The following is a 56,794-nucleotide window of genomic DNA, read 5'->3' on the forward strand; positions in this document are numbered from 1 at the left end:
CCCAGGACATCTGCGCCAGCACCGAACCCGCCCTGGAACCCCGCGCCGGCGGCCGGCAGGCCACCGCCTGCCACTTCCCCGAAACCGGACCGCTCACCAACGGTGGGCCGGAGTCAGCCGTCGAGGAGATGCCACGATGAGCCTGTCGCCGGTGGACGGTGTGGCGCTGGCCGAGGTCGAATCCGGCGGGGACACCGAGGCGCCCCGGGAGAAGCGGTTCGTCGGCCGCTCGCCCGGGCAGCTCGCCTGGCTGCGGCTGCGCCGCGACCGTACGGCCGTGGTCAGCGGCGCACTGCTGGTGGTCTTCGTGCTGGTGGCGCTCGCCGCGCCGCTGATCGAGGCGCTGTACGGCGTCGGGCCACGCGACCAGTTCCAGAACAAGCTCGACGGCTTCGGCATGCCCCTCGGTTACGCGGGCGGCGTCTCCGGCGACCACTTCTTCGGGCTGGAACCGGGCCTCGGCCGGGACATCTTCATCCGGCTGGTGTACGGGTTGCGGACGTCACTGTTCATCGCGTTCGCGGCCGCCGTGATCACCACGGTGCTCGGCATCGCACTGGGCGCGCTCGCCGGCTACCTGGGCGGGTGGCTGGACGCCGTGGTCAACTGGATCACCGACCTCACCCTCGCCATGCCGTTCCTGATCATCGCGCTGGCGTTGACCCCCACGCTGACGCTGCGCTTCTACGGACCGCGGGACGCGGTGCCGCCGGCCTTCGGCGTCGGGGTGCTGATCGCCATCTTCGCGGTCTTCGGCTGGACCAGCACCGCCCGGCTGGTCCGGGGGCAGGTGATCGCGCTGCGCGAGCGGGAGTTCGTGGAGGCGGCACGGGCCAGCGGCGCGGGGCTGGGGCACATGCTCTTCCGGCAGCTGCTGCCGAACATCTGGGCGCCGATCCTGGTGTCGTTCTCGCTGGCCGTGCCGCAGTTCATCACCAGCGAGGCGGCGCTGTCGTTCATCGGGGTCGGGCTCACCGAGGAGACGCCGAGCTTCGGCCGGATGATCTACCAGAGCCTGGACTACCTCCAGACCGACCCGGCGTTCGTCTTCTTCCCCGGCATCATGATCTTCGCGCTCGTGTTCGCGTTCAACCTCTTCGGTGACGCGCTGCGCGACGCGCTCGACCCGAAGTCGTCCCGGTAGGTGCTGACATGGCGCGCTTTCTGATCAAGCGGATCCTCTCCGCCGTGCTCACCCTCTGGGCGGTGAGTGTGCTGACGTTCCTGATGTTCTTCGCGCTGCCGCGCGACCCGGTCAGCGGCATGTGCCCGAAGAACTGCAACCCCGAGCGGCTGGAGCGGGTCCGCCAGGAGTTGGGCCTGCGTGATCCCCTGCTCACCCAGTACACCGGCTACATGAAGGGCATCTTCACCGGCCGGGACCTGGGCAGCGCGCAGGGCGGCCAGTGCGACGCGCCCTGCCTCGGCTGGTCGTACGTCAACAACGAGGCGGTGCTGGACACCATCACCCGGGTGCTGCCGGTGACGCTGAGCATCGTGCTTCCGGCCGCGATCCTCTGGCTGCTGCTGGGTGTCGGGCTGGGCATGATCTCCGCGCTTCGGCGGGGCACCTGGCTGGACCGGGCCGCGATCGGCTTCTCGCTGACCGGCGCCTCCCTCCAGCTCTACTTCGTCGGCGCGGTCCTGCTGCTGGTCTTCGTCTACAACCTGCGGTTGCTGCCGGTGCCGAGCTACACCTCGATCTTCGAGAGTCCGGTGAAGTGGGCGAGTGGACTGGTGCTCGCGTGGCTCGCGCTGGCGTTCCTCTTCTCGGCGATCTACGCCCGGCTGTCCCGGGCCCAGATGCTGGAGACGCTGTCGGAGGACTTCGTCCGGACCGCGCGGGCGAAGGGCCTGGCAAAACCGACGGTGTACGGGCGGCACGCGCTGCGGGCGGCGATCACGCCGGTGGTCACCATCGCCGGCCTCGACGTCGGCGCCGCCCTGGGCGGCACGGTCATCACCGAGACCACCTTCGGTCTGCAGGGCCTGGGGCGGGCTGCGGTGGAGGCGGTCCGGGCCGGCGACCTGCCGACCATCATGGCCACCGTCCTGATCGCGGCCGTCTTCGTGGTGGTGGCGAACGTGGTGGTGGACCTCCTGTACGCGGCCATCGACCCCCGCGTACGCCTGGGGTGACCCGCCGGGGTCGCGTGCCGCGGCGGGCAGCCCGCCCGGCCGCTCGCCCGGCAGCGGCGAAATTTATCGACAACTGTTACACAACTCGAAGGTTTTCTTCTTTACGATCCTCGGGACGCCGGTGGTCCGCCGGCGCGACCGGGGTGGAGGAGGTAGGAATGCGACCACGCGTGGCGGCCGCCGCAGGCGGCGCGATCGCACTGGTGGTGGCCCTGGGTGCGTGCTCGGAGAACACGGGCGAGGGCACCACGGTGGACACGAACCGGCAGCAGACCGGGGTCATCGCCACCGACCCGAAGGAGTCGATGGGCCCGGCGGCGGAGGTGCCCGGCGCCCAGAAGGGCGGCACCTTCACCATCATCCGGGAGACCCCCATCTCCCACCTGGACCCGCAGCGGACGTACTCGTTCGCGGGCCTGATGGCGTCGCCGCTCTTCGCCCGTTACCTGACCACCTGGAAGGACGACGGCAAGGGCGGCCTGGTCCTCGTCGGTGACCTGGCCGAGACGCCGGGCACCAACGTCAACAACGACTGCAAGGTCTGGGAATTCAAGATCAAGGACGGCGTCAAGTTCGAGGACGGCCGCCCGATCACGTCCAAGGAGGTCGCGTACGGCATCGCCCGCTCCTTCGACCCGGACCTCACCAGCGGCCCGACCTACATCCAGGAGTGGCTCGCCGACTCCCCGCAGTACGACACCGCGTGGGACTTCAAGGCGAACAAGGCCGCGCTGCCGCCGGGGTTGACCACGCCGGACGAGAAGACGCTGCGCTTCCAGTTCGCCAAGCCGCGCTGCGACCTGCCGTTCGCGGTCTCGCTGCCGACCACCGCGCCGCTGCCCGCCGACAAGGACACCGGCGTCAACCTGGACAACCAGCCGTTCTCGTCCGGGCCGTACAAGATCACGAAGTACACCCAGGGCACCGAGATCGTGCTGGAGCGCAACGAGCACTGGGACCCGAACACCGACCCGGTGCGGCACCAGTACCCGGACAAGTTCGTGTGGAGCTTCGGCCCGACCGCCGACGCCGCCAACAACCGGGTGATCGCCGACAACGGCGCCGACCAGAGCGCGGTGGCCTGGAACTTCGTGCCGGCGTCGCTTGTCGCCCGGGTCGCGAACGACCAGGCGCTCAAGTCCCGGACCATCCTGTCGCCGACGCCGAGCGCGAACCAGCTGGTCATCAACACCCAGCGGGTCACCGACCTGAAGGTGCGCCAGGCGTTGAACTACGCCATCGACCGGGAGGGCCTGGTCAAGGCGCTCGGTGGGCAGACCGTCGCCTCTCCGATGACCACCCTCATGCCGTCGTCGACGATCGGGCACAAGGCGTACGACGCGTACCCGGCGGGCCCCAACGGCAACCCGGAGAAGGCCAAGGAGCTGCTCGGCGGCCAGACGCCGGAGCTGGTCCTCGGTGTCGCCGACAACACCACCGAGCAGCAGATGGGTGCCCAGCTCAAGGGCAACCTGGAGCGCGCCGGCTTCAAGATCACCGTGCGGAACATCCCGGACGACTCGAAGCTCGACGAGATCAAGAAGAAGGACAACCCCTGGGACCTGTACATCGGTAACTGGGCGGCGGACTGGCCGAGCGGCGCCTCGATCCTGCCGGTGCTCTACGACGGCCGCAGCATCAAGGCCGAGGGCAACAGCAACCAGTCGTACTTCAACGACCCGGCGATCAACGCCGAGATGGACCGGATCCTGGCCCTGTCGCCGGCCGAGCAGGGCCCGGAGTGGGGCAAGCTCGACGAGCGGATCATGAAGGAGCACGCGCCGGTCGTGCCGCTCTACGTCGACGTGGCCTACGTGGTGCACGGCTCGAAGGCCGGCGGGGTGTTCATCTCCAGCGTCTTCGGGTACCCGTCGTTCGTCAACGCGTACGTGAAGCCGTAACCCGTACCGCGGAAGCGGGCCCCGGTCGACAACGACGTCGGCCGGGGCCTTTCGTGTTGTTAACAGGGGGCCCTTCCTCTACCGCAGGCGTTAAGAAGGGGCCCTTCCTTACATCAAGTGGGTGCGGAGGAAGGTCAGTTCCTGCTTCAGCAGGTTCTCGCGGACGCCGCCGGCGGCCATGTGCGTCGCGCCGGTCAGCGGCAGCACCGCGTGCGGCCGACCGCTGCCCAGCAGCGCCGCCGACAGCCGCAGCGTGTGCGCGGCCACCACGTTGTCGTCGGCCAGGCCGTGCACCAGCAGCAGCGGCCGGGCCTCCTCGGGGCGGGCCGGCCGCTCGGCGGCCAGCTCCACAAGCGAGTGGTGCGCGTACACGTCCGCCCCGTCCTCCGGCAGGCCGAGGTAGCGCTCCGTGTAGGCGGTGTCGTACAGGCTCCAGTCGGTCACCGGCGCGCCGGCGATCCCGCAGCGGAACAGCTCCGGGTGGCGCAGCACCGCCAGCCCCGCCAGCCAGCCGCCGAACGACCAGCCCCGCACGGCCACCCGACCCAGGTCCAGGTCCGGGTGCTTGTCGGCGAGCGCGGTGAGCGCCTCGACCTGGTCGGTGAGGATCACGTCCGCCATCCGCCGGTGGATCGCCTTCTCGAACGACGGCGCCACCCCCGGCGTACCCCGGTTGTCGACCACGACCACCGCGAACCCCGCGTCGGCCCACCACTGCCGTTCCAGCCACGCCGACCGGGCGGCGAGCACCTCCTGGTGGCCGGGGCCGCCGTAGATGTCCAGCAGCACCGGCAGCCGGCGGCCCGTGACGTGGTTGTCCGGGTAGAGCACCGCCGCCGGCAGCCGCCGGTCGGTCACCCGCTCCAGCAGCGGCAGCGGGGAGTACGGCGGAGTCGCCGCGAACGACCGCAGCTCGGCCACCTCCCGGTCGTTCCGCGACACCGTCCACCGCCAGCCGGCGTGGTCCAGCGTGGCGCTGCCCAGCACCAGCACGTCCCCGCCCACCGCGGCGACGTGCCAGCCCGAGCCGGTGGTGATCCGCCGGGCGTCCACACCCCCGCCGATCGTGGTGCGGACCCGGAACAGGTGCTGCTCGCTGGGCTCGCCCTCGCTCGCCTCCACAAGCAGGTCCGCCGGCCCGTTGCCGGAGGTGGCCGGCAGCCGGCCCACCACCCGGCGCACGTACAGCGACGGCGGGGTGAGCAGGGTCCCGTCGGCGAAGAGGCAGCGCGCGTCGTACCCGTCGTGGGCCAGTTCCCCGCCGACCAGCACCCGGCCGTCCGGCAGGTGGGCGGGCGTGCCGGGAATCGGGTCCACCCAGCGCGGGTCGGCCAGCTCCGCGTGCACCTGGGTCTCCCCGGTACGCGGGTCCACCGCCAGCACCAGCCCGTGCTGCTGCGACCGGCGCAGCACCGTGATCAGCGGGCCGCCGTCGGCCCAGTGCACGGTCGTCAGGTACGGGTAGGTCTCCCGGTCCCAGTGCACGTCGACCCAGCCGTCGTCGAGGTCGAGCAGGTGCAGGCTGACCTCGGCGTTGGGCCCGCCGGCCCGGGGGTACGCGACGGTGGTCGGCGGGCTCGCCGGGTCGGCCGGGTCGTGCAGGTGCCAGCGGTCCAGCCGCGACTCGTCCACCCGGGCGGCGAGCACCGACCGCCCGTCGGGTGCCCACCAGTAGCCCCGGAACCGGTCGAACTCCTCCGCCGCGACGTGCTCGGCCAGTCCCCAGGTCACCCCGGAGTCCTCGCCGGCCAGCATCATGTCCGTGCCGTCGTGCTCGACGACCCGCAGCTCGCCGCGGCGGACCCCCTCGGCCGCGTCGGTCACGTACGCCAGCCGCTGCCCGGTCGGGTCGGGCCGGGGGTCCAGCACCGGGCCGACGGCGGCCACCTCGACCACGTCGCCGTGCACCAGGTCGGCCCGGAACAGCCGCCCGGCGAGCGCGAAGACGGCGACCCGCCCGGCCGTGTCGAGGGCGTACGACCCGATGCCGGAGGTGCTCAACCGCAGGCGCTCCCGCAGCGCCCGCTCGCCCGGTCCGAGTTCGTCGGCGTCGCCGCCGAGCAGCGCCGCCGGGTCGGCGACCAGCCGCTCCTCCCCGCTGGCGACGTCCAGGAGCCAGAGCGCGTCGGCCGGATCCTCCGGGCCGGACGAGCGGAGGAAGACCACCCGCGAGCCGTCGTCGGCCACCGAGATCGCGCGCGGCGTCCCGTGGCGGAACCGACGGGTACGCGCGGCCAGCTCCGGAAAGTCCACACGTCGGATCGTAGGACGGTGCCGGAGGTGATGTGGCCGACCTGCCTGCACGCGTCCGGGCCGGCGGGAGAGAACCGCCGGTTAGAGTGACGGGCGTGACGACGCTGCCCGATCGCCGGCTCCTGCTGGTCCACGCGCACCCCGATGACGAGGCCATCGGCACCGGCTCGACGATGGCCCACTACGCCGCCGCCGGTGCCCACGTCACGCTTGTGACCTGCACCCTGGGCGAGGAGGGTGAGATCCACGTGCCGGAGCTGGCGCAGCTCGCCGCGGCCGAGGCCGACCAGCTCGGCGGCTACCGCATCGCGGAGCTGGCCGCCGCCTGCCGCGCGCTCGGGGTCAGCGACCACCGGTTCCTCGGCGGCGCCGGCCGCTACCGCGACTCGGGCATGATGGGCCTCGCCACCAACGAGCATCCGCGCGCCTTCTGGCAGGCCGACCTGGACGAGGCCGCCGGGCACCTGGTGGAGATCATGCGCGAGATCCGGCCGCAGGTCATGGTCACGTACGACGGGAACGGCTTCTACGGCCACCCGGACCACATCCAGGCGCACCGGGTGGCGATGCGCGCCGCCGAGCTGGCCGGCGCCGAGGGCTTCGGCCCGGCGAAGGTCTACTGGACGGCGATGCCGCAGAGTGTGCTGGAGGCCGGGATGGAACACTTCGCCGGCTCGTCGGACAACCCGTTCGTGGGCATCGAGGAGGCGACCGAGCTGCCGTTCTGCACGCCCGACGCGCAGATCGCGGCCCGGATCGACGCCACCGACCAGCACGCCGCCAAGGAGGCGGCGATGCGGGCGCACGCCACCCAGATCCCGGACACCTCCTGGCTGTACTCGATCGCCGGGAACTTCGGCAGCGAGTTCATGGGCGTGGAGTACTACACGCTCGCGGCCGGCGAGAAGGGGCCCGGCACCGGCCCGTACGGCTGGGAGGACGATCTGTTCGCGGGGCTTCCGGTCACCGGGGACCCGGATCGCTTCCCGGTCGGCGCGGCCGGTTCCCGGTGACGCTCCCCGCCGCGCCGGTGTCGGTCGTGCCCGACGAGAGCGTGCCGCCGCTGCCGGAGCGCTCCGGCCGCGCGGTCGACCTCGTCCTGCGGGTCGCCGGCGGCGTACTCTCCGTCGTCGGCGGAGTGGTGAGCGCGGTGCTCGAGCTGATCCTCGCCCCGGCCCGGGTCGGCGGGCAGCTCATCGGGGTGGCGGTGCTGGTCGCGGTCGCCGCGAACGTCCTGCTGAGCTGGTTCGCCCACCGCACGGTCGAACGCCGGTGGGCGGTGGCGCTGCCGGCGGTGCCGTGGTTCGCGATCGTGGCGGTGGCCGGCATCCGCACCGCCGAGGGGGACGTGCTGCTGACCGGGACGTGGGTGGATCTGCTCCTCGTGGTGGCCGGTGCGATGACGTTCGCGGTGATGGGCTTCCGCCAGATCCTGGCCCCGCCGCCGCCCGACCGTCCCGGGGCCTGACGCCGCACAGCTTCCAATGGTAGATATTCCTGCCAGGAAGGCCCGCCGGAGGGCGGCGGGGCGGTACGGCGGGAGGGGTGCGATGAGTCAACGGTGGCGCGCGGTCGGAGTGCTCGCGGGTGCGCTGTTCCTGGTCAACGTGGTCGCCCGGCTGATCATCCGGTTCGGGTTCGACGGCGACGACACCACCGCCGCCGACCGGGTGTCGCTCGGGATGTTCGTGGTGCTCGGGCTGATCCTGGCCGTGGTCGCCTTCGTCTGGAGCCGGCACCGGCCGGTTGCCGGGTGGGCCGCCGACGTGACCGCCGCGGTCGGCGTCGCACTGGCGCTCACGGTCTTCGTCGGCCCGCTGCTGGTCGGGCGGAACCCGTTCGGCGACGGCGCCGGCATGTTCTTCGCCCAGATCTGGCTCTACCTCGCGGCCACCGGCATCGGCGTGCTGCTGGGCTACCTGCTGGCGGTCGCGCTCGGCCTCGACCACCGGTCGCAGAGCCTCAAGCGGTACGCCGAGACGAAGGCCGCCAAGCCGCGCAAGCCGGTGCGCCGCTGACGGAGTCTTGCCGAAACCGGGCCGCGTCCCGCGTCAGGCCGGCGGTGCGACCCGGGTCAGGTACGTGTGGTGGGTGGTGAAGCCCAGCGCGCCGTAGAGCGCCACCGCGCCGGTGTTGCGCTGCTCGACCTGTAGGAAGGCGTCGGTGGCGCCGGCCGCCGCGCCCCAGTCGGCCAGCGCGTGGATCACCCGGCGGGCCAGCCCCTGCCGGCGGGCCTCGGGCAGCACCTCGATCAGGCTCAGGCCGAGCCAGCGGCCCGCCCCGGTGACCGTGCCGCGACCGACCGCGACCAGCCGGTCGCCCGCGTACACCTGTGCGAAGCGGACCTGGTCCACGGCGGTGAGCACGTGCCGGGCGGCGTCCGGCAGGCCGTTCTTGCGACCGGCGGCGATCGCCAGCCAGTCGGGTGACGGCGCGGTGGCGAGCTCGACGGGCGGTGCCCCGGCCGACCCCGCCGGTGCGGGCGGTATCGCGGACAGCGGAACCGTCTGCACGAGCACGGTCGGCCGACTCGTCCAGCCCCGCGCGTCGAGCTCCGCGCCGACCGGCGCGGCCAGCGGGAGCGGGGTGTTGACCAGGGCCGGCCGGCCGAGATCGGCGTACCAGCGCACCACCGCGTCGATCGCGGCCGGGAGCGGCCGGTCCGGGTCGCCGACCGGCAGCGCCGAGTTGGCCCGCCCGGTCCAGCCGTCGGCGCTGCGCAGCAGCCAGTCGCCCAGGCGGGCCCGGGTCGGCGCGGGCCAGGCCTCGTCGGCGGCGCGTTCCAGCGCCACCACCGCGGCGGCGGTCGGCCGGCGGGCCGGCGGCACCCGTTTGGCCCGGTGCACCTCGGCGACCGGCACCTCGATCCGGCCCTGCGCGGTGGCGATGGTGAGATGGGTCTCGCTCAGCTCGACCAACTCGCCGAGGGCGTCCGAGAAGAGCGGGCGGCCTTCGCGAATCCCCACAATCCGGCGGACCACGATCCGGTGTCCCACATCCTGCTGTCGGAGCACGATCGACCCCCTCCCCGGCGAGATACTAGGCTCTTACCGTCGCGGGTGATCGCGGCGTGTCTTGCGGAGGAGAAGACCGGTGACCTACATCATCGCCGAGCCGTGCGTGGATGTGCTCGACAAGGCATGCATCGAGGAGTGCCCGGTCGACTGCATCTACGAGGGCAATCGGATGCTCTACATCCACCCCGACGAGTGCGTCGACTGTGGTGCCTGTGAGCCCGTGTGCCCGGTCGAGGCGATCTTCTACGAGGACGACGTCCCGGAACAGTGGAAGGACTACACCGCGGCCAACTACGAGTTCTTCGAGGACCTCGGCTCGCCCGGTGGCGCCTCGAAGATCGGCAAGGTGGAGAAGGACGCGACGTTCGTCGCCGCCCAGCCGCCCCGCGGAGAGGGCCACTGAACCGGCCCGCGCCGGTCTCGGCTCGGCTGCCCGAGTTCACCTGGGACACCCTGGACGCCGCGGCCGGCCTGGCCGCGGCGCACCCGGACGGCCCGATCAACCTCTCCATGGGCACGCCGGTCGACCCGGTGCCCGCGCTGATCCGGCAGGCGCTTGCCGACGCTTCGGACGCCCCGGGCTACCCGCTGACCGCCGGCACGCCCGCTCTGCGGGACGCGATCGCGGCCTGGGTGGCGCGGGCCTGCGGCGCCGGGGTGGACGGCCTCGGCGTGCTGCCGACGGTCGGCTCGAAGGAACTGGTCGCCTGGCTGCCGACGCTGCTCGGGATCGGGCCCGGTGACGTGGTCGTGGTGCCGTCGATCGCCTACCCGACGTACGAGGACGGGGCCCGGCTCGCCGGGGCCACCGTGGTCCGGGCCGACTCGTTGACCGCCGTCGGCCCGACCCCTCGCGTCCGCCTGGTGTGGGTCAACTCGCCGGGCAACCCGACCGGCCGGGTGCTGCCCGCGCCCCACCTGCGGAAGGTGGTCGACTGGGCCCGGGAGCGCGGCGCGGTCGTCGCCAGCGACGAGTGCTACCTGCCGCTGGGCTGGGACGCCGAACCGGTCTCGGTGCTGTCGCCCGAGGTCTGCGGCGGGTCGTACGACGGGGTGCTGGCGGTGCACTCGCTCTCCAAGCGCTCCAACCTCGCCGGCTACCGGGCCGGGTTCGTCGCCGGCGACCCGGCGCTGGTCGCCGAGTTGCTCAAGGTGCGCAAGCACGCCGGGATGATCGTTCCCGCGCCGGTGCAGGCCGCCATGGTGGCCGCCCTGCGGGACGAGCGGCACGCCGAGGAGCAGCGGGAACGCTACCGGGCCCGGCGTGCCGTGCTGCGCGCCGCGTTCGCCGCCGCCGGGTTCACCGTCGAGCACTCGGAGGCCGGCCTCTACCTGTGGCTGACCCGGGACGAGGACTGCTGGGAGACGGTCGACCGGCTGGCCCGGCGGGGCATCCTGGTCGCGGCCGGCGCCTTCTACGGGCCGGCCGGCGCCCGGCACGTTCGCGCGGCGCTCACCGAGTCCGACGAGCGCGTGGCGGCGGTGGCCGACCGGCTGCGCGGCTGATCGTGGTGCGGGCCGGGGCGGCACCGCGGGCCGCGGTGGTCGGCACCGGCCTGATCGGCGGGTCGGTGCTGCTGCGGTTGCACGGGGCCGGGGTCGACGTCGCCGGCTGGGACCCGGATCCGGCCACCCGGTCGTACGCGCGCGGCCGGGGTCTCCGCGTCCCGGAGACGCTTGACGAGGCGGTGGCCGGGCGGGATCTGGTGTTCTGCTGTGGGCCGCTGCCCGCCCTGCCGGACACGCTGCTGCGGGTGGCCGCGGCGACCCCCGCGGACTGCGTCCTGACCGACGTGGGCAGCACCAAGGGTGCGCTGGCGGCCTTCGCGGAGCAGCGCGACCTGCTCGACCGTTTCGTGCCGGGCCACCCGATGGCCGGTGCCGAGTCCGCCGGGCTCGCCGCCGCCACGCCCACCCTGCTCGACTCCGCCGCGTGGGTGCTCTGCCCGGCGGCCGGCACCGGGACGCCCGCCTTCCGCCGGCTCACCGGGCTGCTCGTGGAGCTGTTCGGGGCGCGCGTCGTGCCGATGACCCCGGCCGACCACGACGCCGCCGTGGCGCTGGCCTCGCACGTGCCGCACCTGCTCGCCGGCGCGCTGGCCGGGGCGGCGGACCGGGCGCCGCTGCGCGACGCGGTGCTCGCCCTGGCGGCCGGCAGCTTCCGCGACGGCACCCGGGTCGCCGCCACCCCGGCGGCACGGACCGCCAACATGCTGCTCGGCAACCGGGACCGGGTGCTGGGCGAACTGGCCGGTGTCACGGCGTACCTGGACGAGTTGGCCGCCGCCCTGCGGGCCGGTGACGCCGACCGGCTCACCGCGCTGCAGGCGGCCGCGGGCGCCACTCGCGACCTGCTGTCCCGTCCCGCGTACCGCACCCGGGTCCGGGACTTCCCGGCCGGCGGCGACCACACCGAGGAGGTGGCCTGGCTGCGCGAGGTCGGCGCGGCCGGCGGCCACCTGGGCGGCTGCCACGTCCGGGCGGACCGGGTCTCCTACACCGCCCACCTCCCGGAGCCGTCCGGAGCGTGACGGGCCGCGACCGCGGTTAGGGTGAGGGCATGGTGGACGGACCGGTCGTGGCGGTGCGCGGCGAGGCGTACCGGGAGGTCCAGCCCGAGCTGGCCCAGTTCACGGTGACCGCGATGGCCCGGGACCGGGACCGGGAGACCACGCTGAGCCGGTTGGCCGAGCGGGCCGCCGCCGTCCGGGTGCTCCTCGACGGGTACGGCCCGGTGATCGAGCGGCGGGAGACCGGCGAGCTGCGCGTCCGGCCGGAGACCCGGCGCTCCGGGGAGCGGGTGGTCGCGTACCACGGCAGCGTGAGCACCACCGTCACGGTCAGCGACTTCACCACGTTGGGCGAGCTGATGCTCCGCCTCGCCGACCAGGACCAGGTCGAGGTGGCGGGTCCGTGGTGGTCGCTGCGCCCGGACAGCCCGGTGCACCGCGAGGCCCGGCACGCCGCCATCGCCGACGCGCTGCACCGCGCCCGGGAGTACGCCGAGGCGCTCGGCGCCCGGGTCACCGCTCTGGTCGAGCTGGCCGACGCCGACACCGACCGGCCGATGCTGGCCCGGATGGCGTACGCGGCCGAGGCCGGCGGGACACCCGAGCTGGAGCTGGACCCGCGGCAGCAGACCGTGCAGGCGGCGGTGCACGCGCGGTTCACGATCAGCGAGCCGGTCCTCGACTGATGGCGACGGCCCGGGTCGTACCCGTCGACGAGCTGGTGGCGCGTGCCCGCGCGCTCGCCGACGCCGGCCCGCGCCAGCTGCTGGGCATCGCCGGCGCTCCCGGCGCCGGCAAGTCCACGCTGGCCGAGCAGGTCGTCGCCGCGGTCGGCCCGGCCGCCCGGCTGGTCCCGATGGACGGCTTCCACCTGGCGCAGGCCGAGTTGGTCCGGCTGGGCCGGTCGGCGCGCAAGGGCGCCGTGGACACCTTCGACGCCAACGGCTACGTCTCGATGCTGCGCCGGCTGCGGCGCCTGGAACCCACCTCGGTGTACGCGCCGGAGTTCCGGCGGGATCTGGAGGAGCCGGTGGCCGGGGCGATCGAGGTGCCGCCCGAGGTCCGGCTGGTGGTGACCGAGGGCAACTACCTGCTGTTGTCCGACTGGCCGTGGGAGGAGCTCCGGGCGCTGTTGCACGAGGCGTGGTTCCTGGACCTCGACGCGGAGCTGCGGCTGCGCCGGCTCACCGCGCGGCACGAGGCGTACGGGCGTTCGCCCGAGGAGGCCCGGACCTGGGCGTACGGCTCCGACGAGGCGAACGCCGCCCTGGTGGCCGGTACCGCGCACCGGGCCGACCTGGTGGTACGCCTCACCGAGCCCTCGCCCGCCTAGCGGGTCACGCCAGCTCGCGGACCACCCGGGCGGGGTTGCCCAGGGCGACGACGTTCGGCGGTAGGTCCTTGGTGACCACCGCGCCGGCACCGACCACCGTGTTCGCCCCGATGGTCACGCCGGCCAGCACGATCGCCCCACCGCCGAGCCACACGTTGTCGCCGATGACGATCGGCTCGGCCGCCTCCCACTTGTCCCGCCGTGGTTCCGGCTCGACGGGGTGGGTGGGGGTGAGCAGTTGCACGTTCGGCCCGATCTGGACGTCGGCGCCGATCGTGATCGGGGCGACGTCGAGGAGCACCGCGTTGAAGTTGACGAAGCTGCGCGGGCCGATGGTGATCTGCGATCCGTAGTCGATGTAGAGCGGCGGCCGGACGTAGGTTCCCGTACCGACCTCGCCGAGCAGTTCCCGCAGGGCCTCCTCCCGCTCCGGCCCGGCGTTGGGGGTGGCGTTGAACCGTTCCATCAACGCGGCGGCGCGGTTGCGGTCGGCCTCGATCTCGGGGTCGTCGGCGAGGTAGGGCTCGCCGGCGCGCATGCGCTCCTTCATGGAAGTCACCGGCCGATCATGCCGGACTCCGACTCAGAAATGTCGGTGGAACGTCATCTTCCGGACCACACAGTGCATACCCGGTATGTAATTATGATGACCGTCAATGCGACTCCCGTAGATACAAACGCTCGACGAGGAGGATCCGTTGCACAGGAGAAGAAAAACGGCCGTCATCGGCCTCGTGCTCGCGCTGGCGGTGACCACGCCGGCCACCGCCTCCGCCGCGCCCCCGGCAGGCACCGCGTCGGACGCCGCGTCGGCCGCGCCGGCCAGGGCGGCCGGCAGGTCGCACACCGTCACCCTGATCACCGGGGACCGGGTCACCGTGACCGCCGCCGGCAAGGCCGCGGTGCGCCCCGGCCCGGATCGGGAGGACCTGCGTTTCCTGGTCCGCCGGGAGCGTGGCCACCTGTCCGTCGTGCCGCAGGACGCGGTTCCGCTGATCCAGGCCGGTCGGGTCGACCGCCGGCTCTTCGACGTCACCGGGCTGATCGCCGCCGGCTACGACGACGCCCGCCGCGACACCCTGCCGCTGCTCGTGTCGTACGCGAACGCCCGGGCCCGGCGTGGCGCCGCCGTACCGGCCGGCGCGCGGGTGACCCGCGACCTGCCGGCGATCAACGGCGCCGCGGTGACCGCCGGCAAGTCCGACGCCGGCGCGGTGTGGTCCGCCCTCGGCGCCGGTACGCCCGGCGCCCGGCTCGGCGCGGCGGGGGGCGTCGAGCGGCTCTGGCTCGACGGCCGCCGCACCGTCACCCTCGACCACAGTGTCGGCCAGATCGGCGCGCCCGCCGCCTGGTCGGCGGGCCTCACCGGCACGGGGGTGACCGTGGCGGTGCTGGACACCGGCGTCGACGTCACCCACCCCGACCTGGCCGGCCAGGTGGCCGAGGCGCGCAACTTCACCGAGACGCCCGACGCCCGGGACACCGTCGGGCACGGGACCCACGTCGCCTCGACAATCGCCGGCAGCGGCGCCGCGTCCGGCGGCCGGTACAAGGGCGTGGCGCCCGACGCCACGCTGCTCGACGGCAAGGTCTGCGAGGACTTCGGCTGCACCGAGTCGGCGATCCTGGCCGGCATGCAGTGGGCCGCGGTCGACAAGCGGGCCGATGTGATCAACATGAGCCTGGGCGGCTGGGACGGCCCCGAGGTCGACCCGCTGGAGGAGGCGGTCGGGGCGTTGACCGCGCAGACCGGCGCGCTCTTCGTGATCGCGGCCGGCAACGACGGAGTGGACGCCTCGGTGGGCTCACCGGCCAGCGCGGACGCCGCCCTGGCCGTCGGTGCGGTCGACCGGGACGACGAGCTGGCCGACTTCAGCAGCCGGGGGCCGCGGGTCGGCGACGACGCGCTGAAGCCCGACATCACCGCACCCGGGGTGGACATCGTCGCCGCCCGGTCCGCGAACGGGCAGATCGGTGACCCGGTGGGGGAGCGGTACGTGCGGCTCTCCGGCACCTCGATGGCCACCCCGCACGTCGCCGGCGCGGCGGCGCTGCTCGCCCAGCGGCACCCGGACTGGGCCGCGGGGCAGCTCAAGTCGACCCTGATGGCGTCCGCCCGGCCGCACCCGGAGCAGACCGCCTACCAGCAGGGGGCCGGGCGGGTCGACCTGACCCGCGCGATCGGGCAGGCGGTGACCAGTGACCCGGCAAGCGTGTCCTTCGGCCGGGTCCTCTGGCCGCACGACGACGACACGCCGGTCACCCGTACCGTCGCCTGGCGCAACTCGGGCTCCGGCGCGGTCACGCTCGACCTCACGGTCGTGGCGACCGGCCCCGGCGGTCGGCCGGCGCCCGCCGGCATGTTCACCCTCGGCGCGGAACGGGTCACCGTCCCGGCCGGTGGTGCGGTCGAGACCACCGTCACCGTGGACACCCGGCTGGGTGACGCCGACGGCTACTGGACCGGCCGGGTGGTGGCCCGTTCCGGGGACACGGTGGCCGTCACCCCGCTGGCGGTGAACCGCGAGGTGGAGAGCTACACGCTCACCGTGACCCACCGGGACCGGGCCGGGGCGACCACGGCGGAGCACTGGACCATGCTGCTCGGGCTGGACTCGTTCAGCGCCCGGGACGCCTACGACACCGACGGCACCGTGGAGGTGCGGCTCCCCAAGGGCCGGTACGGGCTGAACTCGCTGATCTTCGAGCCGGAGTCCGAGGAGGGGCCGGTCGGCATGACCATGCTGGCGGCGCCGGAGCTGGTGGTCGATCGCGACCGGGCCGTCACCCTGGACGCGCGGACCGCGAAGCCGGTCCGGACGACAATCCCCCGGCCGGGTGCGACACCCGCCCTGGTCGACCTCAGCTCGGTCTTCTTCGGCTCCGACGGCAGCATCTACAACGTCGGCCTGTGGGCGGACAGCTTCGACGGCCTCACCACCGGCCAGGCCGGCGGCGGCCGCGTCTCCGACGAGACGTTCGTGGCCACCGTCAGCAGCCAGTGGGCCGACCTGGAAGCGGCGCACAGCCCCTACCTGTACGCGCTCAGCGAGGCGATTCCCGGCCGGATGCCCACCGGCTTCGTCCGGCACTACCGGGCGAGCGACCTCGCCACCGTGCTGCACCGGTTCCGCGGCGGCTACGAGGGGATGCTGGCGGAGCGCTTCGTCCTACCCGTGCTGGAGTACAACACCGGCGGGTCGGCGGTGATCCTGCCCACCACCGTGCCCGGCCAACGGGTCGAGTACTACAACACCAGGGGGGTGCGTTGGGAGTCCGAGATCGACTTCGGCGTGCCCGACCCGGAGTCGGGCTGGCTGGAACCGAAGGCCGCGCTCTTCTCCGTTCCGACGGCGTACCGCGCCGGCCGGATCGCCCACGAGGCCTGGAACCAGGCCCCGTACGGGCCGTCCTTCCCGGCGCCGCGCTGGCCGGAGCAGAGCGTCAGCCGCCAGGCTGACACCATCTACGTCGGCCTGCCGGTCTTCAGCGACGCCGCCGGCCACCCCGGCGGCTCGCTGACCGACACCGAGCGGACGCGGCTCTGGCGCAACGGGAAGCTGGTCGGCGAGTCGGAGTACGCCGGCTACGGCGCGTTCCCGGTGCCGCCGGCCGCGGCGGACTACCGGCTCACCGTCGAGGCGACCCGCGGCTTCACCGACCTCAGCACCGAGGTGGAGTCCACCTGGACCTTCCGGTCAAAGCATGTGGCCGGCGAGGACTTCGTCCGGCTGCCGCTGTCGTCGATCCGGTTCAACCCGCCGCTGGCCGTCGACAACAGCGCCCGCGCCGGCCGGCTGCTGCCGATCCCGGTCGAGGTGCGGCGCCAGCCCGGTGCGGGCCGCGCGACCGTCGCGAAGCTGACCGTCGACGTCTCGTACGACGGCGGGAAGACGTGGCGGAAGGCGACGGTGCTGCGCACGGGCAGCGGCTGGACCGCGCTGGTCCGGCACCGCGACGCCGCGGGGTACGTGTCGCTGCGGGCCAGCGCCCGGGACACCGACGGCAACACGGTGACCACGCGGATCAGTCAGGCGTACCGCTTGAAGTGAGCCGTTCCGGCGGGTCCGCGGCCGTTCCGCGGGCCCGCCGGGCGGTCGACCGGTCAGTCGTTGGCGTGCAGCGCGGCGTTGAGCGCGATGCCCCGGCCGGAACGCGGCTTCGCCTCCAGCCCGCCGGTCACGGAGTTGCGCCAGAACAGCAGACCGTCGACGCCGGACAGCTCGCGGGCCTTCACCACCCGGCCGTCGGGCAGGGTGATCTTGGACGCGGCCGTGACGTAGCAGCCCGCCTCCACCACACAGTCGTCGCCGAGCGAGATGCCCACGCCCGCGTTGGCGCCGATCAGGCTCCGCTCGCCGATGCGGACCTTCTCGGTGCCGCCCCCGGACAGGGTGCCCATGATGGAGGCGCCACCGCCGATGTCGGAGCCGTCCCCGATCACCACGCCCTGCACGATGCGCCCCTCGACCATCGAGGCGCCGAGCGTCCCGGCGTTGAAGTTGACGAAGCCCTCGTGCATCACGGTCGTGCCGGAGGCGAGGTGGGCGCCGAGCCGGACCCGGTCCGCGTCCGCGATCCGAACTCCGGAGGGGACCACGTAGTCGGTCATCCGGGGGAACTTGTCCACCCCGTACACCGCGAGGTGCCGGCCGGCGGCCCGCTCGATGACGCGCAGTTCGTCGACCCGCTCCGGCGGGCAGGGCCCCGCCGAGGTCCAGGCGACGTTGGCCAGCTTGCCGAAGATCCCGTCCAGGTTCAGCTCGTTGGGCCGCACCAGGCGGTGGGAGAGCAGGTGCAACCGGAGGTACGCGTCGGCGGCGTCCTTGATCGGGTCCTCCAACGAGCCGATCACGGTGACCACCTGGACGGTACGCAGACCCGGCAGCGCCCGGTCGCCGACCGCTCCCGGCGGCAGGTCGAGGACGTCGGCCTCGTCCTCGCCGGGGACCAGCGGCAACTCGCCGAGTCCCAGCTTGCCGGTCGGATACCAGGTGTCGAGCACCTGATCCTCAGCGGTAACGGTGGCCAGGCCGATTCCCCAGGCAGACTCCGCGTTGCTCACTGCGCCACCTCTCGTTTCGCGACTGCGGGGCTCGCAGGCTCACTCCTCGCGCTCACCGCACTTGAAGGTACCGTGCGGCTTATGGAAAACCCGCTGACCCCCGAGGTCCTCGCCGATCCGGTGGCCCTGACCCGTGCCCTGGTCGACATCGAGTCGGTCTCCCTGGACGAGAAGGCGATCGCCGACTGTGTCGAGGAGGTGCTGCGCAGGGTTCCGCACCTGAGCACCCACCGGCACGGCAACACCGTGATGGCCCGCACGGACCTGGGCCGGGCGCAGCGGGTGGTGCTCGCCGGGCACCTCGACACGGTCCCGCTCAACAACAACTTCCCGTCCACCGTGCGCGGCGACCTCATGTACGGGTGCGGCACCTCGGACATGAAGAGCGGCGTGGCGTACGCGCTGCACCTCGCGGTGACCCTGCCCGAGCCGCGGTACGACGTGACGTACTTCTTCTACGAGGCGGAGGAGATCGAGTCGAAGTACAACGGCCTCTTCCTCGTCTCCGAGGCGCACCCCGAATGGCTCCAGGCCGACTTCGCGCTGCTGCTGGAGCCCACGTACGGCATCGTCGAGGCGGGCTGCCAGGGCACCATGCGGACGATCGTGGCCACCAGCGGTGTCCGTGCCCACTCGGCGCGCTCCTGGCACGGGGTCAACGCGATCCACGGGGCCGGCGAGGTGCTGCGCCGCCTCCAGGCGTACGAGGCGCGCCGGGTGACCATCGACGGCTGCGACTACCGCGAGGGCATGAACGCGGTGCGGATCCGTGGCGGGGTCGCCGGCAACGTGGTGCCGGACCGGTGCGAGGTCGAGGTGAACTACCGCTTCGCGCCGGACCGTACGCCCGAGCAGGCCGAGGCACACGTGCGCGGGGTGTTCGAGGGCTTCGAGGTGACGGTCACCGACTCGGCCGCGGGTGCCGCGCCGGGCCTGGAGGCGGCGCCGGCGAAGGAGTTCCTGGCGGCCGTCGGCGCGCCGCCCATCGGCAAGCTGGGCTGGACGGACGTGGCCCGGTTCGCGGCTCTGGGCATCCCGGCGCTCAACTTCGGCCCCGGCGACCCCAACCTCGCGCACCATCCGGACGAGCACGTCGAGATCAGCAAGATCCGCGACGGCGCGGCGACCCTGCACCGCTGGCTCGCCGCGGCCTGACCCGGCGCGCTCCCGCCGGTCGGGAGGTCGCCCCCCGACCCTCCCGGCCGGCGGGGAGCGCGCGGATCAGGTCGTCCGGCTCAGCGCCGATTCACCGGCGGTGGGCTCCGCCGGGTCGCCGGTCAGGTCCGTGGTCGCCGGCTCCATCAGCCGGGCGCGGCGGCGCTCGGCCACCACGTCCCGGATCCGCCGCTGCATCTGACGGCGGATCCGCATCTTCTCGCTGTTGGTGATCACGCTGGCTCCTCCCCCGAAGGCGCGTGCCGGGGCATACCCGGTATGTGAATAGTAAGACGTACGAGCGAGCGAAATAGTTGCCCGATCCGGCGAGGAATTTCCGGACTGCTGGCGCTGCGTACCGGCCGGGTGCGTCTCCACTACGGTTGCTCCCATGAGTGAGGGCAACGGGCGGCCGGGGGAGCGGGAGCCGTGGCGCGAGCGGCATCGGGGCCCGGTCACGCTGCGGCGTGGGGCGGTCACCAGCAGCACCGCTGACCAGCGGCTGCTCGACTCGCGCCAGCGCAGCGACTGGAAGACCCGGGACGCCTGGCGCGCACTGCGGATCCTCTCCGAGTTCGTGGAGGGCTTCGACACTCTCTCCGACCTCCCGCCGGCGGTGAGCGTCTTCGGGTCGGCGCGGAGCCGGCCGGGCAGCCCGGAGTGCCGGCTGGCCGAGGCGCTCGGCGGCGCGCTGGCCCGGGCCGGCTACGCGGTCATCACCGGCGGGGGTCCGGGTGTGATGGAGGCGGCCAACCGGGGTGCCACCGAGGCGGGCGGTCTCTCCGTCGGCCTGGGCATCGAACTCCCCTTCGAGCAGGGCATCAACGACTGGGTCGACCTGGCGATCGACTTCCGCTACTTCTTCGCCCGCAAGACCATGTTCGTCAAGTACGCGCAGGCGTTCGTGGTGCTCCCCGGCGGTTTCGGCACGATGGACGAGCTGTTCGAGGCGCTCACCCTGGTGCAGACCGGCAAGGTGACCCGCTTCCCGGTGGTGCTGATGGGCCTCGACTACTGGCGCGGGCTGCTCGACTGGCTGCGCGACACGATGGCGGCGGACGGCAAGATCGGTGCGGTCGACCTGGAGCTGATCTGCGTCACCGACGACGTCAACTCGGCGGTGCGGCACATCGTCGAGGCGGAGGCGGCGCTCTCCGCGGAGCAGGAGGCGGTCCGCGAGGAGGCGGTCGCCCGGGCGGCGGCCGAGCAGACCGCCGCCGCCGACGAGGGGGGCCGGGACTGACCGTGGCGGCGATCTGTGTGTTCTGCGCCTCCTCCCGTACGCTCGATCAGCGTTGGCTGGACCTGGCGACCGAGACCGGCGCGGCGATCGCCGGGCGGGGCCACACGCTGGTCAGCGGCGGTGGCTGCGTCGGCATGATGGGTGCCCTGGCCGACGGCGCGCGGGCGGCCGGTGGACGCACGGTCGGGGTGATCCCGCAGTCCCTGGTGGACCTGGAGGTCGCCGACCTCGCCTCCGATGAACTGCTGGTCACCGAGTCGATGGCCGACCGCAAGACCCTCATGATCGACAAGTCGGACGCGTTCCTCACCCTGCCCGGCGGCCTCGGCACCCTGGACGAGCTGTTCGAGGTCTGGACCACCGCCACGCTGACCCTGCACAGCAAGCCGATGGTCATCGTGGACACCGACGGCTTCTACCGCCCCCTGCTCGACTGGTTGGCCGGTCTCGCCGGCCAGGCCTTCCTGAAGCCGGCCGGCCTCGCGCTGCTCACCGTCGTGGACACCGTCCCCGCCGCCCTCGACGCCCTGGAGACCAGCCTGCACCCGCGTTGATCATGAAGTTGTCGGCGTCGGCCGCGGCATGTCGCGCCGACAACTTCATGATCAACACGGGTGGGCTGGGGTGGGTGGTGCGGATGTGTCGGTCGGGTCTGGTGGGATGTGGGGATGCAGGCGTATCGGCTGGTGCGCCGGCCCGCCGACGTGGCCGACCGGCGGGCCGGTGGGTTGGTGGGCGAGCGGGTCGACGATCCGCGACAGGCGGAGGTCGTCGGGCACACCGACGGCCCGATGCTCGTGCTCGGCGGGCCCGGGACCGGCAAGACCGCCACCCTTGTCGAGGCGGTCGCCGCGCGGGTGGCCGAGGGGGTGGACCCGGAGCGGATCCTGGTCCTCACCTTCAGCCGTCGGCAGGGCGCCGCCCTGCGGCAGCGGATCGAGGCCCGGATCGCCGGCGCCGGCCACCGGGTGCTGCGGGAGCCGCTGGTGCGCACCTTCCCGGCGTACGCGTTCGGGCTGCTCCGGCGCGCCGCCGCCGAGCGGGGCGAGCCGTCACCCCGGCTGCTCACCGGCCCCGAGCAGGACCTCATCATCCGCGAGCTGCTCGACCTGGTCGGCGAGGAGCCGGGCGACGACCCGGTGGGCTGGCCGGAGGACCTGCGGCCGGCGCTGCGCACCCGCGCCTTCGCGGCCCAGCTGCGCGACCTGCTGATGCGTGCCGCCGAGCGCGGTGTCGGCCCGGTGGAGCTGGCCCGGCTGGGTGAGCGGCTCGGCCGTGCGGACTGGCCGGCGGCGGCCCGGTTCCTCCGGGAGTACGTGGCGGTGCTCGCGCTGCGCGACGTCAGCAACCGCGGCTCGATCGCGTACGACCCGGCGGAGCTGGTCCGGGCCGCCACCGGCATGCTGCTCGACGACCCGGAGCTGCTGGCGGCGGAGCGGCGCCGGCTGACGTACGTCTACGTCGACGAGTACGCCGACACCGACCCCGCCCAGCAGGAGCTGCTGGCCACCGTGGCGGGCGGCGGCAGGACCCTTGTCGTGTTCGCCGACCCGGATTCGTCCACGTACGCCTTCCGCGGCGCCGACCCGGCCGGGGTGGTGGCCTTCCCGCACCGGTTCCGCACCGCGTCCGGCGCGCCCGCCGCGCAGGTCGTGCTGACCACCTCGTACCGGGCCGGTCCCCGGCTGCTGGCCGCCGACGCCCGGCTGGCCCGCCGGCTGCGCGGCCCGGCGGCGCACCGGCGACTGCGACCGCTGCCCGACGCGGCCCCCGGCGCGGTGGACGTCCGCACGTTCCGCACCGCCACCAGCGAGGCGGCCTGGCTGGCCCACGCGCTGCGGGAGGCGCACCTGCTCGACGGCGTCCCGTGGTCGGAGATGGCCGTGCTGGTGCGGTCCACCGCGCGGCAACTGCCGTCCCTTCGCCGCGCCCTGCACGCCGCCGGGGTGCCGACCGTGGTCCACGGCGAGGACCTCCCGCTGCACCTGCAGCCGGCGGTCGCTCCGCTGCTGCTCCTGCTGCGCTGCGCACTCGAGCCGGACCGGCTCGACGAGGAGGCGGCGGTCGCCCTGCTGCACTCGCCGCTCGGCGGCGTCGACCCGCTGGCCGAACGGCGGCTGCGGCAGGGGTTGCGGGTCATGGCGCTGGCCGCCGGTGACCGCCGGCCCTCCGGCGAGCTGATCGTCGAGGCACTGCGCGACCCGACCGAGCTGGCCGGCATCGACCGCCGGTGGGCGGAGCCGGCGCAGACGGTGGCCGGCCTGCTCGCCGTCGCCCGGGAGACGGCCGCGCGACCCGGCGCCACCGCCGAGGAGGTGCTCTGGGCCGTCTGGCGGGCCAGCGGCCTCGCCGAGCTGTGGTCGTCGGCCCTGGCCCGGACCCCGGCGACGGCGGGGGAGGGGGACGTCGCCCGGCGCCGCCGCGCGGAGGCGGCCGACCGGGACCTGGACGCGGTGCTTGTGCTGTTCGACGCCGCCGCCCGCTTCACCGACCGGCTGCCCGGCGCCCGCACCGAGGTCTTCCTCGACCACGTGCTCGGGCAGGACCTGCCCGCCGACACCCTCGCCCCGACCGCCGACCGGGGTGACGCCGTCCGCCTGCTCACCGCACACGCCGCGAAGGGCCTGGAGTGGGACCTGGTCGCGGTCGCCGGTGTGCAGGAGGGCGTCTGGCCCGACCTGCGGCTGCGCGGCAGCCTGCTCGGGTCGGAGCGACTTGTCGACGTGCTGGCGGGCCGCTCGGCCGGCGACGGCCGCCTCGCCACGGTCGTCGGCCAGACCTCCGCCCTGCTCGACGAGGAGCGGCGGCTCTTCCACGTCGCGGTGACGCGGGCCCGCCGCCGGCTGCTGGTCAGCGCGGTCGCCAGCGCCGCGGTCGGCGGGGACGACCACGAGGAACAGCCGAGCCGCTTCCTCTACGAGCTCGGACCGACCGACCCGCCCGCCGACGGCCGGGGCCCGGCCGGGTCAGCGCCGGGAGGCCCGGGAGGTCCGGGCCCGGCCCAGGGACCACCGGGCGGCGCGAAGGCGGCCGGGTCCGGGCCGGACGCGACGGGCGCCACACACGGCGTCCAGCCACCCGCCCAGGTAGCCGCCGAGGACGGGACGGGCGCCGCCGAGCGCGACCGGACGGGCGCTGCCGAGCCGGACGGGACGGGCGCTGCCGAGCCGGACGGGACGGGCGCTGCCGAGGCGGACCGGGAGCGACCGTCCGACCGGGTGACCACGCTGCCGCTCAGCCGGCCGCCCCGGGCGCTGACCCTGCCCTCGCTGGTGGCCGAGCTGCGTACCGCGGTGACCGACCCGGCGGCGCCCGCGGCCCGGCGGCACGCGGCGGCGGCCGAGCTGGCCCGGCTCGCCGCCGCCGGAGTGGCCGGAGCGCATCCCGACGACTGGTGGGGGCTGCGCCCGCTCTCGGACGACCGGCCGCTGGTCGAGGAGGGCGAGCCGGTCCGGGTCACCCCGTCGGCGATGGAGAGCGCCCTGCGGTGCAGCCTGCGCTGGCTGCTGGAACGCCACGGCGGCAGCGCGCCGGCCGGCACCGCCCAGGGCGTCGGCAACCTGGTGCACGCCGCCGCGATGCTGGCCGAGGACGCCAGCGCGGATCGGGGGGCACTGCTCGACTACGTCGCGGCCCGGTTCGACGCGATCGAGCTGGCGGCCCGCTGGATGGCCGGACCGGAGCGGGCCCGCGCCGAGGCGATGGTGGACAAGCTGCTGCGCTGGCTGGCCGCCAACCCGCGCCGGCTGCTCGCGATCGAGCACGAGTTCGCGGTCCGTCTGGACGATCCGCACCGGCCGGTCGACCTGGTCGGCCGGGTGGACCGGCTGGAGATGGACGCGGACGGCCGGCTCGTGGTGATCGACCTCAAGACCGGCAAGTCCACCGCGGTCACCGCGGCGGACCTCGCCGAGCACCCGCAGCTCGGCGCGTACCAGGCGGCGGTGGAAGCCGGGGCGTTCGTCGACTTCGGGGAGGAGTCCGGGGGCGCGGCCCTGGTGCAGCTCGGCACCGGCGCGAAGGAGGCGAAGGAGCAGGCGCAGCCGCCGGCCGGCGAGGGGCCGGCGGCCGGGTGGGCGACCGCCCTGGTCCGGCGTACCGCCGATACGATGGCCGCCGCCACCTTCGCCGCGGTCGCCAACTCCAAGTGCCGGGTCTGCCCGGTGCGCACGAGCTGCCCGGTGTCCGGGCAGGGGCGCCAGGTCGTCGAACCGCCGACCGTGTCCCGGCCGGACACCCGCGAGGAGTGAGCGTGCGAGCCCCGTGACCCAGCCGACCCTGTTCAGCGCCGCGACGCCGGTCCCCCGGACGGCCGACGCCGGCCCGCGGTACACGCCGGTGGAGCTGGCGAAGCTGCTGCGGCTGCCGGCGCCCACCCGGGAGCAGGCGGCGATCATCGCCGCTCCGGTGGAGCCGCTGCTTGTGGTCGCCGGCGCCGGCTCCGGCAAGACCGAGACGATGGCCGCTCGGGTGGTCTGGCTGGTGGCGAACTCGTACGTCCGGCCCGAGCAGGTGCTCGGCCTGACCTTCACCCGCAAGGCCGCCGGCGAGCTGGCGCACCGCGTACGGACCCGGCTGGACCAGCTCGTCCGCCGGCTCGGGCGGCGGGGGCGCGACCCGCTCGACGACCCGCTGGCCGGCGAGCCCACCGTCTCGACCTACCACTCGTACGCGGGGCGGATCGTCACCGAGCACGGGCTGCGGGCCGGCTACGAGCCCTCCACCCGGCTGCTCACCGAGGCGTCCCGCTGGCAGCTCGTCGACCTGATCGTGCGCAACTACGACGGCGACATGTCCGACGTGGACCGGATGCCCAGCACGATCACCGACGCGGTGCTGGCCCTCGCCGGTGAGCTGGACGAGCACCTGGTCGACCCGGACGCCCTGGCCGCCTGGACGGGGCGGTTCTTCGCCGAGGTGCAGTCCCGGCCCGGCCGGGTGTACGCCGACGTGCGCAAGGCCCTGTCGCTGCAGCGGACCCGGTTGAAGCTGCTTCCGCTGGTGCGCGCGTACGCCCGGCGCAAGGAGGACTTCGAGGCGATGGACTTCGCCGACCAGCTGGCCCGGGCCGCCCGGGTCGCCCGGGACCACCCGGCGGTCGGCGAGATCGAGCGGGATCGCTACCGGGTGGTGCTGCTCGACGAGTACCAGGACACCAGCCACGCCCAGGTGGTGCTGCTCAACGCGCTCTTCGGCGGCGGGCATCCGGTGACCGCGGTCGGTGACCCGTGCCAGTCGATCTACGGCTGGCGCGGCGCGAGCGCGGGAACCCTGGACCGGTTCCCCACCGAGTTCGCCCGCTCCGACGGCACGCCGGCCCGGGTCCGCAGCCTCACCACGAGCTGGCGCAACCGCCCGGAGATCCTGGGTGTGGCGAACGCCCTCGCCACGCCGCTGCGGGCCGCCGGCGCCCGGGTGCCGGAGCTGCGCGCCGCGTTGAGCGTCAAGGACCCGATCCCGCACCGCAGCCCCCGGGGCGCCGCCGCCGGCACCGTTCACTGCGCGCTGCTGTCGACGTACGCGGACGAGGCGGACTGGATCGCCGACAGCGTGCTGCGCGCCTGGCAGGGCGCGGCGGGGACGCCCGGGGTGCTGCCCGAGCACATCCCGGTGACGGCGCGGCCCACCACGGCGGTGCTGGTGCGGCTGCGCAGCCAGATCCCCGTGATCGAATCGGCGTTGCGGGCGCGGGGCCTGCCGGTGGACGTGGTGGGGCTGGGCGGCCTGCTTGACACACCGGAGGTACGGGACGTCGTGTGCACCCTGCGGGTGCTCGCCGACCCGACCGACGGGGCGGCGCTGCTGCGCCTGCTGACCGGCGCCCGGTGGCGGATCGGGCCGCGGGACCTGGTGGCCCTGCACCGCCGGGCGCGGGCCATCGCGGCCGCCCGACGGCAGCTCGCGGCAGGCGACGAGCCGGAGATCGTCCCGGACGCCCTCGACGAGGCGACTCTCGTCGAGGCGCTCGCCGACCTGGGCCCGGCGCAGGCGTACTCGGCCGAGGGCTACGCCCGGCTGCGCGCGTACGCCCGGGAGTTGGGCCTGCTGCGCTACCGGCTGGACCAGTCGTTGCCGGACCTCATCGCGGACGTCGAGCGGACGATCGGCCTGGACGTGGAGGTGGCGGTGCGGGCCGGCCGGGACGGCGCCGGCGACGCCGGCCTGGCGCGGGGGCACCTGGACGCGCTCGGGGACGTCGCGGCCCGGTTCAGCGGGGAGACGCCGGGGGCCACGCTGTCGGCGTTCCTCGCCTACCTCGCCGCGGCCGAGGACGAGGAGCGCGGGCTCACCCCGGGCGAGGTGGAGGTCGTCGAGGGGGCGGTGCAGATCCTCACCGCGCACGCGGCCAAGGGCCTGGAGTGGGACGTGGTGGCGGTCGCCGGGCTCTGCCGGGGGGTGTGGCCGGGGCCGGTGCGCAACTCCGACCACTGGCTGGGCGGCCTCGGCGTGCTGCCGTTCCCGCTGCGGGGTGACGCCGACGGGCTGCCCGCGCTGGCCGTGGCGGAGGCGGAGGAGCAGCGCGGGGTGGCCCGGGCGCTTGAGGACTTCACCGACGACTGGCGGGCGCACGACGAGCGGGAGGAGCGGCGCCTGGCGTACGTGGCGGTGACCCGGCCCCGCCGGCTCCTGCTCTGTTCCGGGCACTGGTGGGGGGAGGGGACCAAGCGTCCGCGCGGCCCGTCGGTGCTGCTGCGCGAGGTGCACGACGCGTGCGTCGACGCGGGCGACGGGCACGTGGTCGACGAGTGGGCCCCGGAACCGGCGCCGGACGCGGTGAACCCGACGACCGAGGTGGTGCTCCGGGCGGAGTGGCCGGCCGACCCGCTGGGCGCCCGCCGGCCGGCGCTCGCGGAGGCGGCGGCGCTGGTCCGCCGGTGCCTGGCGGACGGGCCGGGCACCCGCCCGGGGGCCGGCGAGGCGGCGGGCGCCGACGGCGGACGGACGGGCGTTGCCCCTGACGAGGCTGCTGTCGACGCGGCGGCCGAGGACCCGGAGGTGCTCCGGTGGCGGCGGGAAGCCGACCTGCTCCTCGCCGAGCGGGCCGAGTTGACCCGGCAGGCCGGCCCGATCGAGGTGGAGCTGCCCGGGCAGCTCTCGGTCACCCAGCTCGTGGCGCTGCGCCGGGATCCGGTGGCCCTGGCCCGGTCGTTGCGGCGCCCGCTGCCCACCGAACCGAACCCGTACGCCCGCCGGGGCACCGCCTTCCACGCCTGGCTGGAGCAGCGGTTCGGGGTCGACCGCCTGCTCGACGTGGACGAGTTGCCAGGCGCGGCGGACGCCGATGCCGCCCCGGACGAGGCGCTGGCCGAGCTCCAGGAACGCTTCCTGGCCAGCGAGTGGGCGGACCGGGCGCCGGTCGAGGTGGAGGTGCCGTTCGCGACGGTGATCGCCGGTGTGGTGGTCCGCGGCCGGATGGACGCCGTCTTCAGCCGGCCCGGGGGCCGGTTCGACGTGGTCGACTGGAAGACCGGTCGGCAGCCGACCGGGCCGGCCGCCGAGGCGGCGGCGGTGCAGCTCGCCGTCTACCGGCTGGCGTGGGCGGAGCTTGCCGGCGTGCCGGTTGAGCGGGTCGGGGCGGCGTTCCACTACGTGCGGGACGGTGCGACGGTCCGGCCGGTGGACCTGTTGGACGTGGCCGGCCTCACCGCGCTGATCGCCGCGATCCCCGAGCGCCCGGAAGGGGGTGCCGGTCCGCCGCATCCGTGATACGTTGGTCGCGTTGCAGTTATGGTTCCCAGAGACTCTGTGTGCGCCTGGTGGATTGTGGCCCCAGGCGCTCTTTGTTGTGTCCGGAGTTCTCCGGGCGGGGCGACCAGAAGCGACAGGCGAGCCGCGCACTTCCGCGCGGACGCTCCTCTTCGAGCCCGCAACACCTGCGGGTTCGACGTTCCGTCAAGGAGACGAAATGGCTATCGGCACCGTCAAGTGGTTCAACGCTGACAAGGGCTTCGGCTTCATCACCCCGGACGACGGCGGCTCGGACGTCTTCGCCCACTTCTCGGCCATCCAGAGCTCCGGCTACCGGAGCCTGGACGAGAACCAGCGGGTCGAGTTCGAGGTGACCCAGGGCCAGAAGGGCCCGCAGGCGGAGAACATCCGCCCGCTCTGATCCTCCGGGATCGCATGACCCCCACCGTGCCCTCCGGGCGCGGTGACCGGACCGGCCCGTCCCGCCGTCGACCTGGCCACCAGGCGGCGACGCGGGGCGGGCCGGGGCCGGTACCCACTTCGGTTCGTGCTTGTGAGTCCCGGCGGAGATCCGCCGGCGACAGCGCCGCCCGGCGCCCTCCCTCGACACGTGCCGCGTCGAGGAAGGCTCCACCATGACCACCGTCACCCCGTCGTTCGCCGGCACCGGGCTGGCCCCGGCGTTGCTCGCCGAGCTGGCTGCCCAGGGCATCACCGCGCCGTTCCCGATCCAGGCGGCGACGCTGCCGGACTCGCTCGCCGGCCGGGACGTGCTCGGCCGGGGCCGTACCGGCTCCGGCAAGACCCTCGCGTTCGGACTTCCCGTCCTCTCCCGCACCGCCGGCCGCCGGGCCCGGCCGGGGCGGCCGCTCGCCCTCGTGCTGGTGCCCACCCGTGAGCTGGCCCAGCAGGTCACCACGGCCCTCGACCCGTACGCCCGGGCGGTCGGGCTGCGCTGCGCCACCGTGGTGGGTGGCCTGTCCCTCAACCGCCAGGCCGCCGAGCTGCGGGCCGGAGCCGAGCTGGTGGTGGCGACCCCCGGACGCCTGCACGACCTGATCGACCGGGGCGACGTCCGGCTCGACCAGGTCGACGTCACCGTGCTGGACGAGGCGGACCGGATGGCCGACATGGGGTTCCTGCCGCAGGTCACCCGGCTGCTCGAGCAGGTGGCCCCGGGTGGTCAGCGGATGCTCTTCTCCGCCACGCTGGACGGCGGCGTGGACAAACTGGTCCGCCGCTTCCTCACCGACCCGGTCACCCACTCGGTCGACCCGGGCACGGCCACCGTCACCGCGATGAGCCACCATCTGCTGCACGTGGAGGCGGCGGACAAGCAGGCCGCCCTGAGCTGGATCGCGGCCCGTGAGGGTCGGACCATCCTGTTCATGGGGACGAAGCACCGTGCGGACCGGGCCGCCCGCCAACTGCTCGCCAAGGGTGTACGCGCGGCGGCGCTGCACGGCGGCAAGTCGCAGCCCCAGCGCACCCGCATCCTGGAGCAGTTCCGCACCGGGCAGGTGACCGCCCTGGTCGCCACCGACGTCGCGGCCCGGGGCATCCACGTGGACGGGCTGGACCTGGTGGTCAACGTGGACCCGCCGACCGAGGCGAAGGACTACCTGCACCGGGGCGGGCGTACCGCCCGCGCCGGTGAGTCCGGAACGGTCGTCACCCTGGTCCTGCCCGAGCAGCGGCAGGAGGTGTCCCGGCTGATGGCGACGGCGGGGATCCGTCCGGAGTCCTCCCGGGCCCGTCCCGGTGACGCGGAGCTCGCCCGGGTGACCGGCGCCCGGGAGCCGTCCGGTGTGCCGGTGACGATCGCGCCGCCGCCGCCGCCCGCGGGCGGGGCGAACGGCCGGACCGGCGATCCGGCGGGTCGTGCCGGCGCTCCCGCTAGCCGTGCCGGTCACCGCTCCTCGGGCCGTCCCCGCCGGGCCCGGCGTCCCCGCACCACCTGACCGGCCGCCCACCGGCGCCCGCGTGCTGAGTCGGCAATCAGCACCGGGCGGGTCCGATGTGCGACTGTCGCTGACCCCGCGCGCGGTGGAGGCTGTGCGTCGGGGGACAGCGCCGGGCCGACGCGCGCGGCGCGGAAGGGACGGCCATGACGGGGGACACCGGTTCGAGCGCGGCGCGCGAGCTGCTGCTCGTGGTGGCGGTCGCCGCCGCGGGCGTACTCCTCGCCCTGGCCGCGGTCTTCGCGCCCTGGCACGCCGTGCCGGACGGTGCCGCCCCCGCCGGGTTGGTGGAACTGCACTTACCGGGAAGCGGATCCGCGACGACCGAGGGCTAGACGGTCGCCGACGGCCGCGCGGACGTGCTCATGTCATCGACCGGCCGGGTCGAGGACGCCCCAGCGGCGTCGGATCGCCTTGTCCGCCGCGCCGAAGGCGGCGTCGACCAGCAGGCCGACGACCAGGATCACGATCATCACGGCGATCAGCCGTTCCGCTTCGCTGAGTTCGCGGGCGTAGGTGAGCTGCGCGCCGATCGACGTCCGGGTCGCGATGACCACCAGCAGTTCGCCGGCCATCAGGCTGCGCCACGCGAACGCCCAGCCCTGCTTGAGGCCCGCCACGATCGCGGGCAGGGCCGCCGGTGCGATGACGTACCGGTAGAGGCGTACGCCGCGGGCGCCGAGGTTGCGGCCGGCGCGCAGCAGCAACGGCGGCACGTAGTCCACGCCGTGGATGACGCCGTTGGCGACGGACGGTGCGGCGCCCAGCACCACAACGAAGAAGATCGCCTGCTCGGTGAGCCCGAAGAGCAGGATCGCCAGCGGGAACCAGGCGATCGACGGCATGGTCTGCAACGCGGTGATCATCGAGCCGAACGCCGCCCGGAGGATCCGGACCCGGGCCACCCCGAGGCCGAGGGCGAGCCCGATGGACAGGGCCGCGGCGAAACCCACGGCGGCCCGCCGCGCGGTGGTGGCGAGACCGTCCCAGAGCGCCGCGCTGGTGAGGTAGTCCGCCAGGTCGGCGAAGACCGGGCCCGGGGGCGGGAGGGCCCACGGGTCCTTCCAGCCGGTCCAGACCACGGCCTGCCAGACGAGCAGGGCCAGGGCGAGGGCGGCGAGCTTCGGCCAGGTGGCCGCCCACAGCCGGGCGAGCCGGGAGGCCTCCTTCTCCCGGCCGGCGATCTCCAGCGCGTCGAGCCCGGAGATCTCCGCGTCGGTACGCGGTGCGCCGGTGCGGATGTCACTGGCCATGGCGGCCCACCTCCGCACGGAGCCGGTCGGTGACGTCGGCGGCGATCGCGGCGACCTCGGGTGAGTCGATGCGCCGGGGCCGGGGCACGTCGACCGGGGCGGAGTGGGTGATCCGGCCCGGGCGGCTGGACAGCAGGATGACCCGGTCGGCGAGCCGGGCCGCCTCCCGGACGTTGTGGGTCACGAAGAGCACGGTGAGGCGCCGTTCCGCCCAGATCCGCTCCAGCTCGTCGTGCAGGATGTCGCGGGTCATCGCGTCCAGCGCGCCGAACGGCTCGTCCATCAGCAGCACCGGGGTGTCCAGCGCGAGCGTGCGGGCCAGGGCGACCCGCTGCCGCATGCCGCCGGACAGCTCGTGCGGGCGCTTGTGACCGAAGTCGGCCAGGTGGACGGTCCGCAGCAGCTCGGCGACCCGTTCCCGGCGTTCGGCCCGGGGTAGCCCGCGCAGCTTGAGCGGAACCTCGACGTTCCCCTCGACGGTGAGCCAGGGGAAGAGCGCGGGCTCCTGGAACATCAGTCCCGGGTTGACGCCGGGCGGCAGGTCGATCCGTCCGCCGCTGGGCCGGTCGAGCCCGGCGACCAGGTTGAGCAGCGTGCTCTTGCCGCAGCCGGACGCGCCGACCAGGCAGACGAACTCGCCGGGCGCGACGTCGAGGGAGACGCCGTCGAGGGCGAGGACGGCGCTCGCGCCGCGCCCGTACACCTTGGTCACGCCGTGCAGCGCGACCGGACTGGTCGCGCTGCGCGGCGCCGTCGTGGTCGACGTCATGGCTGGGCGACCTCGGGCTGGCCCTGTGCCTTGAGCGCCTTGTTGAGGTAGCTCAGGTCGTACAGGCCGGTGAGGTCGACCGGCTGGGTCAGCTCGACGGCGACGGCGTGGTCGAGGCCGGTCTTCAGCGACGCGGCGATCGGGTCGTTGGTGAACTCCAGGGTCGACCACGCCTGCCTGATCAGCGTCAGGTCGAGGGGCTTGCCGGTGATCTTCCCGACGTGGTCGGAGATCGTTTGGTGTGCCTCCTCCGGCCTGGTGTTGACGAACTCGTTCGCCGCGACCTGGCCCTCGACCAGCTTCTGGACCACGTCCGGGTGTGCCTTCAGGAACTTGGTGCTGACGATCAAGTTGGTGATGACGAACTTCCCGCCCGGCCAGAGGTCACGCTCGTCGACGAGCACCTTGCCGCCGGCGTTGACCAGCCGGGAGACGAAGGGCTCGGGCACCCACGCGCCGTCGATCTCGCCGCTGCCGAAGGTCTCGATCGTCTGGGCGTTCTCCTGCGGAACGATGGTGACGTCGCCGCCGCCCTCCTTGGTGGTCCGGAGGCCCTTCTCCTTGAGCCAGTAGCGGATCGCCACGTCCTGCGTGTTGCCGAGCTGCGGAGTCGCGATCTTCTTGCCGCGCAGTTGCTCCCACGAGGTGATCTCGGGCTTGACCACGAGGGCGACGCCGCCGGAGGCCGCGCCGGAGACGACCCGGACCGCTTCGCCATTGGACTTCGAGTGGGCGTTCACGGTCGGGTTCGGGCCGATGTACGTGGCGTCGAGCGCCCCGGAGAAGATCGCCTCGATGGCCGACGGGCCGGCGTTGAAGGTGGTGGTCTCGAGCTTCACGCCGTCGCCCAGCTTCGCCGCGAAGATGCCCTTCTCGACGCCCACGACGGCCGGCGCGTGGGTGATGTTCGGGAAGTAGCCGAGCCGCAGGGTGAGCGGGCCGGACCCGCCCCCCGCGCTGTCGCCGTCGTCGCTGCAGGCGGCGGCGGTGCCCAGGGTCGCCGCGCCGACGACGGCGACGGTGGCCAGGGAGACCAGCCGGCGGCGCAGGGGGGAGCGTCTCATCATCCGTCCAATCCGCAGTATTCCTACTTGGTTGGTAGGAAGAGTGGACTTGGCGCGGGTCGACGTCAAGGCGCATCCACATCGCGGGACGGCAAGGTCGCCGGTACCGGGAGCGCCGACACGTTAGGGTCGTTCCCGTGCCGACGCGCAGAGCGAAGATCCCAACGACCAAGTACCCCGTCGAGCGGTTCGACCTCGACAACGGCCTGCGGGTGGTGCTCACCCCCGACCGCAGCGCTCCGGTGATCGGGGTGGCGGTCGTCTACGACGTCGGGATCCGTTCCGAGCCCGAGGGGCGCACCGGCTTCGCCCACCTCTTCGAACACCTGATGTTCCAGGGCTCGGAGAACCTGGAGAAGCTGGCCCACTTCCGGCACGTCCAGGGCGCCGGCGGCACCTTCAACGGCTCGACCCACCTCGACTACACCGACTACTTCGAGACGCTGCCCAGCAACGCTCTGGAGCGGGCGCTGTTCCTCGAGGCGGACCGGATGCGCGGCCCCCGGCTGACCGAGGAGAACCTGCGCAACCAGGTCGACGTGGTCAAGGAGGAGATCCGGGTCAACGTGCTCAACCGGCCGTACGGCGGGTTTCCCTGGCTGACCCTGCCACCGGTCATGTTCGACACCTTCCCCAACGCGCACGACGGCTACGGCTCCTTCGACGACCTCGAGTCGGCGACGGTCGCCGATGCCGCCGACTTCTTCCGGCGCTACTACGCCAGCGGCAACGCGGTGCTCGCGGTCAGCGGCGACATCGACGTCACCGGCGCGGCCGAGCTGATCGAACGGCACTTCGGCGACGTGCCGGCCCGTCCGGCACCGGATCGGCCGAGCTTCGTCGAGCCGGACCTGAGCGCGGAGCGGCGGCGGTCGTACACCGACCGGCTGGCTCCGCTGCCGGCGGTGGCCGCGGCCTGGCGGGTGCCCGACCCGGTCGGCGACTTCGCCGGTTACCTGCCGTACGTGGTGCTCGCCGAGGTGCTCACCGACGGCGACGCCTCCCGGCTGGTCGAGCGGCTGGTCCAGCGGGACCGGACGGTGACAAGCGTCGGCGGGTACCTGGGCTTCATGGGTGACCCGTTCGACGTCCGCGACCCGACGGCCCTCCTGCTCCAGGCGCACCTCCCACCCGGTGGCGACGTGGACAAGGTGCTGCGCACCGTCGACGAGGAGTTGGACCGCCTGGCCACCGACGGGCTGGCCGACGGCGAGCTGGCCCGTACCCAGGCCCGGATGGCCACCCACCTGCTGCGCGACACCGACGCGGTGCTCGGCCGGGCGCTGCGGATGGCCGTCCTCGAACAGCAACGCGGCGAGCCGGGCCTGCTCAACGAGCTGCCCCGGCTGGTCGGCGAGGTCACCGAGGAGGCGGTCCGGGCCGCCGCCGCCACCCTGCGACCCGAGCGCCGTGCGTCCATCGAGGTCATCGCCGGCGGTGCCCGATGACGACGACCATGCCGCGCGCCCTGCCGCCGCTCGGCCCCACCCGCGGGCTCAAGCTGCCGAAGCAGGCCGAGCGCACGTTGCGCAACGGGCTCACCGTGATCGCGGTACGCCGGCCGGCGGTGCCCCTGGTCGAGCTGCGGCTCTGGATGCCGTTCGGGCGGGTGCACCTGGCCCGCGGTGCGGTGCTCGCGCAGACCCTGCTCTCCGGCACGGAGACGATGACCGCCGTGCAGATCGCCGCCGAGCTGCAGAAGGTCGGCGGCGGGCTGTCCGCCGGGCTCGACCCGGACCGGCTCATGCTCTCCGGCGCCGGGCTGGTCACCGGCCTGGACCGGATGTTGGAGATCCTGGCCGACGTGCTGACCGGTGCGACCTACCCGGCCGACGACGTCGCCACCGAACGGGACCGGCTGATCGACCGGATCCAGGTGGCGCAGAGCCAGCCCGCCCACCTGGCCCGCACGGCCCTGCTCGAGCGGATCTACGGCAAGCACCCGTACGCGGTGCAGACCCCCGAGCCGGAGCAGGTCCGGGCGGTGCGCCCGGGCGTGCTGCGGAGCCTGCACGCCCAGCGCGTGCACCCGGCCGACGCCGTCCTGGTACTGGTCGGCGACGTGCAGCCGGACCGGGCGCTGGACGCGGCCGAGAAGGCGCTGTCGGGCTGGAACGGTGCCGGGCACGTCGCCGACCTGCCGCCGGCCCCGCCGCTGGAGCCCGGTCCACTGCTGCTCGTCGACCGTCCCGGCTCGGTGCAGTCGTCGCTGCGCGTCGCGCTGCCGGCGGTGCCGCGGACCCATCCCGACCACGCCGCGCTGCAACTGGCGAACCTGATCTTCGGCGGCTACTTCTCCTCGCGTTGGGTGGAGAACATCCGCGAGGACAAGGGCTACACGTACGGGCCGCACTCGCTGGTGGAGCACTCGGTCGCCGGGTCCGTGCTGGTCGCCGCCGCCGAGGTGGCGACCGAGGTGACCGGGCCGGCGCTGCTGGAGACCGTGTACGAGCTGGGCCGGCTGGCTTCGGTCCCGCCCGGCGAGGAGGAGCTGGAGCAGGCCCGCCAGTACGCCCTCGGCACCCTCCAGCTCGGCATGTCCACGCAGGCCGGGCTGGCGTCGCTGACCAGCGCGTACGCCGGTAACGGCCTGCGCCTGGACTTCCTTGCCGAGCACGCGGGGCGGCTGGCGAAGGCCACGGTGGCCGACGTCGCCGAGGCGGCGCTCCGGTACCTCGCCCCGGCCCGGGCGGTCACCGTGGTCCTGGGGGACGCCGAGCGGGTCGGCCCGCAGTTGGCGGCGCTCACCCCGGTCGTCACCGAACCGGTCCGGCAGTGAACGGCGGCGAGCCCGCCCCGCCGCTGGCCCGCTCCACGCTCGACCGGTCGGCGCACCGGCGCGGCGACCCCGACTGGCTGGGCCGTGCCTGGGGGCGGGCCCGGGTGCTGGTGCTCGACAGCGGCAACGACGGCCGGGCGCTTGTGCGCGCCGATGCAGAGCCGCCCGCACTGGTGCTGGTCGGGCCCGGCGACGTGCCGGACGAGGCCGTCGCCCGGGCGATGTTCCTCGGCGTCGAGCCGGACGACGTGCCGGTCTTCGTCGTCGACGCGCCGCTGCCGGCGCTGGCCGGCACGCACGCCGTGCACCTTCGCGAGGTCGGCCACCTGCTCGCCGACCGTGACGCCGGCATCTTCACCACCGGCCTGGCGCTGCTCAACTGGCACCGGACGCACGCGTACTCGCCGCTCAGCGGGCAGACCACCACGATGGACGAGGCCGGCTGGTCCCGGATCGCTCCGGCGGGTGAGCGGATGTGGCCGCGTACCGACCCGGCGATGATCGTCCTGGTGCACGACGGTGTCGGCGGGCTCGACGGTCGTTGCCTGCTCGGCAACAACGCGACCTGGCCGCGGGTCCCGGGCGAGCGGCGCTTCTCCTGCCTCGCGGGCTACGTCGAGCCGGGGGAGTCGGCCGAGGCCGCCGTGCTGCGTGAGGTCCGCGAGGAGGTCGACGTCGCGGTCACCGACATCGCGTACGTGGGCAGCCAGGCCTGGCCGTTCCCCGGGTCGCTGATGCTGGGCTTCCACGCCACGGCCGACCCGCGGCAGCCGCTGCGGGTCGATCCGGCGGAGATCGCGTACGCCCGCTGGTTCTCCCGGGCAGAGGTCGGGGCGGCGCTGGCCGGGCGGATCGTCGACGTGGACGGTGACCGGCTGGTCCTGCCGCCGCCGTCGTCGATCGCCCTCTTCCTGATCCGCCGCTGGCTCGACGGCCACTGCTGACCGGCTCACCGGTTCCGCCGCGCCGATCCTGGCCGGGCCGGGCCGGAATACGGTCCCGGCCCGTGACCGCCGTTGCCGCGACGGTCACGGGCCGGGAACCGTGCCGTCGTGGCCGGCTGGGGCAAGGAACACGGCGGGGGAGCCGGGCCGACCACGACGGACGCCTGTGGTCAGCCGCCCCGGTCGTCCGGCCAGGTAGGCCAGGCCGGCTGCGGCTCGTCCAGCGGGAGCACCTTGACCCGTTGCCGACCGGCGCGGACGGCGCCGACCGAGGCGAGGGCCCGGGCCAGCAGCAGTGCGGCGTCCCGGTCCTCGGCGTGGACGACCTGCCGGCGCGATTCGGGCCGGGCGGTCTCGTCGCGCAGCCGGCCTCCGCCGGCCCAGGCGGCGGCGATGTCCGTGTCGGCTGCCGCGCGGACGTCGGTGCGAACGATCAGGAACCGCATGTCGGTCTCCGGATGTGCCGCGACGATCGGGAACGGGGTGGAAGTTCCACGTCATTCACCGGCCATGCTACGCCGCGTAGCGGCCCCGGCAACCGAAACGCCACCATCGGCCGGCAGGCCTGTCCGATCAGGCGAGCGGGGAGTCCGTTCAGGACATGCGTCGGGGCCGCCGGCTCGACACCGGCGGCCCCGACGGGTGGGCCCGGTCAGGTCCGGTCGAACCGGCCCTCCTTCGTGCCGGCGAGGAAGCTTCGCCACTCGGTCCGGTCGAACAGCAGCACCGGCCCCCCGCGGTCCTTGCTGTCCCGCAGGGCCACCGCGGCCGACAGCGGCGCCACCTCGACGCAGTTCGAGGTCTGGCTGCGCGTGCTCTTTCGCCACGGTGCCCCGGCCAGCTCGGCGAGGGCGGACGACGTGTTGCGGATCTCGTTCATGGTCTCACTCCTGTGGTGAACCGACCGATGGAACGAGTGGTGCCGCACGACCCGACGGCGGGGTGCGGCGTGGGTTCACCGTTCCGTCAGGCGCCCGGGGTGCCGGCGGCGTTGGGTCGGCGCCGTTGCCGGTCCGTACGCCACTGTGGACGGGGCCGCCGCGTCGGGGAGCCGTCCCGTGGCCTGGATCAGCCAGGAGAGGGTGTCCGATGCGGAGAGCGCCGTCGTGCATAACCACTCGAACACCACTTTATAGCGATTTAGTGCTTTTACCTCGGTTGACATGGTGTTCAGGAAGCCGGCCTCGATGGCGAGCGTCTCCGGATCCTGCGGGTCGGCGAACCGGTAGAGGGAGAACGCTGTCGGTGGCAGGTACCAGCCGCCCACCCGCGCGTCCCGGGGCAGCACGTGAAGGGTGACGTTCGGCAGCATGGCCAGCTCGCAGAGCTGCCCCAACTGCTCCCGCAGCACGTCGGGCGGGCCGGCGCGGCCGCCGAGCGCGGCCTCCTCGAACACCGCCGTGTACCGGGGCGCGTCCGGGGCCCGGGTCAGCAGCGACTGTCGGGCCAGCCGGGCGCCGACCTCGGTCTCGATGTCCTCGTTGTCCTCCGGCTCGCCGGCCGCCTCGTCGACCTCCCGGGCCGAGGCGATCCGGACCCGCGCGTACCCGGGAGTCTGGAGCAGGCCCGGCACCAGGACCGGGTTGTACTCGGAGATCTCGACGCAGCCCGCCTCCAGCTCGGCGAAGCTGCGCTGCTGCTGGGTCATCACCGGGTAGTTCCTCAGCCAGCCGCGCATGTCGCCGGCCTCCTGGGTGATGGTCAGCAACTCGTCGCGCAGCGCGTCGTCGGCGCGGTAGAGAGCCAGCAGGTCGCGGACATCCTGCGGGTCGGGCCGACTGCGACCGTTCTCCAGCCGTGACAGCTTCGACGCGGACGCCCAGCCGACCTGTTCGATGACCTGATCCCCGGTGAGACCGGCCGCCTCGCGAAGCCGGCGCAGCTCGGTGCCCAACCTGCGCCGCCGCAGGATGGGACTCGGTGAGGCAGGAGGCACGATGTCCTCTTTCCCGTAGACCGCCGCGGACGCGACGGTAACTGTATGAGATTCGCCCCCCACCGTCAGTATGGACGGCGCGACCGGCGCCGGAGGTTCCGGCGGGGGCGTGTCTTGTCCGAAAGACGGCACGCCGCGCACCACCCCTCGACGGAGGACACATGCGAACCGTCCTGCGCCGCCCGGACTTCCGGCTGCTCTTCGGTGGGCTGCTGGCGAGCATGACGGCCGAGTCGATCCTGCTGCTCGCGCTCGCCGTCTGGGTCAAGGAGCTGACCGGATCGAGCGGGCAGGCCGGGGCCACCATCTTCGCGATCATCGCGCCGATGACGCTCGCGCCCCTGGTCGGCTGGTTCGTCGACCGGCACCCGCGCCGGCCGCTCTTCGTGGCCGCCAACCTGATCACCGCGGCGCTGCTCACCCCGCTGTTCGCCGTCCGCGACCGCACCGACGTGTGGATCATCTACCTGGTCGCGGCGCTCTACGGCCTGTCGTACATCATGCTCAGCGCGCTGCTCAGCGGCCTGATCCGGCAGTTGGTACCGGCGGAACTGCTGGCCGACGCGAACGGCGTGCTGCAGACCGTACGCCAGGGGCTGCGGCTGATCGGCCCACTCGCCGGGGCCGGCCTCTACGCGGCCGCCGGGGGGTGGCTGCTGGCCGGTGTCGCCATGGTGGGCTTCCTGGCCGCCGCCGCGGTGGTCGGCCTGCTCCGGGTGACCGAGCCGGCCCGGCCGCGGCGGGACCCGCGCTGGTCGGCCGAACTCGTCGCCGGCCTGCGGCATCTGGCCGGCGAGCGGGCGCTGCGCCGGGCGCTGCTGGGCTACGGCGCCGGCTCGTTGGTGATGGGCTTCAGCGAGTCACTGATCTTCGCGTACGTCGACCTGGGGCTCCGCCGCGACGCCGCGTTCGTCGGCGTGCTGGTGACCGTGCAGGGAGTCGGCGGGCTGGTCGGCGGGCTGCTGTCGCCGAGCATGGTGCGGCGGACGGGCGAGGTGGGGACGCTGGCCGCGGGGGTGGCGCTGTTCGGGCCGGCGGCGCTGGCGCTGGCGTACCCGAGCCTGTGGTTGGGGTTCGCCGCCGTGCTGCTGGCCGGGGTGTCGCTGCCGCTGACCATGGTCGGGCTGCACACGCTGATCCAGCGGCGTACTCCACCGGCGCTCATCGGGCGGGTGGCCGCCGCCTCCGAGGCGGTGGTCAGCGGCCCCCAGGCGCTCTCCATCGGCGGCGGCGCCCTGCTCGTCGGTGTGCTCGACTACCGCCTGCTCTTCGCGGCGGTGGGCCTGGCGACGCTGCTGGCCGGCGCCTATCTCTGGCACAACCGGTCGCTGACCCCACCGCCGCCGGCGTCCCCGCTCCGCGCGCTGCCGGCCCCGAGACCCCCGGTCGATCATGAAGTTATCGGCGCGACACGCCGGTCCTCAGGACGCTAACTTCATGATCAACGGGTGGGTGGGTCAGGCGGCCAGGTTGGCCAGGTGTTCCTTGACCTGGGTGATCGACGGGTTGGTCAGCGCGCTGCCGTCGGCGAAGCGCAGTGTCGGCACGGTCTGGTTGCCGCCGTTGACGCTCATCACGAACGTCGCGGCCTCCGCGTCCTGCTCGATGTCGACCACCTCGTACCCGATGCCCTCCCGGTCCAGCTGCGACTTCAGCCGGTGGCAGTAGCCGCACCAGGGGGTGGAATACATCGTGAGCATCGTCTGGCCTCCAAGGTCCGGTCGGGAGTCAAGCAAGGCTATCCGCAGCAACGTCGGGCCCGGCTGGAAGAATTCCTCGCTGTGGTGGTTCACTCAGCGTCCGAGCGCGTGCTCGCCGGGCTCGACCCGGAGCAACGGTCGGCGGTGACCGCCCCGGCCGGTCCGGTCTGCATCCTGGCCGGTGCCGGCACCGGGAAGACCCGCGCGGTCACGTCGCGGATCGCTCACCGGGCGCTGAGCGGTGAGATCTCCGCCCGGCACGTGCTCGCGGTCACCTTCACCGCCCGGGCGGCCGCCGAGATGCGCAGCCGGCTCACCGCGCTCGGCGTGCCCGGCGTGCAGGCGCGCACGTTCCACGCCGCGGCGCTGCGCCAGGTGCGGTACTTCGCACCCCGGCTGCTCGACGGGCGGGCGATGCCGGAGCTGCTGGACAGCAAGGTCCGGCTGGTCACCCTCGCCGCCGCGAAGGTCGGCATCCGGGCCGACCGCACCGGTGCCCGCGACCTGGCCGGCGAGATCGAGTGGGCCAAGTCGTCCCTGGTCGAGCCCGGGGAGTACGTGGTGGCGGCGGCCAAGGCGCTCCGCGACACCCCGTACGAGCCGGCGAAGGTCGCCGAGGTCTTCGCCGCGTACGAGAAGGTCAAGCGGTCCGGTGGCGTGATCGACTTCGAGGACATGCTGCGCGCGGCGGTCTGGGGCATCGAGGAGCACCCGGACGTCGCCGAGCAGGTCCGCGCGCAGTACCGGCACTTCGTCGTCGACGAGTACCAGGACGTCAACCCCCTCCAGCAGCGGTTGCTGGAGGCGTGGCTCGGCGGCCGGGACGACCTGACCGTGGTCGGCGACGCCAGCCAGACCATCTACTCGTTCACCGGCGCCACCTCGTCGTACCTGGTCGACTTCCCCCGCCGGCACCGGGGCGCGACGGTCGTCCGGCTGGTCCGGGACTACCGCTCCACCCCGCAGGTGGTCGGGCTGGCCAACGCCGTGATCTCGCAGGCCCGGGGCACCGAGGCGCGCCTGCGCCTGGAGCTGGTGGGACAGCGCCCGACCGGCCCGGAGCCCGAGCTGCGGATCTTCACCGACGAGCCGGCCGAGGCCGCCGCGGTCGCCGCGCGCTGCCGGGCCCTTGTCGACGCCGGCACGCCGGCCCGGGAGATCGCCGTGCTGTTCCGGACCAACGCCCAGTCCGAGGCGTACGAGAAGGCGCTGACCGAGGCCGAGGTGCCGTACCAGGTGCAGGGCGCGGAGCGGTTCTTCGAACGGGTCGAGGTGCGGCAGGCGATGGTCGCCCTGCGGGCCGCCACCCGGTCCATTCCCGGCGAGACCCCGCTGCCGACCGCCGTGGTCGAGGCGCTGGCCGCTGTGGGCTGGGCGCCGGACGCCCCGCCGGCCGGCGGGGCCGCCCGCGAGCGGTGGGAGGCGCTCGCCGCGCTGGTCCAGCTCGCCGAGGAGTACGCGGCCACCGCACCGGTCCTGCCGATCGGGCCGGCGGCGGCCGTCGAGCGCCCGGTCAACCTCGCCGATTTCACCGAGGAACTGGCCCGGCGCGCCGCCGCCCAGCACGCGCCGACGGTCGAGGGTGTGACGCTCGCCTCCCTGCACTCCGCGAAGGGCCTGGAGTGGGACGCGGTGTTCCTGGTCGGTCTCTCCGAGGGCACCCTCCCCACCACGTACGCGAAGACCCCCGAACAGGTGGAGGAGGAACGTCGGCTGCTCTACGTGGGCATCACCCGGGCCCGGGAGTGGCTGTGGCTGTCGTACGCCTCTGCCCGCTCGCCCGGTGGGCGGGCCCGGCGCCCCTGCCGGTTCCTGCCCCAGCTGGACCGGTCGGGCGGAACTGAACGGGCCGGCGCCGGCGGGGTACGCCGGGCCGAACGGCGGCGTACCCAGATCGTCTCCTGCCGGATCTGCGGCGCCACCCTGCTCGCCGGTCCGGACCGCAAGGTCGGCCGGTGCGCCACCTGCCCGTCCGACCTCGACGAGGAGCTGCACGAGCGGCTGCGCGAGTGGCGCCGCCGGGTGGCCGGCGGTCAGCGCGTGCCGGCGTACGTGGTCTTCACCGACGCGACCCTGGTCGCGCTGGCCGAACGGCGTCCCAGCCGCCCGCAGGACCTCACCGCGATCGCCGGGATCGGGCCGCGCAAACTGGGCCTCTACGGGGAGGCGGTGCTGGCGCTGGTGGCCGGCGCGGCGGTGGACGAGATCTGCCCGGAGAAAACTTTCGAAATCTCGCCGTAAATTCGTTTGCCCTCGCCCCGGGGTGCGTCATAGCCTCATGGCACACCTCGCGAGCGGCGGCATTCAGGCTGCTCACGAGCGTGGGGTCCAGTCGGCACGAGGAAACGTCAGGGAGGTGGCACCGATGGAGATCTTCTACATGAACGAGCGTCCGGCGGCGCTGCCCGCTGCCGTCGCTCCGCTGTCGGCTGTCCGGATGGCCGTCGCCGCTGCGCGACCGTCGGTTCCGCAGGTGCACCAGGTCGAGACTCAGGCCGAGCTGATTCTCGCGCCGGCACCGAACGGGATCCAGGGGACCAGTGGCTTTACGGCCAAGGGTGTCGATGGCGTCAAGCGGCGCATGGACGTCCGCGGTGTTCCACCTCGAGGTAGACCGGTCTGATACCAGACCACCGGCTCACCTCGAGGCCGCGGAACCCGCATACCGGGATCCGCGGCCTCAGTTTTTTGCCCTGCCGAAGTACGTCGGAAGTGCGATCCACGAGATCGAAGTGAGAGAGAGGTGACCGGGCGATGAGTCTGGCGTTGGCCCCGCTCGACGCGAACGTCGAGTTGGAGGCGAACCTGCCCTGCCGGAAGTTCGACCCCGACCTGTGGTTCTCCGACTCGCCCGCCGAGCTCGAGCTGGCCAAGTCGCTCTGCGGGGACTGCCCGCTGCGCGTCGAGTGCCTCGCCGGTGCGGTGGAGCGGGCCGAGCCCTGGGGCGTCTGGGGTGGCGAGATCTTCGAGCGTGGCGCGGTCGTTCCGCGCAAGCGGCCCCGTGGCCGTCCGCGCAAGGAGGACGTCGCCCGTGACGCCGCGCTCCGGGTCGAGGCCGAGGCGCGCCTGGCGGCCAGTGGGCTGTCCACGCGCGACGCGGTCCGGCTGGCGGCCTGACAACTTCCCGATCCGATCCAACCAGCGCCGGTGTCCCACCGGCCGACCAGAAAGCTGACGAAGATGCTGCACCTGTCCAACGGCACCGACCTGCAACTACTCAACGAAGCGTTGTCGAGGGCTCGAATGCTCCGGCCTCAGGCCGGTCGCACCACCACGAGCACTGAGGCACACCGTTCCGCCCGTACCGTCGCCATGGCCGCCCGCAGCCGGTCGGCCCGCGAGCTGGGCACTCTGTAAGGAAGGGCCCCTTCTTGACGCCTGCGGTACAGGAAGGGTCCCCGCTCAACAACCACGCGCGACGGGCGCGCCCGGACCACTCCGGGCGCGCCCGCCGGCGTCTCAGCCGACCGGGGCGAAACCGGGCAGCCAGCGCTCCAGGATCCGCCGGTACGGCGCCTTCGCCTCCAACTGGCAGAGCACGCCGATCGAGCCGAGCGTCACCCGGTGGATCAGCAGGTACGACGGGGGCAGGTTGAGCTGCCGGCTCAGCTGGTAGGCCGGCGAGCGGGGGCTGGCCAGCCGGGTCGCCTCGGCCCGCAGCCAGGCCCGGGTGAACCGGAACTCCTCGGCGGCGATGGGCTCGAGCATCGGGCGGAGGAAGTCCAGGACCGCCCGGGCGTCGATCTCCTCGGCGGAGCCGATGAAGCCCTCCGACCGCAGGCCCTGCACCACCTCGTCGGCGTCGCCCCGCAGCGCCAACCCGGCGATGCGGCCGATCGGTTCGGGTGTGCCCTCGGGCAGCCGGGCCACCGCTCCGAAGTCGATCACGCCGAGCCGGCCGTCCGGCAGCAGCCGGAAGTTGCCCGGGTGCGGGTCGGCGTGCAGCAGCCCGGCCCGCATCGGCGCCGAGAGGTGCAGGGTGGCCATCAACCGGCCCGCCTGGTCGCGTTGCTCCTCGGTGCCCTCCCGGATGATCTGGGACAGCGGCGTGCCCTCGACCCACTCGGTCACCAGGACCCGGGGCGACGCGGCGATCACGGCCGGGACGTGGATCTCCGGGTCGTCCGCGTACGCCTCGGCGAAGGCACGCTGCGACTCGGCCTCCAGCTCGTAGTCCAACTCCTCGGTGATCCGCTCCCGCAGCTCCACCAGGAGCGGCTTGACGTCGAGCCCCGGCTGGATGGCCCGGAACATCCCGCCCAGCCGGGAGAGCTGCTTGAGATCGGCGAGCAGGGCGTCACCGGCGCCCGGATACTGGATCTTGACTGCCACGTCGCGGCCGTGTGGCGCGCCCGCGGCGTCGTAGCCCGGGTCCCGCCAGAGCGCGCGGTGCACCTGCCCGATGCTGGCGGCGGCGGCCGGGGTGTCGTCGAAAACGACGAACCGGTCCCGCCAGTCCGGGCCGAGCTGCTCGGCGAGCACCTTGTGCACGCTCGCGGCGGGCAGCGGTGGCGCGGCCTCCTGGAGCTTGGTAAGTGCCTGCCGGTAGGGGGCGGCGACCTCTTCGGGCAGGGCCGCTTCGAAGACCGACAGTGCCTGGCCGAACTTCATCGCACCGCCCTTGAGCTGCCCGAGGACGCTGAAGAGCTGTTCGGCTGTGCGTTGCTGGATCTCCGCGGAGATGACGTCGGAGGCGAGCCCGGTGACGCGCTTACCCATGCCCAGGACGGTCCGACCGGCGAAGCCGAGCGGCAGAGCGGCGAGCTTGGCGGTCCGGGACACGGCCCGGCGCGGGATGTCGGTCACTTGGTCATTGTTACCGACTCGGCGGGTCCGCGGCTGCCGTGCGGCCGGGCTGGGGGTGCCCTTCCGGTGCCGAGGTGGTCGGCGAGCCGGGCCTCATCGGCGTTTCCGTGAGCAGGCGCAGGTCGGGTGCGGTGCCCAGAGCCGGCGGCGCAGCCGAGCCGGTGCGGTGACGTCGACGGAGCAGGCGACCGTCTCCGGTGTGCCTCCGTCGAGGTGTGCCAGTGCCTCGCCGGTGGCGTACGCCGCGGCGGCGAGCAGCGTCGCCGCGGCGCAGGCGCTCTCCGGGGCCTCCCCGGCGAGCTGCGCGGCGAGCGCCGGCCAGTCGGCGTCGCGGTCCGCCCGGTGCAGGTCGAGGCAGTTCAGGCAGGGGCCGACGGGCGGGCGGACCAGCGGCCCGACGACCGGTACGCCCTCGCGGAGGTCGATCAGCAGGTGCGCCTGCCGGCGCTGGGCGTGCGCGGTGGCGAGCAGAGCGGCCGGCCGGTCCGTGCCGACCTGGATCACGAGATCCGCCCGGCCCGGGCGGAGCGGGCCGGTGGCGGTCTCCGGCGCGGCCCGCCGCAGCGCGTCGCGGACCGCGTCGTCGAGCGGGCGACCGAGGTCGGCGGCGGGGATCCCGGTACCGACCAGGTCCGCCGGTCCGACCGGCCCGGCCAGCTGCGGCCGGACGTGGCCGATGCCGGCTTGGGCCAGGGCCGTTGCGACCGGGGCGCCGAGCCGGCCGGCGCCGGTCACCAGCACGCGGGCGGACCGGCGGCGGCGCAGCACCTGGGCGGGTGTCCCGGGCAGCCGCCGGGCGGCCAGGGCGAGCGCCCCGGCCTCGGCCGCGAGCCGGGCCCGTGGCGGGCCGGCCAGGTCACGCGGCAGCAGGGTGTGCGCGGGTACGACCAGGCCGGCCGCCCGCAGCGCGTCGAGCAGCGTGCGGGCCTCGTCCCGGCCGACGTCGAGGTTGGCGGCGTGTTCGAGGACGTGCCGCTCGCTGTGCGCCCCGTCGAGGAGGTCGAGGAGCCGGGCGGCCCGGGGATTGGCGAGTTCCAGCAGCACGGCCCGGCCGGGGTCGACGCCGAGCTGCAGCGTGTGCCGGTCGCGCCACAGGAGGGTGAGACCGGGAAGCAGGGTCGGGCGGGGCAGGGCGACGCGGCTCATGACCACGAATCGTGACCGCGTCCGTGCTTTCCGTGGATCGTTGTCCACAGGTGTGCACAGCCCTGTCCAGGGTTGTCCACAGGATTCGGCGAGTTTTCCACAGGCGCTACACGCGCCTGTCCGGCAACCGACAGTGGCCGGTACGGCGGAAGGGGTGGCCGTCGGCCACCCCTTCCACGCGACCCGGACGGGTCAGACCTTCGCCTTGCCCAGGATGCGGTTCACTGTCGTGCCGCACACCGGACACTTGCCCTTGGCCATGTTCATCCCGGTCTTCGAGACCTCGACGTGTCCCTCGAAGTCCCGCTTCTCCTTGCACTTGACGCAGTAACCGTTGTAGGTCTGGGCCTGGTCGGCCACGGGTGCCCTCCTCGTCTCGTCCACCGGCGAACGCTCATCCGGCGGTGTTCCCGGCGGCGGGCCACGGGGGCACCGGCGCTGGGCCTTTCGTCGCGGTCACCGTCGTGACCGCTGGTCCGCGGACCCTACCCAGGTCTGGGCGGTTCCATGTCAGCTCCGCATCGACTCTGTGAGCAAGTTGACGTCGAGAGTGTGCATGGCGAATTAGGTCGGATAAGTGAGTTTGGCGGGGACACGCCGACCGGATGCCCGGATAACGGGTCCGAGGCACCCCCCGCGTGACCTGCGGCCAATGATCACCTACGGTGAAGATCGGCGCCCGCAGGCCACCGATCGTCGTCACGGATCGTAGATCGCGACGCTCTGTCACAGAATTTTTCAGGACTCCTGGCAACCAATCCCCATTTTCCGGGCGCGTGTCGTGGGGTTGGCTCTTGCGGATCCCTGGTCAGTACGCATTAGCTTTCCCTCGTGACAGGAATCCGAGGCTGCGCGGCCCGCTGATGGCAGCGCCGCGCAAGCCGGTCGTCGAGGTACGGCGCAGCCAGCGCCGGCGGCGCACGGTGTCCGCGTACCGCGATGGTGAGCGCGTCGTCGTCCTGATCCCGGACCAGTTCTCCCGCGCCGAGGAGAGCGAGTGGGTCGACCGCATGCTCGCCCGGCTCGCCGCCCGCGAGGGCCGGCTGGCCCGGTCCGACGACGAGCTGCTGGCCCGGGCCACCCGGTTGATCACGCTCTACCTCGCCGATTACGGGCTGGCCGCCGTTCCGGCCAGCGTGCGCTGGGTGACCAACCAGAACGGCCGCTGGGGTTCCTGCACCCCCGCCGACCGGACGATCCGCATCTCGCACCGCGTGCAGGACATGCCGGACTGGGTCATCGACTACGTCCTGCTGCACGAGCTGGCCCACCTCATCGTGCCGAGCCACAACGCCCGGTTCTGGGAACTGGTCGGCCGGTATCCGAAGACCGAGCGGGCCCGCGGCTACCTGGAGGGCGTGGCGGCCGTCTCCACCTCCTGACCCGCCCGTCCCGGCCCACACCCCCCAGCCGCCGTGGCCGCCAGACCGACGGCACCTCGGTCTCCCGGCCCGGTGCCCCAGCATGACGTCGGTCGACGCCCGGGACGGCGCGGAGCCGACCAGAGCCGCGGGCGGCTCGGGGCGTAGGGTCGGGCCGTGGCACGACGTGTGGTGGTGGCGTTACTCGGTCCGGTCGCCTGGACGCCGCCCGGCATCGACCCGACCGAGTGGCGCACCGCGCTCGCCGAGGACGTGGTCGACCTGCTCGCCACGCTGAACGAGGTCGAGACGGCGGTCGCGGTGACGCCAGCCGACCGCTGGCTCGCCGACGCCGTGGTCTGGCCCGGGACCAGGGTGTACGAGGTGCCGGAGCCGACCGTGAACGCCGTCCTCGCCGCCTGCGGGCCGGACGTCCGGCCCGCCCCGGAAGCGATCGGGGACCCGGCCACCCGCGACCCCTCGGCCCTGGTCCTGAGCGGGGGCGACGGCGCCGGGGCGGAGAGTCGTGGGTCCGGTGCGGGCGAGCCGGTGCCCGAGCAGCCGGCGTGGGGCGAGCGGGGCCTGCCGGCGGGAGCCGACCGCGAGGTGCCCTCCGGCGCCTACGGCCAGGTGGCGGTGGTCGCCGGTGACGCGCCGGACGTACCGGGGCTGATCATCGGCAAGCTGCTCCGGCCGCTCACCAGCCGGCCGCTGGCGGTCGCCCCGGTCGAGGGCGGCGGGCCCGGCCTGCTCGGCGTGGCGGCCCGGCTACCCGTACCGCAGTGGCTGCCGGAACTGGACCTGGACAGCGCGGTGCCCGCGGCCCTGCGCGCGGCGGCGCCCCGGCCCGGCGACCTCGCGGTCACACCGGCCTGGCACCGCCTGCGCGGCGCGGCCGACCTGGCCCGGCTGAACCCGGCCCTCGAGGGCTGGGACGCCACCCGCGCCCTGCTCTCCGGGAGCGGCCGTCTCCGCTGACGCGACCGCCGCCCCCGGGAGGCGTCGGGTCAGCGGCTCTCCGGGCCCTCGTCCGGGCCGGGCGGAGGGTTCTCCTGCGGACCGCCCGGCGCGTTGAAGTCGAAGCTCTCCAGCTCACCGAGGTCGAGCTGGGACCGGGCGAAGGCCACCGGGTCGGCGAAGTCGTCGTCGGAGGGCAGCAGGTCGGGGTGGCCCCACAGGGCGTCCCGGCCGGCGATGCCCCGGTGCTCGGTGAGCGCCGCCCACAGCGCCGCCGCCTCCCGCAGCCGGCGCGGACGCAGCTCCAGGCCGACCAGGGCGGCGAAGGTCTGCTCGGCCGGGCCGCCCGCGGCCCGCCGCCGCCGGAACGCCTCACCGAGCCGGACGACGTTTGGCAGCCGGTTGCCGGCGGCGCTGTCGACGACATGGCAGACCCAGCCCTCGACCAGCGCGAGCGCGGTCTCGAGGCGGGCCAGCGACGCCTTCTGCGCCGGGCTGTCCTCCGGGGTGAAGATGCCTTCCAACGCGATCGCCTGCATCGACTCCGGGTCGGTCGGGTCGACCCGGCCCATCGCCTCCTCGATCGCCTCGCGGTTGACCCGGATGCCCGCCGCGTACATCTCCACCGCGCTGAGCACGTGCCCGCGCAGCCACGGCACGTGCTGGAAGAGCCGCTGGTGGGCGGCCTCGCGCAGGGCCACGTAGAGGCGGACCTCGTCTTCGGGCAGCTCCAGGCCGGCACCGTACTCCCGGATGTTGGCCGGGATGAGCGCGGCCGTGCCGGCCGGGCCGAGCGGCAGCCCGATGTCGCCGGCGGAGAGCACCTCGGCGGCGAGCGAGCCGAGGGCCTGCCCCAGCTGGCCGCCGAAGAGCGCGCCGCCGAGCGTGGCGACCATCGACTGCATCGGGCCGAGCTGGGCACGTGCCTCCGGCGGCACCAGGTCACCCATCGCGCCGACCATCCGGCTGGCCACCGGATCGCACAGCTTGCGCCAGACGTCGAGGGTCTTGTAGATCCACTCGTTCCGGTTCCACGCCACCGAGGTGTGGATGCCCGACGGCAGGGCCGAGGCCGGCTCCAGCCACAGGTCGGCGAGGCGCAGCGCCTCCTCCACCGCGTTGCGCTCGTACGGCGAGACCGCCGGGTCGCCGGCGGCGGCGAGCTGGCTCGCCGCCACCTGGCGCGCCAGGTCCCAGTTCACCGGGCCGCTGCCGGGCGCCGAGAGCAGGTGCTGCAGCTGCGCCATGAACTGCTGCATCTGCGCGGGGTCGTTGGGGTCTGGTGGTTGCCCACCCGGGAGCGCGAATCCGAACGGAATATCAGGCACGAGCTCTACGGTACGCGCGCCGCGCCCCAGGTCGCGTCCGCTGGCGTTGCGCTCAGGGCGAAGTCCCGGCTGGTCCCGCGGACGGCGACCACCCGATCGGTACGCTCTGCCGCATGAGACGTCGCGGCGTGACCGTCCTGCTCGGTGCTCTGCTCACCACCCTGCTCAGCATCGGCGTGCTGGCGGCGCCCATCCCGTACGTGGTGCTCGGCCCCGGCCCGACGGTCAACACGCTGGGCACGGAGGACGGCAAGGAGGTCATCCAGGTCACCGGGCGGGAGACCTCCACGTCGGCGGGGCAGCTGCGGCTGACCACCGTCGGTGTGCAGCCCTCGGTCAAGCTGCGCTCCGCAATCCAGGGCTGGTTCTCCGACGACGAGGCGGTGGTGCCCCGCGAGCTGGTGTACCCGCCCGGGGAGTCCCGCGAGGAGGTCGAGGAGCGCAACGCCGAGGACTTCAAGGTCTCCCAGACCAGCGCGGAGACGGCGGCGCTGCGCGAGCTCGGGTACCCGGTGCAGGTGGTGGTCAAGACGGTGGCCGGCGACGGCCCGTCGGCCGGCGTCCTCAAGCCCGGCGACGTGGTGACCTCGGTCGACGGGCAGCCGGTGACGGCGGCCAGCCGGCTCACCGAGCTGATCCGTGCCAAGCCGGCCGGCACCGCCCTGGAGATCGGCTACACCCGCGACGGCGCCGCGGCCACCGCGAAGATCACCAGTCGGGAGCAGGACGGCCGGCCCCGGATCGGCGTCGAGATCGACCAGCAGCAGCCGCACCCGTTCACCCTGACGATCTCCCTGGAGGACATCGGCGGCCCGAGCGCCGGTCTCATGTTCGCCCTCGGGATCGTGGACAAGCTGACCCCGGAGGACCTGACCGGCGGGCGGATCATCGCGGGCACCGGCGCCATCGACGATGAGGGCCGGATCGGTCCGATCGGTGGCATCGCGCAGAAACTGGTCGGCGCGAAGGACGCGGGCGCGACCGCGTTCCTGGTGCCGGCCGACAACTGCGCCGAGGCCGTCCGCAACCCGCAACCAGGGCTCCCGCTGCTCAGGGTGGCCACGCTGGACGAGGCGCTGACCGCCCTCGAGACGCTGCGCGCGGGGGGCGAACCGGCCCGCTGCTGACCGCCGCGGCGCACGCGCCGTGACCGTGGACCGACACGTTCAGGAAGACCCCGTACTCTAGTGGCCTGGTCGGAGCCGATCACATCGAGCGTGCGGAGCCAACAGTGGTCATGCGTAGCAGTGCCCCCCTGCCGAGGATGAGCCGACGCGGACGCGTCACGATCGGTGTCCTGGTCGGGGTGTTCGTGCTCTTCACCCTGCTCGGCTGGGGTGTGCAGGCGTGGACCGACTGGCTGTGGTTCGGCGAGGTCGACTACAAACAGGTCTTCACCGGGGTGCTCGTCACCCGGCTGCTGCTCTTCCTCGCGGTCGGGCTCGGCATGGCGGTCGTCGTCGGCGGCAACCTGTGGCTGGCGCACCGGATGCGGCCCCGGCTGCGGCCGCAGTCGCCGGAGCAGGCGACGCTTGAGCGTTACCGGATGTTGCTCAGCCCCCGGCTCGGCATCTGGATCGCCCTGGTCGCCGCCGTGGTCGGCCTCTTCGCGGGCCTGTCCGCGCAGAGCCGGTGGAACCAGTGGCTGCTCTTCCGCAACGGCGGGGACTTCGGCGTGAAGGACCCGGAGTTCGGTGTCGACGTCGGCTTCTACGTCTTCGACCTGCCGTTCTGGCGTTACCTGCTCGGGGTCGGGTTCACCGCGGTGGTGCTGGCCCTCATCGGGTCGCTGGCCGTGCACTACATCTTCGGCGGCGTCCGGCTGCAGGGCGTCGGCGACCGGATGAGCAACGCGGCGCGGGCCCACCTGAGTGCCCTGGTCGCCGCCTTCGTGCTGCTCAAGGCCATCGCGTACGTGCTGGACCGGCGGGCGATGCTGCTGGAGTACAACGACGGTGCCAACGTGTACGGCGCCGGCTACGCGGACGTGAACGCGCTGCTGCCGGCGAAGGAGATCCTCGCCTACATCTCGGTGGTCGTGGCGATCGCGATCCTCGTCTTCTCCAACGCCTGGATGCGCAACCTGGTCTGGCCGGGCATCTCGCTGGCCCTGCTCGGTGTCTCCGCGGTGGCCATCGGCGGCATCTACCCGTGGGCGGTGCAGACCTTCGAGGTGAAGCCGAGCGCCCGGGACAAGGAGGCGCCGTTCATCCAGCGCAGCATCGACGCGACGCGCGCCGCGTTCGGGCTGACCGCCGTGGCGACCGAGCCGTACGCGGCCAGCAACCTGACCCCACCGGCGACCCTGGCCACCGACACCGCGGTGGTGCCGAACGCGCGCCTGCTCGATCCGCAGCTGGTCAGTGAGACCTACACGCAGCTCCAGCAGGTCCGCGGCTTCTACGACTTCGGGCCGAAGCTGGACATCGACAGGTACACGGTCGACGGCAGCACGCAGGACTACGTGGTCGGCGTCCGGGAGATCAACTACGGCGAGCTGACCGCTCAGCAGAGCAACTGGATCAACCGGCACACCGTCTACACCCACGGCTACGGGGTGGTCGCCGCCCCCGCCAACCAGGTCGTCTGCGGCGGCCAGCCGTACTTCGTCTCCGGCTTCCTCGGCGAGAAGGCCCAGGAGGCGTGCTCCTCGCAGACCGAGCAGATCCCGGCCACCCAGCCGCGCATCTACTACGGCGAGCGGATGGAGGCCGGCGACTACGCCATCGTCGGCAAGGCGAACCCGGACGCCAACCCGGCCGAGTTCGACCGGCCGGTGGGCGAGGGCGACGACGGCCGCGAGTCGTACTACACGTACACCGGCTCCGGTGGCGTCGAGATCGGCTCGTTCACCCGCCGCCTGCTGTACGCCATCAAGGAGCAGGAGACGAATTTCCTGCTCTCCGAGGCGGTCAACGAGAACTCGAAGCTGCTCTACGTCCGCAACCCGCGCGAGCGGGTGGAGAAGGTCGCCCCGTTCCTCACCGTGGACGGCGACCCGTACCCGGCGGTGGTCGGCGGCCGCGTGCAGTGGATCATCGACGGCTACACCACCGCCGCGACCTACCCGTACGCCGAGCGGATCAACCTGCAGACCGAGACCACCGACGAGCTGACCAACCGGGGCACCTTCCAGCTGGCCCGGGAGAACGTCAACTACATCCGCAACTCGGTGAAGGCGACCGTCGACGCGTACGACGGGACGGTCACCCTGTACGAGTTCGACGACGGCGACCCGGTGCTCAAGGCGTGGAACAAGGCCTTCGGCGGTGAACTCGTCAAGCCGAAGTCGGAGATCCCGGCCGAGCTGAACGCCCACTTCCGCTACCCCGCCGACCTGTTCAAGGTGCAGCGCAACCTGCTCACCCGGTTCCACGTCACCGACCCCGGTGACTTCTACTCCGGCCAGGACTTCTGGCAGGTGCCGAACGTGCCGGACGCTCCGGACAGCGGGCAGAAGCAGCCGCCGTACTACCTCTTCACCAAGCTGCCCGGCCAGGAGGCGCCGCGCTTCCAGCTCACCGCCGCGGTCACCCCGAACGGCCGGCAGAACCTCGCCGCGCTGATCTCCGGCTCGTACGAGGACGGGCAACCCCGGCTGGCGGTGCTGGAGCTGCCGGACCAGACCCGGGTCTCCGGCCCGGTGCAGGTGCACCAGCAGATGACCAACAACGCCCAGATCCGGCAGCAGCTCAACCTGCTCTCGTCGAACCAGGCGCAGGTGCAGTACGGCAACCTGCTCTCCCTGCCGTTCGGCAACGGCATGCTCTACGTCGAGCCGGTCTACGTGAAGAGCAACCAGCAGGACGCGTATCCGCTGCTGCAGAAGGTGCTCCTGTCGTACGGCGACGGCGGCTCGTACGTCGTGCTGGCCGACAACCTCACCGACGGCATCAAGCAGCTCGTCGAGCAGGGCAAACAGGCCGGCGCGCCGACCCCGCCGCCGCCGTCCGGGGAGAACCCGCCGTCGCCGCCGCCGACCCCGTCGCCCGGCGCCACCCCGCCCGCCCTCACCGGCGAGCTGGCCGAGGCGGCGAACCGGGTCCAGGCCGCGATCGCCGAGGTCCGGGCCGCGCAGGCCTCCGGTGACTTCGAGCGGTACGGCCGGGCGCTGAAGGCGCTCGACGAGGCGATCACGGCCTTCCAGGCGGCCCAGGGGGCGGCCGCCCCGACGCCGGCCGCCGGCGGCACGCCGACGCCCAGCGGCAGCCCGGCGCCGACACCCGGCGGCTGACCAGTAAGAACGGCAGGCGCCCTCGGATCCGATGAGCGGATCCGGGGGCGCTGTCGTGTTCGGGACGGCCGAGGTGCAACCCGGCGGGGCGCCGCCCCGTTCACACAGCAGTGACGGTGACCGGCCCGGGAGACACGTGATGGGGACATGAGAGACGCGGCGAGTTTCGACGAGTTCTACCGGAGCACCGCGCACCGGATGCTCCGCTACGGCCACGCGGTCGCGGGCGACCACGCCGAGGCGCAGGACCTCGTGCAGGAGGCGTACGCCCGGGCCTGGCGGCAGTGGGGCACGCTCGTCGCGCACCCCGCCCCCGAGGCGTGGCTGCGCCTGGTGGTGGCCCGGCTGAGCACCGACCGGTGGCGGCGGCTCACCGGCTGGCGGGCGGCGGTGCGGCGCAGTGGCGCGCCGGACCCGGTCGCCCCGCCCAGCGAGGACAGTGTGCTGCTGGTCGGCGCGCTCCGGCAGCTCCCGGCCAACCAACGGCAGGCGCTCGCCCTGCACTACCTGTACGACATGACCGTCGAGGACATCGCCCGCGAGATGAACGCGGCGACCGGGACCGTCAAGTCCTGGCTGTCACGGGGGCGCGCCCGGCTGGCGGCCCTGCTGCCCGACATCAGCGACGAGCGACTGGAGGCGAACGATGTCGCGTGACCTGTCCGACTTCTACCGGTCGCTCGCCGACCGGGCGGATCCCCGTACCCTTCCCGAGCCGGAGGTGCTCCGCAGGGGCGCCGACCGGCGGGCCCGGCTCCGGGCGGTCGGCACCGCGCTCACCGCGGCGGTCCTGGTCGCCGGGGTGGCGACCGGCACCCGGCTGGTGCTCGCCGACGATCCGGCACCCGTGGCGCCGCCGGGCGGGACACCGACGGCTCCCGTCCCGACCCCGTCGGCGCCGCCGTCGGCGACACCCAGCGGCACACCGTCGACCTCGACAACCGGGCCTTCGGCGCAGCCGGGGCCCACGTCGATCCCGGACCGGGCGTTCTTCCGGCTCGCCCCGGCCAACGACAAGGGCGCCGCGAACTTCGTCGACGCCGAGGTGCTGCCGTCGCTGTGCGGAGCCCGGTTCACCACCGACGACGAGATCGTGCAGCGCCGGTCCCGGCACGTGGCCTACAAGAAGCCGGAGTCGCCCGCGGACTACGTGCCCGACGGCAGCTACGTGCACACCATCACGATCTACGAGGCCGGGCGTGCCGACGACGCGCTGCGTGAGCTGCGCCAGGCGGTCCGTGCCTGCCCGGAGCAGGAGGGCACGGGCGGCGGCAACCCGGCGACGTCGCGGCTGCGGCTGCTCGACGACAGCGGCTACGGCGACGAGTCGGTGCTCTTCGAGATCCGTACCGACGCCCGGGACCTGGAGGGGAACCCGGTCGAAGGGGAAGAGGTGCGGCTGATCCGGGCGATCCGCGTCGACGACGTGGTGACGATTCTCTGGGAGCAGGGCTGGGAGGGCACGTCGGCCGAGCGTTCCCAGGTCGACGCCGACAGCCGGCGTGCGGTGGTCGCGCTCGAGGCGTGGCTGGGCTGAACCGGACCCGGGCGGTTCCGGCGCGGCACCGGAACCGCCCGGCGGTCCACCGGTCGTTTTGCACCGCACCGGGGTGGTGCGATACGGTTGACGGACCGACGCGGGGTGGAGCAGCTCGGTAGCTCGCTGGGCTCATAACCCAGAGGTCGCAGGTTCAAATCCTGTCCCCGCTACCACGTCGGAAGGGCCCCGAGGAGGATTCCTCGGGGCCCTTCGGCGTCCCGCGCCGTCGGTGTCCGGTGTTTCTCCGGCGGTGTCCAGGGGGCGAGGATCATGGCCCGATGCGATGGGGTACAGTGGTGAAGCCGACGCGGGGTGGAGCAGCTCGGTAGCTCGCTGGGCTCATAACCCAGAGGTCGCAGGTTCAAATCCTGTCCCCGCTACTCGTCCGAAGGCCCCGGAGGATTCCTCCGGGGCCTTCGTCGTGTCCGTGCCCGGCGGGTCATCCGCCGACCGCCGTGCCGGGGTTGCGCTTCTCGGCGAGGATGGGGCCATGTCTGTCTTCGGTAGGTGGTGGGGCCGGCTGAGCGCGGTCCTCGGTGCGGTCGTGCTGTCGGTGTTCGTCCCCGTGGCGGCGTGGGCGTCCAGCGGCCCGGGCGAGATGGCGGTCGAGGCCGTCCGGCGGCGCCGCGGTGGCGGCTTCGGCTTCCTCGGGCTGCTCTGCTGCCTGGTCGTCGTTGCCCTGATCGTCTTCTTCATCGTGCGCATGATGAA

General features: G+C 73.6%; 50 protein-coding genes and 2 tRNA genes (1 of these 52 cut by a window edge). 36 read left to right on the forward strand and 16 right to left on the reverse strand.

Translation table 11 applies throughout. From position 1 onward, the window contains the following. Positions 1 to 136 precede the first annotated feature (136 nt). From ABTW87_RS15810 to ABTW87_RS15820, 3 genes are all read left to right on the forward strand, one after another. A complete protein-coding gene (locus ABTW87_RS15810; protein WP_350651539.1) occupies positions 137 to 1,144 on the forward strand; it encodes an ABC transporter permease in 1,008 nt (335 codons plus the stop codon). 8 nt (positions 1,145 to 1,152) lie between these two features. Continuing rightward, a complete protein-coding gene (locus tag ABTW87_RS15815; RefSeq protein ID WP_350651540.1) occupies positions 1,153 to 2,139 on the forward strand; it encodes an ABC transporter permease in 987 nt (328 codons plus the stop codon). A gap of 158 nt (positions 2,140 to 2,297) precedes the next feature. Further along, positions 2,298 to 4,040 carry an ABC transporter substrate-binding protein gene (locus tag ABTW87_RS15820; RefSeq protein WP_350651541.1) on the forward strand — a complete coding sequence of 581 codons (1,743 nt, stop codon included), beginning with the start codon at positions 2,298 to 2,300 and terminating at the stop codon, positions 4,038 to 4,040. A 108-nt stretch (positions 4,041 to 4,148) separates the two neighbouring features. Here the strand turns inward: ABTW87_RS15820 and ABTW87_RS15825 are convergent, their stop codons facing one another. Further along, on the reverse strand, positions 4,149 to 6,293 hold the full coding sequence (locus ABTW87_RS15825; RefSeq protein WP_350651542.1) for a S9 family peptidase: 2,145 nt from the start codon (positions 6,291 to 6,293) through the stop codon (positions 4,149 to 4,151). A gap of 86 nt (positions 6,294 to 6,379) precedes the next feature. Here ABTW87_RS15825 and mshB point away from each other — a divergent pair, with 86 nt between their 5' ends. From mshB to ABTW87_RS15840, 3 genes are all read left to right on the forward strand, one after another. Further along, positions 6,380 to 7,306 carry an N-acetyl-1-D-myo-inositol-2-amino-2-deoxy-alpha-D-glucopyranoside deacetylase gene (gene mshB / locus ABTW87_RS15830; RefSeq protein ID WP_350651543.1) on the forward strand — a complete coding sequence of 309 codons (927 nt, stop codon included), beginning with the start codon at positions 6,380 to 6,382 and terminating at the stop codon, positions 7,304 to 7,306. Then, the gene (locus tag ABTW87_RS15835) at positions 7,303 to 7,761 is read left to right on the forward strand and encodes a hypothetical protein (protein WP_350651544.1); all 459 of its coding nucleotides are present in this window, start codon (positions 7,303 to 7,305) and stop codon (positions 7,759 to 7,761) included. Before mshB ends, ABTW87_RS15835 begins: the two co-directional genes overlap by 4 nt. An 82-nt stretch (positions 7,762 to 7,843) precedes the next feature. Continuing rightward, a complete protein-coding gene (locus tag ABTW87_RS15840) occupies positions 7,844 to 8,311 on the forward strand; it encodes a hypothetical protein (RefSeq protein ID WP_350651545.1) in 468 nt (155 codons plus the stop codon). Positions 8,312 to 8,344: 33 nt separating this feature from the next. Here ABTW87_RS15840 and ABTW87_RS15845 read toward each other — a convergent pair whose 3' ends face one another. Beyond that, positions 8,345 to 9,307: a GNAT family N-acetyltransferase gene (locus ABTW87_RS15845; protein WP_350651546.1), complete on the reverse strand. Its 963-nt coding sequence runs from the start codon at positions 9,305 to 9,307 to the stop codon at positions 8,345 to 8,347. A 79-nt stretch (positions 9,308 to 9,386) separates the two neighbouring features. On the opposite strand from ABTW87_RS15845, the gene fdxA reads away from it, so the two are divergent. From fdxA to ABTW87_RS15870, 5 genes are read left to right on the forward strand one after another with little or no spacing between them, the layout of a single operon-like run. Beyond that, positions 9,387 to 9,713: a ferredoxin gene (gene fdxA / locus ABTW87_RS15850; protein WP_088992046.1), complete on the forward strand. Its 327-nt coding sequence runs from the start codon at positions 9,387 to 9,389 to the stop codon at positions 9,711 to 9,713. Next, complete coding sequence (dapC, locus tag ABTW87_RS15855) at positions 9,710 to 10,816, forward strand: succinyldiaminopimelate transaminase (protein ID WP_350651670.1); 1,107 nt, start codon at positions 9,710 to 9,712, stop codon at positions 10,814 to 10,816. Before fdxA ends, dapC begins: the two co-directional genes overlap by 4 nt. After that, entirely contained in the window at positions 10,813 to 11,841 is a 1,029-nt protein-coding gene (locus tag ABTW87_RS15860) for a prephenate dehydrogenase (protein WP_350651671.1), read from the forward strand. The genes dapC and ABTW87_RS15860 overlap by 4 nt, the downstream gene beginning before the upstream one ends. A gap of 29 nt (positions 11,842 to 11,870) precedes the next feature. Continuing rightward, entirely contained in the window at positions 11,871 to 12,506 is a 636-nt protein-coding gene (locus ABTW87_RS15865) for an SIMPL domain-containing protein (protein WP_350651547.1), read from the forward strand. Beyond that, the gene (locus tag ABTW87_RS15870; protein WP_350651548.1) at positions 12,506 to 13,153 is read left to right on the forward strand and encodes a nucleoside/nucleotide kinase family protein; all 648 of its coding nucleotides are present in this window, start codon (positions 12,506 to 12,508) and stop codon (positions 13,151 to 13,153) included. The genes ABTW87_RS15865 and ABTW87_RS15870 overlap by 1 nt, the downstream gene beginning before the upstream one ends. Before the next feature lie 4 nt (positions 13,154 to 13,157). On the opposite strand, the gene ABTW87_RS15875 is transcribed toward ABTW87_RS15870, so the two are convergent. Further along, positions 13,158 to 13,712 (reverse strand): sugar O-acetyltransferase, encoded by a 555-nt coding sequence (locus ABTW87_RS15875; RefSeq protein WP_350651549.1) that lies wholly within the window; start codon positions 13,710 to 13,712, stop codon positions 13,158 to 13,160. A 175-nt stretch (positions 13,713 to 13,887) separates the two neighbouring features. Here ABTW87_RS15875 and ABTW87_RS15880 point away from each other — a divergent pair, with 175 nt between their 5' ends. Then, positions 13,888 to 17,205: a S8 family serine peptidase gene (locus tag ABTW87_RS15880; RefSeq protein WP_350651672.1), complete on the forward strand. Its 3,318-nt coding sequence runs from the start codon at positions 13,888 to 13,890 to the stop codon at positions 17,203 to 17,205. Positions 17,206 to 17,258: 53 nt separating this feature from the next. Here ABTW87_RS15880 and dapD read toward each other — a convergent pair whose 3' ends face one another. Then, the gene (dapD, locus tag ABTW87_RS15885; RefSeq protein ID WP_350651550.1) at positions 17,259 to 18,218 is read right to left on the reverse strand and encodes a 2,3,4,5-tetrahydropyridine-2,6-dicarboxylate N-succinyltransferase; all 960 of its coding nucleotides are present in this window, start codon (positions 18,216 to 18,218) and stop codon (positions 17,259 to 17,261) included. Between the two features lie 81 nt (positions 18,219 to 18,299). On the opposite strand from dapD, the gene dapE reads away from it, so the two are divergent. Then, positions 18,300 to 19,373 carry a succinyl-diaminopimelate desuccinylase gene (gene dapE / locus ABTW87_RS15890; protein ID WP_350651551.1) on the forward strand — a complete coding sequence of 358 codons (1,074 nt, stop codon included), beginning with the start codon at positions 18,300 to 18,302 and terminating at the stop codon, positions 19,371 to 19,373. Between the two features lie 66 nt (positions 19,374 to 19,439). On the opposite strand, the gene ABTW87_RS15895 is transcribed toward dapE, so the two are convergent. Further along, on the reverse strand, positions 19,440 to 19,610 hold the full coding sequence (locus tag ABTW87_RS15895; protein ID WP_350651552.1) for a hypothetical protein: 171 nt from the start codon (positions 19,608 to 19,610) through the stop codon (positions 19,440 to 19,442). Positions 19,611 to 19,764: 154 nt separating this feature from the next. On the opposite strand from ABTW87_RS15895, the gene ABTW87_RS15900 reads away from it, so the two are divergent. The 7 genes from ABTW87_RS15900 to ABTW87_RS15930 all read left to right on the forward strand — a co-directional run bounded on the left by ABTW87_RS15900 (position 19,765) and on the right by ABTW87_RS15930 (position 30,601). Continuing rightward, on the forward strand, positions 19,765 to 20,616 hold the full coding sequence (locus ABTW87_RS15900; protein ID WP_350651553.1) for an LOG family protein: 852 nt from the start codon (positions 19,765 to 19,767) through the stop codon (positions 20,614 to 20,616). A 2-nt stretch (positions 20,617 to 20,618) separates the two neighbouring features. Further along, positions 20,619 to 21,170 carry an LOG family protein gene (locus tag ABTW87_RS15905; RefSeq protein ID WP_350651554.1) on the forward strand — a complete coding sequence of 184 codons (552 nt, stop codon included), beginning with the start codon at positions 20,619 to 20,621 and terminating at the stop codon, positions 21,168 to 21,170. Positions 21,171 to 21,284: 114 nt separating this feature from the next. Next, entirely contained in the window at positions 21,285 to 24,866 is a 3,582-nt protein-coding gene (locus ABTW87_RS15910) for an ATP-dependent helicase (protein WP_350651555.1), read from the forward strand. A 13-nt stretch (positions 24,867 to 24,879) separates the two neighbouring features. Beyond that, positions 24,880 to 28,323 carry an ATP-dependent helicase gene (locus ABTW87_RS15915; protein WP_350651556.1) on the forward strand — a complete coding sequence of 1,148 codons (3,444 nt, stop codon included), beginning with the start codon at positions 24,880 to 24,882 and terminating at the stop codon, positions 28,321 to 28,323. A 199-nt stretch (positions 28,324 to 28,522) separates the two neighbouring features. Beyond that, positions 28,523 to 28,726, forward strand: a complete 204-nt coding sequence (cspE, locus tag ABTW87_RS15920; protein WP_130320270.1) for a transcription antiterminator/RNA stability regulator CspE — start codon at positions 28,523 to 28,525, stop codon at positions 28,724 to 28,726. A gap of 214 nt (positions 28,727 to 28,940) precedes the next feature. Then, a complete protein-coding gene (locus ABTW87_RS15925) occupies positions 28,941 to 30,266 on the forward strand; it encodes a DEAD/DEAH box helicase (protein WP_350651557.1) in 1,326 nt (441 codons plus the stop codon). A 146-nt stretch (positions 30,267 to 30,412) separates the two neighbouring features. Then, positions 30,413 to 30,601 (forward strand): hypothetical protein, encoded by a 189-nt coding sequence (locus tag ABTW87_RS15930; RefSeq protein ID WP_350651558.1) that lies wholly within the window; start codon positions 30,413 to 30,415, stop codon positions 30,599 to 30,601. A gap of 33 nt (positions 30,602 to 30,634) precedes the next feature. On the opposite strand, the gene ABTW87_RS15935 is transcribed toward ABTW87_RS15930, so the two are convergent. The 3 genes from ABTW87_RS15935 to ABTW87_RS15945 are packed head-to-tail and all read right to left on the reverse strand — an operon-like array spanning position 30,635 to position 33,352. Next, a complete protein-coding gene (locus ABTW87_RS15935) occupies positions 30,635 to 31,519 on the reverse strand; it encodes an ABC transporter permease (RefSeq protein ID WP_350651559.1) in 885 nt (294 codons plus the stop codon). Then, a complete protein-coding gene (locus ABTW87_RS15940; protein ID WP_350651560.1) occupies positions 31,509 to 32,288 on the reverse strand; it encodes an ABC transporter ATP-binding protein in 780 nt (259 codons plus the stop codon). The genes ABTW87_RS15935 and ABTW87_RS15940 overlap by 11 nt, the downstream gene beginning before the upstream one ends. Then, a complete protein-coding gene (locus ABTW87_RS15945; protein WP_350651673.1) occupies positions 32,285 to 33,352 on the reverse strand; it encodes an ABC transporter substrate-binding protein in 1,068 nt (355 codons plus the stop codon). The genes ABTW87_RS15940 and ABTW87_RS15945 overlap by 4 nt, the downstream gene beginning before the upstream one ends. 137 nt (positions 33,353 to 33,489) lie before the next feature. Here ABTW87_RS15945 and ABTW87_RS15950 point away from each other — a divergent pair, with 137 nt between their 5' ends. Genes ABTW87_RS15950 through nudC form a run of 3 tightly spaced genes read left to right on the forward strand, consistent with a single transcriptional unit; the run spans position 33,490 to position 37,075 of the window. Beyond that, positions 33,490 to 34,800: a M16 family metallopeptidase gene (locus tag ABTW87_RS15950; RefSeq protein WP_350651561.1), complete on the forward strand. Its 1,311-nt coding sequence runs from the start codon at positions 33,490 to 33,492 to the stop codon at positions 34,798 to 34,800. After that, the gene (locus tag ABTW87_RS15955) at positions 34,797 to 36,131 is read left to right on the forward strand and encodes a M16 family metallopeptidase (RefSeq protein ID WP_350651562.1); all 1,335 of its coding nucleotides are present in this window, start codon (positions 34,797 to 34,799) and stop codon (positions 36,129 to 36,131) included. The genes ABTW87_RS15950 and ABTW87_RS15955 overlap by 4 nt, the downstream gene beginning before the upstream one ends. Then, the gene (gene nudC, locus ABTW87_RS15960) at positions 36,128 to 37,075 is read left to right on the forward strand and encodes an NAD(+) diphosphatase (RefSeq protein ID WP_350651563.1); all 948 of its coding nucleotides are present in this window, start codon (positions 36,128 to 36,130) and stop codon (positions 37,073 to 37,075) included. The genes ABTW87_RS15955 and nudC overlap by 4 nt, the downstream gene beginning before the upstream one ends. A 170-nt stretch (positions 37,076 to 37,245) precedes the next feature. On the opposite strand, the gene ABTW87_RS15965 is transcribed toward nudC, so the two are convergent. The 3 genes from ABTW87_RS15965 to ABTW87_RS15975 form a co-directional block, all read right to left on the reverse strand. Continuing rightward, positions 37,246 to 37,521 (reverse strand): hypothetical protein, encoded by a 276-nt coding sequence (locus ABTW87_RS15965; protein ID WP_350651564.1) that lies wholly within the window; start codon positions 37,519 to 37,521, stop codon positions 37,246 to 37,248. A gap of 206 nt (positions 37,522 to 37,727) precedes the next feature. After that, positions 37,728 to 37,955 carry a DUF397 domain-containing protein gene (locus ABTW87_RS15970; protein ID WP_350651565.1) on the reverse strand — a complete coding sequence of 76 codons (228 nt, stop codon included), beginning with the start codon at positions 37,953 to 37,955 and terminating at the stop codon, positions 37,728 to 37,730. A gap of 75 nt (positions 37,956 to 38,030) precedes the next feature. Beyond that, positions 38,031 to 39,011 (reverse strand): helix-turn-helix domain-containing protein, encoded by a 981-nt coding sequence (locus ABTW87_RS15975; RefSeq protein WP_350651566.1) that lies wholly within the window; start codon positions 39,009 to 39,011, stop codon positions 38,031 to 38,033. A 161-nt stretch (positions 39,012 to 39,172) separates the two neighbouring features. On the opposite strand from ABTW87_RS15975, the gene ABTW87_RS15980 reads away from it, so the two are divergent. Then, entirely contained in the window at positions 39,173 to 40,444 is a 1,272-nt protein-coding gene (locus ABTW87_RS15980) for an MFS transporter (protein WP_350651567.1), read from the forward strand. A 24-nt stretch (positions 40,445 to 40,468) separates the two neighbouring features. Here the strand turns inward: ABTW87_RS15980 and ABTW87_RS15985 are convergent, their stop codons facing one another. Further along, a complete protein-coding gene (locus tag ABTW87_RS15985; protein ID WP_350651568.1) occupies positions 40,469 to 40,711 on the reverse strand; it encodes a mycoredoxin in 243 nt (80 codons plus the stop codon). An 81-nt stretch (positions 40,712 to 40,792) separates the two neighbouring features. Between ABTW87_RS15985 and ABTW87_RS15990 the strand changes: the two genes are divergently transcribed. The 3 genes from ABTW87_RS15990 (at position 40,793) to ABTW87_RS16000 (ending at position 43,828) form a co-directional block, all read left to right on the forward strand. Continuing rightward, the gene (locus ABTW87_RS15990; RefSeq protein WP_350651569.1) at positions 40,793 to 42,952 is read left to right on the forward strand and encodes an ATP-dependent helicase; all 2,160 of its coding nucleotides are present in this window, start codon (positions 40,793 to 40,795) and stop codon (positions 42,950 to 42,952) included. A gap of 124 nt (positions 42,953 to 43,076) precedes the next feature. Beyond that, positions 43,077 to 43,334 (forward strand): hypothetical protein, encoded by a 258-nt coding sequence (locus ABTW87_RS15995; protein WP_350651570.1) that lies wholly within the window; start codon positions 43,077 to 43,079, stop codon positions 43,332 to 43,334. A 131-nt stretch (positions 43,335 to 43,465) separates the two neighbouring features. Further along, positions 43,466 to 43,828 (forward strand): WhiB family transcriptional regulator, encoded by a 363-nt coding sequence (locus ABTW87_RS16000; protein WP_350651571.1) that lies wholly within the window; start codon positions 43,466 to 43,468, stop codon positions 43,826 to 43,828. 342 nt (positions 43,829 to 44,170) lie between these two features. Here the strand turns inward: ABTW87_RS16000 and ABTW87_RS16005 are convergent, their stop codons facing one another. From ABTW87_RS16005 to ABTW87_RS16015, 3 genes are all read right to left on the reverse strand, one after another. Next, positions 44,171 to 45,517 carry an ABC1 kinase family protein gene (locus ABTW87_RS16005; protein WP_350651572.1) on the reverse strand — a complete coding sequence of 449 codons (1,347 nt, stop codon included), beginning with the start codon at positions 45,515 to 45,517 and terminating at the stop codon, positions 44,171 to 44,173. A 93-nt stretch (positions 45,518 to 45,610) separates the two neighbouring features. Then, positions 45,611 to 46,663, reverse strand: a complete 1,053-nt coding sequence (locus tag ABTW87_RS16010; RefSeq protein WP_350651573.1) for a ThiF family adenylyltransferase — start codon at positions 46,661 to 46,663, stop codon at positions 45,611 to 45,613. Positions 46,664 to 46,855: 192 nt separating this feature from the next. Then, positions 46,856 to 47,023 (reverse strand): DUF5679 domain-containing protein, encoded by a 168-nt coding sequence (locus ABTW87_RS16015; protein ID WP_007464795.1) that lies wholly within the window; start codon positions 47,021 to 47,023, stop codon positions 46,856 to 46,858. 503 nt (positions 47,024 to 47,526) lie between these two features. Here ABTW87_RS16015 and ABTW87_RS16020 point away from each other — a divergent pair. Continuing rightward, on the forward strand, positions 47,527 to 48,045 hold the full coding sequence (locus ABTW87_RS16020; protein ID WP_350651574.1) for a M48 metallopeptidase family protein: 519 nt from the start codon (positions 47,527 to 47,529) through the stop codon (positions 48,043 to 48,045). Between the two features lie 156 nt (positions 48,046 to 48,201). After that, positions 48,202 to 49,002: a hypothetical protein gene (locus ABTW87_RS16025; RefSeq protein WP_350651575.1), complete on the forward strand. Its 801-nt coding sequence runs from the start codon at positions 48,202 to 48,204 to the stop codon at positions 49,000 to 49,002. Between the two features lie 29 nt (positions 49,003 to 49,031). Here the strand turns inward: ABTW87_RS16025 and ABTW87_RS16030 are convergent, their stop codons facing one another. Further along, a complete protein-coding gene (locus ABTW87_RS16030; RefSeq protein WP_350651674.1) occupies positions 49,032 to 50,240 on the reverse strand; it encodes a zinc-dependent metalloprotease in 1,209 nt (402 codons plus the stop codon). A 182-nt stretch (positions 50,241 to 50,422) separates the two neighbouring features. Between ABTW87_RS16030 and ABTW87_RS16035 the strand changes: the two genes are divergently transcribed. The 7 genes from ABTW87_RS16035 to ABTW87_RS16065 form a co-directional block, all read left to right on the forward strand. Continuing rightward, positions 50,423 to 51,436: a YlbL family protein gene (locus ABTW87_RS16035; protein WP_350651576.1), complete on the forward strand. Its 1,014-nt coding sequence runs from the start codon at positions 50,423 to 50,425 to the stop codon at positions 51,434 to 51,436. A gap of 110 nt (positions 51,437 to 51,546) precedes the next feature. Beyond that, entirely contained in the window at positions 51,547 to 54,543 is a 2,997-nt protein-coding gene (locus tag ABTW87_RS16040) for a UPF0182 family membrane protein (protein ID WP_350651577.1), read from the forward strand. Positions 54,544 to 54,690: 147 nt separating this feature from the next. Then, positions 54,691 to 55,200 (forward strand): SigE family RNA polymerase sigma factor, encoded by a 510-nt coding sequence (locus ABTW87_RS16045; RefSeq protein WP_350651578.1) that lies wholly within the window; start codon positions 54,691 to 54,693, stop codon positions 55,198 to 55,200. Continuing rightward, positions 55,190 to 56,080, forward strand: a complete 891-nt coding sequence (locus ABTW87_RS16050; RefSeq protein WP_350651579.1) for a hypothetical protein — start codon at positions 55,190 to 55,192, stop codon at positions 56,078 to 56,080. Before ABTW87_RS16045 ends, ABTW87_RS16050 begins: the two co-directional genes overlap by 11 nt. A 99-nt stretch (positions 56,081 to 56,179) precedes the next feature. Beyond that, positions 56,180 to 56,256, forward strand: a tRNA-Met gene (locus tag ABTW87_RS16055). Between the two features lie 133 nt (positions 56,257 to 56,389). After that, positions 56,390 to 56,463 (forward strand) — tRNA-Met (locus ABTW87_RS16060). A gap of 110 nt (positions 56,464 to 56,573) precedes the next feature. Beyond that, on the forward strand, positions 56,574 to 56,794 hold the 5' portion of the coding sequence (locus ABTW87_RS16065; protein WP_350651580.1) for a hypothetical protein. The gene runs 31 nt beyond the window's last position; the window shows 221 of its 252 coding nt (coding positions 1-221); it begins with the start codon at positions 56,574 to 56,576; the stop codon falls past the right edge of the window.

It is taken from the genome of Micromonospora sp. NPDC126480, assembly GCF_040302465.1.
GTDB lineage: Bacteria > Actinomycetota > Actinomycetes > Mycobacteriales > Micromonosporaceae > Micromonospora.

Bases quoted from the DNA above. Each gene is read 5' to 3' on its own strand.
- ABTW87_RS15840 (WP_350651545.1), top strand. From the start codon at position 7,844: ATGAGTCAACGGTGGCGCGCGGTCGGAGTGCTCGCGGGTGCGCTGTTC.
- ABTW87_RS15925 (WP_350651557.1), top strand. From the start codon at position 28,941: ATGACCACCGTCACCCCGTCGTTCGCCGGCACCGGGCTGGCCCCGGCG.
- ABTW87_RS15815 (WP_350651540.1), top strand. From the start codon at position 1,153: ATGGCGCGCTTTCTGATCAAGCGGATCCTCTCCGCCGTGCTCACCCTC.
- ABTW87_RS16020 (WP_350651574.1), top strand. From the start codon at position 47,527: ATGGCAGCGCCGCGCAAGCCGGTCGTCGAGGTACGGCGCAGCCAGCGC.
- ABTW87_RS16050 (WP_350651579.1), top strand. From the start codon at position 55,190: ATGTCGCGTGACCTGTCCGACTTCTACCGGTCGCTCGCCGACCGGGCG.
- ABTW87_RS16045 (WP_350651578.1), top strand. From the start codon at position 54,691: ATGAGAGACGCGGCGAGTTTCGACGAGTTCTACCGGAGCACCGCGCAC.
- ABTW87_RS15945 (WP_350651673.1), bottom strand. From the start codon at position 33,352: ATGAGACGCTCCCCCCTGCGCCGCCGGCTGGTCTCCCTGGCCACCGTC.
- ABTW87_RS15910 (WP_350651555.1), top strand. From the start codon at position 21,285: ATGCAGGCGTATCGGCTGGTGCGCCGGCCCGCCGACGTGGCCGACCGG.
- ABTW87_RS15980 (WP_350651567.1), top strand. From the start codon at position 39,173: ATGCGAACCGTCCTGCGCCGCCCGGACTTCCGGCTGCTCTTCGGTGGG.
- ABTW87_RS15900 (WP_350651553.1), top strand. From the start codon at position 19,765: ATGAGTGAGGGCAACGGGCGGCCGGGGGAGCGGGAGCCGTGGCGCGAG.
- ABTW87_RS16035 (WP_350651576.1), top strand. From the start codon at position 50,423: ATGAGACGTCGCGGCGTGACCGTCCTGCTCGGTGCTCTGCTCACCACC.
- ABTW87_RS16000 (WP_350651571.1), top strand. From the start codon at position 43,466: ATGAGTCTGGCGTTGGCCCCGCTCGACGCGAACGTCGAGTTGGAGGCG.
- ABTW87_RS15995 (WP_350651570.1), top strand. From the start codon at position 43,077: ATGGAGATCTTCTACATGAACGAGCGTCCGGCGGCGCTGCCCGCTGCC.
- dapE (WP_350651551.1), top strand. From the start codon at position 18,300: ATGGAAAACCCGCTGACCCCCGAGGTCCTCGCCGATCCGGTGGCCCTG.
- cspE (WP_130320270.1), top strand. From the start codon at position 28,523: ATGGCTATCGGCACCGTCAAGTGGTTCAACGCTGACAAGGGCTTCGGC.
- ABTW87_RS15820 (WP_350651541.1), top strand. From the start codon at position 2,298: ATGCGACCACGCGTGGCGGCCGCCGCAGGCGGCGCGATCGCACTGGTG.
- ABTW87_RS15935 (WP_350651559.1), bottom strand. From the start codon at position 31,519: ATGGCCAGTGACATCCGCACCGGCGCACCGCGTACCGACGCGGAGATC.
- ABTW87_RS15865 (WP_350651547.1), top strand. From the start codon at position 11,871: ATGGTGGACGGACCGGTCGTGGCGGTGCGCGGCGAGGCGTACCGGGAG.
- ABTW87_RS15955 (WP_350651562.1), top strand. From the start codon at position 34,797: ATGACGACGACCATGCCGCGCGCCCTGCCGCCGCTCGGCCCCACCCGC.
- ABTW87_RS15985 (WP_350651568.1), bottom strand. From the start codon at position 40,711: ATGCTCACGATGTATTCCACCCCCTGGTGCGGCTACTGCCACCGGCTG.
- ABTW87_RS15930 (WP_350651558.1), top strand. From the start codon at position 30,413: ATGACGGGGGACACCGGTTCGAGCGCGGCGCGCGAGCTGCTGCTCGTG.
- ABTW87_RS16030 (WP_350651674.1), bottom strand. From the start codon at position 50,240: ATGCAGCAGTTCATGGCGCAGCTGCAGCACCTGCTCTCGGCGCCCGGC.
- ABTW87_RS15940 (WP_350651560.1), bottom strand. From the start codon at position 32,288: ATGACGTCGACCACGACGGCGCCGCGCAGCGCGACCAGTCCGGTCGCG.
- ABTW87_RS15870 (WP_350651548.1), top strand. From the start codon at position 12,506: ATGGCGACGGCCCGGGTCGTACCCGTCGACGAGCTGGTGGCGCGTGCC.
- ABTW87_RS15965 (WP_350651564.1), bottom strand. From the start codon at position 37,521: ATGCGGTTCCTGATCGTTCGCACCGACGTCCGCGCGGCAGCCGACACG.
- ABTW87_RS15810 (WP_350651539.1), top strand. From the start codon at position 137: ATGAGCCTGTCGCCGGTGGACGGTGTGGCGCTGGCCGAGGTCGAATCC.
- ABTW87_RS16040 (WP_350651577.1), top strand. From the start codon at position 51,547: ATGCGTAGCAGTGCCCCCCTGCCGAGGATGAGCCGACGCGGACGCGTC.
- ABTW87_RS15970 (WP_350651565.1), bottom strand. From the start codon at position 37,955: ATGAACGAGATCCGCAACACGTCGTCCGCCCTCGCCGAGCTGGCCGGG.
- ABTW87_RS16010 (WP_350651573.1), bottom strand. From the start codon at position 46,663: ATGAGCCGCGTCGCCCTGCCCCGCCCGACCCTGCTTCCCGGTCTCACC.